Source organism: Melioribacteraceae bacterium 4301-Me (genome assembly GCA_041538185.1).
Classification (GTDB): Bacteria; Bacteroidota; Ignavibacteria; order Ignavibacteriales; family Melioribacteraceae; genus Pyranulibacter; species Pyranulibacter aquaticus.
The window spans coordinates 57,672-115,342 of sequence record JBGORM010000003.1 but is presented as its reverse complement, the minus strand read 5'-3'; the positions used below and the strand labels follow the sequence as shown (position 1 = coordinate 115,342).

General features: G+C 32.8%; 62 protein-coding genes and 1 tRNA gene (2 of these 63 cut by a window edge). 12 read left to right on the top strand and 51 right to left on the bottom strand.

Annotated features, from left to right (window positions below; all coding sequences use genetic code 11):
* The 3 genes from rpsB to rplM form a co-directional block, all read right to left on the bottom strand.
* A protein-coding gene (gene rpsB / locus ABRY23_06545) for a 30S ribosomal protein S2 (GenBank protein ID MFA3782711.1) crosses the window boundary here: on the bottom strand, window positions 1-42 show its start. The gene continues 873 nt to the left of window position 1, outside the view; only the first 42 of its 915 coding nucleotides appear in the window; the start codon lies at window positions 40-42; its stop codon lies beyond the left edge, outside the window.
* A gap of 105 nt (window positions 43-147) precedes the next feature.
* Window positions 148-534, bottom strand: coding sequence for a 30S ribosomal protein S9 (rpsI, locus tag ABRY23_06540; protein MFA3782710.1), 387 nt, complete (start codon window positions 532-534; stop codon window positions 148-150).
* A gap of 12 nt (window positions 535-546) precedes the next feature.
* Window positions 547-987 (bottom strand): 50S ribosomal protein L13, encoded by a 441-nt coding sequence (gene rplM / locus ABRY23_06535; GenBank protein ID MFA3782709.1) that lies wholly within the window; start codon window positions 985-987, stop codon window positions 547-549.
* A gap of 591 nt (window positions 988-1,578) precedes the next feature.
* Here rplM and ABRY23_06530 point away from each other — a divergent pair.
* On the top strand, window positions 1,579-2,616 hold the full coding sequence (locus tag ABRY23_06530; GenBank protein ID MFA3782708.1) for an NAD-dependent epimerase/dehydratase family protein: 1,038 nt from the start codon (window positions 1,579-1,581) through the stop codon (window positions 2,614-2,616).
* A gap of 132 nt (window positions 2,617-2,748) precedes the next feature.
* Window positions 2,749-3,795, top strand: coding sequence for a deoxyhypusine synthase (locus tag ABRY23_06525; protein MFA3782707.1), 1,047 nt, complete (start codon window positions 2,749-2,751; stop codon window positions 3,793-3,795).
* Between the two features lie 178 nt (window positions 3,796-3,973).
* Here the strand turns inward: ABRY23_06525 and ABRY23_06520 are convergent, their stop codons facing one another.
* The 12 genes from ABRY23_06520 to ABRY23_06465 all read right to left on the bottom strand — a co-directional run bounded on the left by ABRY23_06520 (window position 3,974) and on the right by ABRY23_06465 (window position 16,117).
* Entirely contained in the window at window positions 3,974-6,301 is a 2,328-nt protein-coding gene (locus tag ABRY23_06520; GenBank protein MFA3782706.1) for a T9SS type A sorting domain-containing protein, read from the bottom strand.
* A 17-nt stretch (window positions 6,302-6,318) separates the two neighbouring features.
* Window positions 6,319-6,645 (bottom strand): hypothetical protein, encoded by a 327-nt coding sequence (locus ABRY23_06515; GenBank protein MFA3782705.1) that lies wholly within the window; start codon window positions 6,643-6,645, stop codon window positions 6,319-6,321.
* A gap of 372 nt (window positions 6,646-7,017) precedes the next feature.
* Complete coding sequence (locus ABRY23_06510) at window positions 7,018-7,482, bottom strand: Rrf2 family transcriptional regulator (protein ID MFA3782704.1); 465 nt, start codon at window positions 7,480-7,482, stop codon at window positions 7,018-7,020.
* Between the two features lie 56 nt (window positions 7,483-7,538).
* Window positions 7,539-8,069, bottom strand: a complete 531-nt coding sequence (locus tag ABRY23_06505; protein ID MFA3782703.1) for a BrxA/BrxB family bacilliredoxin — start codon at window positions 8,067-8,069, stop codon at window positions 7,539-7,541.
* 131 nt (window positions 8,070-8,200) lie between these two features.
* On the bottom strand, window positions 8,201-8,515 hold the full coding sequence (locus ABRY23_06500; protein ID MFA3782702.1) for an SUF system Fe-S cluster assembly protein: 315 nt from the start codon (window positions 8,513-8,515) through the stop codon (window positions 8,201-8,203).
* Between the two features lie 10 nt (window positions 8,516-8,525).
* Window positions 8,526-9,785, bottom strand: coding sequence for a SufS family cysteine desulfurase (locus tag ABRY23_06495; GenBank protein MFA3782701.1), 1,260 nt, complete (start codon window positions 9,783-9,785; stop codon window positions 8,526-8,528).
* Between the two features lie 14 nt (window positions 9,786-9,799).
* Entirely contained in the window at window positions 9,800-11,137 is a 1,338-nt protein-coding gene (gene sufD, locus ABRY23_06490; protein MFA3782700.1) for a Fe-S cluster assembly protein SufD, read from the bottom strand.
* Window positions 11,138-11,158: 21 nt separating this feature from the next.
* Window positions 11,159-11,923: a Fe-S cluster assembly ATPase SufC gene (sufC, locus tag ABRY23_06485; GenBank protein ID MFA3782699.1), complete on the bottom strand. Its 765-nt coding sequence runs from the start codon at window positions 11,921-11,923 to the stop codon at window positions 11,159-11,161.
* Between the two features lie 68 nt (window positions 11,924-11,991).
* On the bottom strand, window positions 11,992-13,482 hold the full coding sequence (gene sufB, locus ABRY23_06480; protein ID MFA3782698.1) for a Fe-S cluster assembly protein SufB: 1,491 nt from the start codon (window positions 13,480-13,482) through the stop codon (window positions 11,992-11,994).
* A gap of 153 nt (window positions 13,483-13,635) precedes the next feature.
* On the bottom strand, window positions 13,636-14,367 hold the full coding sequence (gene rlmB, locus ABRY23_06475) for a 23S rRNA (guanosine(2251)-2'-O)-methyltransferase RlmB (GenBank protein MFA3782697.1): 732 nt from the start codon (window positions 14,365-14,367) through the stop codon (window positions 13,636-13,638).
* Window positions 14,345-15,631, bottom strand: a complete 1,287-nt coding sequence (hisS, locus tag ABRY23_06470; protein ID MFA3782696.1) for a histidine--tRNA ligase — start codon at window positions 15,629-15,631, stop codon at window positions 14,345-14,347. The genes rlmB and hisS overlap by 23 nt, the downstream gene beginning before the upstream one ends.
* 12 nt (window positions 15,632-15,643) lie before the next feature.
* A complete protein-coding gene (locus tag ABRY23_06465; GenBank protein ID MFA3782695.1) occupies window positions 15,644-16,117 on the bottom strand; it encodes a PTS sugar transporter subunit IIA in 474 nt (157 codons plus the stop codon).
* Window positions 16,118-16,316: 199 nt separating this feature from the next.
* Here ABRY23_06465 and ABRY23_06460 point away from each other — a divergent pair, with 199 nt between their 5' ends.
* Window positions 16,317-18,017 carry a short-chain dehydrogenase gene (locus ABRY23_06460; protein ID MFA3782694.1) on the top strand — a complete coding sequence of 567 codons (1,701 nt, stop codon included), beginning with the start codon at window positions 16,317-16,319 and terminating at the stop codon, window positions 18,015-18,017.
* Window positions 18,018-18,205: 188 nt separating this feature from the next.
* On the opposite strand, the gene ABRY23_06455 is transcribed toward ABRY23_06460, so the two are convergent.
* Window positions 18,206-18,904 carry a TIGR00730 family Rossman fold protein gene (locus ABRY23_06455; protein ID MFA3782693.1) on the bottom strand — a complete coding sequence of 233 codons (699 nt, stop codon included), beginning with the start codon at window positions 18,902-18,904 and terminating at the stop codon, window positions 18,206-18,208.
* Between the two features lie 317 nt (window positions 18,905-19,221).
* Window positions 19,222-19,635 (bottom strand): hypothetical protein, encoded by a 414-nt coding sequence (locus ABRY23_06450; protein ID MFA3782692.1) that lies wholly within the window; start codon window positions 19,633-19,635, stop codon window positions 19,222-19,224.
* A 384-nt stretch (window positions 19,636-20,019) separates the two neighbouring features.
* On the opposite strand from ABRY23_06450, the gene ABRY23_06445 reads away from it, so the two are divergent.
* The gene (locus tag ABRY23_06445) at window positions 20,020-20,553 is read left to right on the top strand and encodes an O-acetyl-ADP-ribose deacetylase (GenBank protein ID MFA3782691.1); all 534 of its coding nucleotides are present in this window, start codon (window positions 20,020-20,022) and stop codon (window positions 20,551-20,553) included.
* A 4-nt stretch (window positions 20,554-20,557) separates the two neighbouring features.
* On the opposite strand, the gene ABRY23_06440 is transcribed toward ABRY23_06445, so the two are convergent.
* The 5 genes from ABRY23_06440 to ABRY23_06420 form a co-directional block, all read right to left on the bottom strand.
* Window positions 20,558-21,448 (bottom strand): DMT family transporter, encoded by an 891-nt coding sequence (locus tag ABRY23_06440; GenBank protein ID MFA3782690.1) that lies wholly within the window; start codon window positions 21,446-21,448, stop codon window positions 20,558-20,560.
* A gap of 100 nt (window positions 21,449-21,548) precedes the next feature.
* Entirely contained in the window at window positions 21,549-21,749 is a 201-nt protein-coding gene (locus tag ABRY23_06435; protein ID MFA3782689.1) for a hypothetical protein, read from the bottom strand.
* Window positions 21,750-22,147: 398 nt separating this feature from the next.
* Window positions 22,148-23,446 carry a phosphopyruvate hydratase gene (gene eno, locus ABRY23_06430; protein ID MFA3782688.1) on the bottom strand — a complete coding sequence of 433 codons (1,299 nt, stop codon included), beginning with the start codon at window positions 23,444-23,446 and terminating at the stop codon, window positions 22,148-22,150.
* A 606-nt stretch (window positions 23,447-24,052) separates the two neighbouring features.
* On the bottom strand, window positions 24,053-24,433 hold the full coding sequence (locus ABRY23_06425) for a DUF1634 domain-containing protein (GenBank protein MFA3782687.1): 381 nt from the start codon (window positions 24,431-24,433) through the stop codon (window positions 24,053-24,055).
* Entirely contained in the window at window positions 24,430-25,266 is an 837-nt protein-coding gene (locus ABRY23_06420) for a sulfite exporter TauE/SafE family protein (protein ID MFA3782686.1), read from the bottom strand. The genes ABRY23_06425 and ABRY23_06420 overlap by 4 nt, the downstream gene beginning before the upstream one ends.
* Before the next feature lie 149 nt (window positions 25,267-25,415).
* On the opposite strand from ABRY23_06420, the gene ABRY23_06415 reads away from it, so the two are divergent.
* From ABRY23_06415 to ABRY23_06405, 3 genes are all read left to right on the top strand, one after another.
* Window positions 25,416-25,784, top strand: a complete 369-nt coding sequence (locus ABRY23_06415; GenBank protein MFA3782685.1) for a sulfite exporter TauE/SafE family protein — start codon at window positions 25,416-25,418, stop codon at window positions 25,782-25,784.
* 5 nt (window positions 25,785-25,789) lie between these two features.
* Window positions 25,790-25,863, top strand: a tRNA-Arg gene (locus ABRY23_06410).
* 272 nt (window positions 25,864-26,135) lie between these two features.
* Window positions 26,136-26,411 carry a hypothetical protein gene (locus tag ABRY23_06405; GenBank protein ID MFA3782684.1) on the top strand — a complete coding sequence of 92 codons (276 nt, stop codon included), beginning with the start codon at window positions 26,136-26,138 and terminating at the stop codon, window positions 26,409-26,411.
* Between the two features lie 138 nt (window positions 26,412-26,549).
* On the opposite strand, the gene rfbD is transcribed toward ABRY23_06405, so the two are convergent.
* Window positions 26,550-27,473 (bottom strand): dTDP-4-dehydrorhamnose reductase, encoded by a 924-nt coding sequence (rfbD, locus tag ABRY23_06400; GenBank protein MFA3782683.1) that lies wholly within the window; start codon window positions 27,471-27,473, stop codon window positions 26,550-26,552.
* Window positions 27,460-28,335 carry a carbohydrate kinase family protein gene (locus tag ABRY23_06395; GenBank protein MFA3782682.1) on the bottom strand — a complete coding sequence of 292 codons (876 nt, stop codon included), beginning with the start codon at window positions 28,333-28,335 and terminating at the stop codon, window positions 27,460-27,462. The genes rfbD and ABRY23_06395 overlap by 14 nt, the downstream gene beginning before the upstream one ends.
* A gap of 78 nt (window positions 28,336-28,413) precedes the next feature.
* Between ABRY23_06395 and bshA the strand changes: the two genes are divergently transcribed.
* Window positions 28,414-29,541: an N-acetyl-alpha-D-glucosaminyl L-malate synthase BshA gene (gene bshA / locus ABRY23_06390; protein ID MFA3782681.1), complete on the top strand. Its 1,128-nt coding sequence runs from the start codon at window positions 28,414-28,416 to the stop codon at window positions 29,539-29,541.
* On the opposite strand, the gene ABRY23_06385 is transcribed toward bshA, so the two are convergent.
* The 3 genes from ABRY23_06385 to galE are packed head-to-tail and all read right to left on the bottom strand — an operon-like array spanning window position 29,536 to window position 32,419.
* Window positions 29,536-30,873: a UDP-glucose/GDP-mannose dehydrogenase family protein gene (locus ABRY23_06385; protein ID MFA3782680.1), complete on the bottom strand. Its 1,338-nt coding sequence runs from the start codon at window positions 30,871-30,873 to the stop codon at window positions 29,536-29,538. The genes bshA and ABRY23_06385 overlap by 6 nt on opposite strands.
* A 24-nt stretch (window positions 30,874-30,897) precedes the next feature.
* On the bottom strand, window positions 30,898-31,446 hold the full coding sequence (gene rfbC / locus ABRY23_06380) for a dTDP-4-dehydrorhamnose 3,5-epimerase (GenBank protein ID MFA3782679.1): 549 nt from the start codon (window positions 31,444-31,446) through the stop codon (window positions 30,898-30,900).
* A gap of 1 nt (window position 31,447) precedes the next feature.
* Window positions 31,448-32,419, bottom strand: a complete 972-nt coding sequence (gene galE, locus ABRY23_06375) for a UDP-glucose 4-epimerase GalE (protein ID MFA3782678.1) — start codon at window positions 32,417-32,419, stop codon at window positions 31,448-31,450.
* A gap of 370 nt (window positions 32,420-32,789) precedes the next feature.
* Here galE and ABRY23_06370 point away from each other — a divergent pair, with 370 nt between their 5' ends.
* From ABRY23_06370 to ABRY23_06360, 3 genes are read left to right on the top strand one after another with little or no spacing between them, the layout of a single operon-like run.
* Entirely contained in the window at window positions 32,790-33,278 is a 489-nt protein-coding gene (locus ABRY23_06370) for a MarR family winged helix-turn-helix transcriptional regulator (protein ID MFA3782677.1), read from the top strand.
* A 33-nt stretch (window positions 33,279-33,311) separates the two neighbouring features.
* Complete coding sequence (locus ABRY23_06365) at window positions 33,312-34,379, top strand: hypothetical protein (protein ID MFA3782676.1); 1,068 nt, start codon at window positions 33,312-33,314, stop codon at window positions 34,377-34,379.
* Complete coding sequence (locus ABRY23_06360; GenBank protein MFA3782675.1) at window positions 34,372-34,848, top strand: nucleoside-triphosphatase; 477 nt, start codon at window positions 34,372-34,374, stop codon at window positions 34,846-34,848. Before ABRY23_06365 ends, ABRY23_06360 begins: the two co-directional genes overlap by 8 nt.
* 128 nt (window positions 34,849-34,976) lie before the next feature.
* Here ABRY23_06360 and ABRY23_06355 read toward each other — a convergent pair whose 3' ends face one another.
* The 14 genes from ABRY23_06355 to ABRY23_06290 form a co-directional block, all read right to left on the bottom strand.
* Window positions 34,977-35,624 carry a rhodanese-like domain-containing protein gene (locus tag ABRY23_06355; protein ID MFA3782674.1) on the bottom strand — a complete coding sequence of 216 codons (648 nt, stop codon included), beginning with the start codon at window positions 35,622-35,624 and terminating at the stop codon, window positions 34,977-34,979.
* The gene (locus ABRY23_06350; GenBank protein MFA3782673.1) at window positions 35,621-36,223 is read right to left on the bottom strand and encodes a YeeE/YedE thiosulfate transporter family protein; all 603 of its coding nucleotides are present in this window, start codon (window positions 36,221-36,223) and stop codon (window positions 35,621-35,623) included. Before ABRY23_06350 ends, ABRY23_06355 begins: the two co-directional genes overlap by 4 nt.
* The gene (locus ABRY23_06345) at window positions 36,220-36,792 is read right to left on the bottom strand and encodes a YeeE/YedE thiosulfate transporter family protein (protein ID MFA3782672.1); all 573 of its coding nucleotides are present in this window, start codon (window positions 36,790-36,792) and stop codon (window positions 36,220-36,222) included. The genes ABRY23_06350 and ABRY23_06345 overlap by 4 nt, the downstream gene beginning before the upstream one ends.
* A gap of 14 nt (window positions 36,793-36,806) precedes the next feature.
* Complete coding sequence (gene nrfD / locus ABRY23_06340; protein ID MFA3782671.1) at window positions 36,807-37,751, bottom strand: NrfD/PsrC family molybdoenzyme membrane anchor subunit; 945 nt, start codon at window positions 37,749-37,751, stop codon at window positions 36,807-36,809.
* Between the two features lie 61 nt (window positions 37,752-37,812).
* On the bottom strand, window positions 37,813-38,349 hold the full coding sequence (locus ABRY23_06335; GenBank protein MFA3782670.1) for a 4Fe-4S dicluster domain-containing protein: 537 nt from the start codon (window positions 38,347-38,349) through the stop codon (window positions 37,813-37,815).
* Between the two features lies 1 nt (window position 38,350).
* Window positions 38,351-40,558: a molybdopterin-dependent oxidoreductase gene (locus ABRY23_06330; protein ID MFA3782669.1), complete on the bottom strand. Its 2,208-nt coding sequence runs from the start codon at window positions 40,556-40,558 to the stop codon at window positions 38,351-38,353.
* Between the two features lie 3 nt (window positions 40,559-40,561).
* Complete coding sequence (locus tag ABRY23_06325) at window positions 40,562-41,005, bottom strand: MerR family transcriptional regulator (protein ID MFA3782668.1); 444 nt, start codon at window positions 41,003-41,005, stop codon at window positions 40,562-40,564.
* A gap of 212 nt (window positions 41,006-41,217) precedes the next feature.
* Entirely contained in the window at window positions 41,218-43,983 is a 2,766-nt protein-coding gene (locus tag ABRY23_06320; GenBank protein MFA3782667.1) for a cytochrome b N-terminal domain-containing protein, read from the bottom strand.
* A complete protein-coding gene (locus ABRY23_06315) occupies window positions 43,967-44,368 on the bottom strand; it encodes a ubiquinol-cytochrome c reductase iron-sulfur subunit (GenBank protein ID MFA3782666.1) in 402 nt (133 codons plus the stop codon). The genes ABRY23_06320 and ABRY23_06315 overlap by 17 nt, the downstream gene beginning before the upstream one ends.
* Window positions 44,369-44,950: 582 nt before the next feature.
* Window positions 44,951-45,385: a hypothetical protein gene (locus tag ABRY23_06310; protein ID MFA3782665.1), complete on the bottom strand. Its 435-nt coding sequence runs from the start codon at window positions 45,383-45,385 to the stop codon at window positions 44,951-44,953.
* Window positions 45,386-45,537: 152 nt separating this feature from the next.
* Window positions 45,538-46,086 (bottom strand): histidine kinase N-terminal domain-containing protein, encoded by a 549-nt coding sequence (locus tag ABRY23_06305; protein ID MFA3782664.1) that lies wholly within the window; start codon window positions 46,084-46,086, stop codon window positions 45,538-45,540.
* Window positions 46,087-46,128: 42 nt separating this feature from the next.
* Complete coding sequence (locus ABRY23_06300; GenBank protein ID MFA3782663.1) at window positions 46,129-46,749, bottom strand: hypothetical protein; 621 nt, start codon at window positions 46,747-46,749, stop codon at window positions 46,129-46,131.
* Window positions 46,750-46,955: 206 nt separating this feature from the next.
* Window positions 46,956-47,342 carry a GxxExxY protein gene (locus ABRY23_06295; protein ID MFA3782662.1) on the bottom strand — a complete coding sequence of 129 codons (387 nt, stop codon included), beginning with the start codon at window positions 47,340-47,342 and terminating at the stop codon, window positions 46,956-46,958.
* 26 nt (window positions 47,343-47,368) lie between these two features.
* A complete protein-coding gene (locus ABRY23_06290) occupies window positions 47,369-48,055 on the bottom strand; it encodes a ribonuclease H-like domain-containing protein (GenBank protein ID MFA3782661.1) in 687 nt (228 codons plus the stop codon).
* Window positions 48,056-48,194: 139 nt separating this feature from the next.
* Between ABRY23_06290 and ABRY23_06285 the strand changes: the two genes are divergently transcribed.
* Entirely contained in the window at window positions 48,195-49,313 is a 1,119-nt protein-coding gene (locus tag ABRY23_06285) for a heparan-alpha-glucosaminide N-acetyltransferase domain-containing protein (GenBank protein ID MFA3782660.1), read from the top strand.
* 28 nt (window positions 49,314-49,341) lie between these two features.
* On the opposite strand, the gene ABRY23_06280 is transcribed toward ABRY23_06285, so the two are convergent.
* The 10 genes from ABRY23_06280 to nirD form a co-directional block, all read right to left on the bottom strand.
* Window positions 49,342-50,373, bottom strand: coding sequence for a low specificity L-threonine aldolase (locus ABRY23_06280; protein MFA3782659.1), 1,032 nt, complete (start codon window positions 50,371-50,373; stop codon window positions 49,342-49,344).
* Window positions 50,366-52,078, bottom strand: a complete 1,713-nt coding sequence (gene lnt, locus ABRY23_06275) for an apolipoprotein N-acyltransferase (protein ID MFA3782658.1) — start codon at window positions 52,076-52,078, stop codon at window positions 50,366-50,368. The genes ABRY23_06280 and lnt overlap by 8 nt, the downstream gene beginning before the upstream one ends.
* Window positions 52,075-52,686, bottom strand: coding sequence for a DedA family protein (locus tag ABRY23_06270; protein MFA3782657.1), 612 nt, complete (start codon window positions 52,684-52,686; stop codon window positions 52,075-52,077). The genes lnt and ABRY23_06270 overlap by 4 nt, the downstream gene beginning before the upstream one ends.
* Before the next feature lie 5 nt (window positions 52,687-52,691).
* Complete coding sequence (gene ispF, locus ABRY23_06265; GenBank protein ID MFA3782656.1) at window positions 52,692-53,177, bottom strand: 2-C-methyl-D-erythritol 2,4-cyclodiphosphate synthase; 486 nt, start codon at window positions 53,175-53,177, stop codon at window positions 52,692-52,694.
* On the bottom strand, window positions 53,174-53,458 hold the full coding sequence (locus ABRY23_06260; GenBank protein ID MFA3782655.1) for an acylphosphatase: 285 nt from the start codon (window positions 53,456-53,458) through the stop codon (window positions 53,174-53,176). The genes ispF and ABRY23_06260 overlap by 4 nt, the downstream gene beginning before the upstream one ends.
* Complete coding sequence (locus ABRY23_06255; protein MFA3782654.1) at window positions 53,421-54,392, bottom strand: DMT family transporter; 972 nt, start codon at window positions 54,390-54,392, stop codon at window positions 53,421-53,423. The genes ABRY23_06260 and ABRY23_06255 overlap by 38 nt, the downstream gene beginning before the upstream one ends.
* A 9-nt stretch (window positions 54,393-54,401) precedes the next feature.
* On the bottom strand, window positions 54,402-55,313 hold the full coding sequence (era, locus tag ABRY23_06250) for a GTPase Era (GenBank protein ID MFA3782653.1): 912 nt from the start codon (window positions 55,311-55,313) through the stop codon (window positions 54,402-54,404).
* A 99-nt stretch (window positions 55,314-55,412) separates the two neighbouring features.
* Entirely contained in the window at window positions 55,413-56,363 is a 951-nt protein-coding gene (gene trxB / locus ABRY23_06245) for a thioredoxin-disulfide reductase (GenBank protein MFA3782652.1), read from the bottom strand.
* Between the two features lie 47 nt (window positions 56,364-56,410).
* Window positions 56,411-57,361: a tRNA epoxyqueuosine(34) reductase QueG gene (gene queG / locus ABRY23_06240; GenBank protein ID MFA3782651.1), complete on the bottom strand. Its 951-nt coding sequence runs from the start codon at window positions 57,359-57,361 to the stop codon at window positions 56,411-56,413.
* A 19-nt stretch (window positions 57,362-57,380) separates the two neighbouring features.
* Window positions 57,381-57,671, bottom strand: the 3' portion of a protein-coding gene (nirD, locus tag ABRY23_06235; protein ID MFA3782650.1) for a nitrite reductase small subunit NirD. The gene runs 48 nt beyond the window's last position; 291 of the gene's 339 nt are visible here — the last part of the coding sequence; its start codon lies off the right edge, out of view; its stop codon occupies window positions 57,381-57,383.

The following is a 57,671-nucleotide window of genomic DNA, read 5'->3' as shown; positions in this document are numbered from 1 at the left end:
TGCACCTGCTTCTATGAGTTCTTTTAGTTCAACTCGAGGCATATTTTATCTCCTGTTTTTCTTCTACTCTCTTCATCTTTGCTATTCATCCCGCTGAGGGGACACAGGTAGCAAATCCAAGAGTATGATTGTTGTGAAAAAATAATTTTATCTTTTTGAAAATTGAAATCTTTTTCGTGCTTTTGGTCTACCGTATTTTTTACGTTCTACCATTCGAGGATCTCTTCTAAGAAGGTCCTCGGCTTTTAAAGCATTTCTAAATTCGGAATTAATATCCACCAAAGCCCTTGCAACACCAAGTCTTATTGCATCAGATTGTCCCGTTAAACCCCCTCCGCTTACATTTACAAACACATCATATTTCCCTAATGTTTCTGTAACAACAAAAGGAAGCAGAATGTTATCTCTATGTTCCTTTAAAGGAAAATATTTTTCAACATCAATTCCATTAACTACAACTTTGCCAGAGCCAGACCTTAAATAGACTCGTGCTACAGAAGTTTTTCTGCGACCAACGTGTATTTTATCTGCCATTTAATAACTCCATTAGAAACTTAATGCTTCTGGTTTTTGTGCTATATGAGGATGGTTTTCCCCAGAATAAACTTTTAATTTCTTAATTAGCTTTCTACCTAACCTATTTTTGGGAAGCATACCTTTAACCGCATGCCATACTATATACTCTGGTTTTTTCTCTAACAGCTCAGAAAACCTTCTTACCTTAGCACCGCCAGGGTAGCCCGAATAAGAAAAATATGTTTTTAACTCTTCTCGCTTACCTGTAACCCTAATTTTATCAGCATTAACAACAATTACAAAATCCCCTGTATCCATGTTAGGGGTGAAAATTGGTTTATGCTTACCCCTAATAATTTTAGCAACGTTGGCAGCTAATCTTCCCAATACCTGATCCTTAGCATCTACCAGATACCATTTCTGAGCCGCATCCTCTTGTTTAATAAATTTTGTCAGCCTTTCCCTTTTCAATTTTGCCTCCAATTAGGAAAAAATTTTTTGAAAGAGCCTAAATATATTTGCAAGTGCCTTAAATGTCAAGGTTTAGATGCTTTAAAAGTTTTTCTTGCTCTTGTATTTAACCATATTAAATCAGAAAAAATTATTAAATAAAAAGCTGCTGCATTGATATTAGCAAAATTTATTTTCCAATTAATTAAATAAATTTCATAAAAAATTCATATCTGTCCAATATATTTTTTATTTCGTCCCTAAAGGGACTTAATCTATTTCTTTGTTCTTTATCCTATAAATATTTTGTCCTGAGGGGATAATAAAGCTTTGATTATCCTTAAACCAATCTAATCCCTTTAGGGATTATATAGTTATAGAATAAATAAATATCAAACTGAAGTTAAAAGTCCCGTAGGGACGAGATAGGGATTGATTTACAAGACAAGTAGAATAGTCCAAAATCTTGAAGTCTTCTAAATTTATTTGGTAATTCATCCCTTCGGAATTTGATTTCAAAATTATTTTGGACAGCAGCGAAAAAATTACATGGTAACTTAACTTATAGAAAAAAGTTCGAAATAATGATTATTTTTACGTAAAAAAATTCTTATGAGAGTACTGATAACTGGCGGTGCAGGCTTTTTGGGGATTAATTTAATTAGATATTTACTAAAAAAAGGTGCCGAAGTTAGTTCTTTAGATTACGCCCCTTTTGATTACCCCGATGTTAAAGATAAAGTTAAAATAATTATTGGTGATATTCGTACTCGTGAAAGTGTGGAAAGAGCAATGGAAAACTGCGATTATGTTGTTCATTCTGCAATGGCTCTGCCTTTATATCCGGAAAAAGACATAATTAGTACCGGCATCGACGGCACTAAATTACTTTTAGAAGTTGCATATAAAAAAAATATAAAAAAATTTATTCACATCTCATCAACTGCTGTTTACGGCATTCCAGATCATCACCCAATTTATGAAGATGATAAACTTGACGGTGTCGGTCCATACGGCAAAGCAAAAGTTGAAGCTGAAAAAATTTGTTTAGAATATCGTAATAAAGGAATGTGCGTTCCCATAATAAGACCCAAATCATTTATAGGTCCAGAGCGTTTGGGTGTTTTTGCATTACTATATGATTGGGCTTATACAGGTCACAACTTCCCAATGATTGGCAAAGGTGATAACCGATATCAGCTGCTTGATGTAGAAGACCTTTGTGAAGCAATTTATTTAATTATTACTCTGCCGAATGAAAAGGTAAATGATATTTTTAATATAGGTGCAAAAGTATTTACTACTATGAGGGAAGACTATCAAGCTGTACTTGATTATGCAGGTTATGGTAAAAAAATTATTAGTCTCCCAGAAAAACCAATTATCTTTTCTTTAAGAATTTTAGAAAAATTAAACCTTTCACCTTTGTATAAATGGGTATATGAAACAGCGTCAAAAGATTCTTTTGTTTCGGTTGAAAAAGCTGAAAAAATATTAGGATTTACTCCTAAGTACTCAAATAAAGATGCTCTTATTAGAAATTTTAAATGGTATATAGAGAATTTAGAGTCATTTAAAAATCAATCCGGTGTTTCTCACAGAGTACCATGGAAACAAGGAATTTTGAAAATAGCTAAGTGGTTTTTTTAATTATGTACACACATCAGAAATTTAAAAAGGTATCTTTCAAATCATGTTTGTAGCTAATCTACACCTAATATGAATATATCATAAAAATTATTTATAATTGAATAAAAATTAACATAAAAAAAGGAAGAGAACATGCGCTCAAAAAAAGATTATCTTAAAAGTATAATCAAACATATCGATATAAAAGAACATAATGTTGTTAAACTCGTCGACTCGATGCAGCACATGGCTTTTTCCGCTAGAGACTTGTATCGTGCGGCAAACATTTATGAGCGGATGCTGCAGGATAAAGATTGTACCGTTATTTTGACTCTTGCCGGAAGTTTATTTAGTGCAGGACTAAAAAAGGTTGTTTTCGATTTGGTGGATAATAATATGGTAGATGTTATTGTCTCTACTGGAGCTATTATGGTTGACCAAGACTTTTTTGAGGCTTTAGGATTTAAACATTATATTGGCTCACCTTTTGTAGACGACAATGAATTACGCGATTTACATATCGATAGAATATATGACACATTTATTGACGAAGATGAACTGAGAATCTGCGATGAAACTACAGCAAAAATTTTTAATAGTTTGGAACCAAGGCCATACTCATCACGTGAATTATTATGGCATTTCGGCAAATATCTTGATGAAAACGGCGGACCAAAAGTTAGCGACAGCGTAATCTATGCTGCTTATAAAAATAATGTTCCAATTTTTGTCCCTGCTTTTTCTGATTGCTCAGCTGGATTTGGAATTGTAATGCACCAAACAAATAATCCGGATAGACATCTTTCATTTGATTCTGGTAAAGATTTTCTTGAATTAACTCAAATAAAACTAAACAGCAAAGAGACAGGAATTTTTATGGTAGGCGGCGGCGTTCCTAAAAATTTCACACAGGATATTGTAGTTGCAGCTGATATTTTACAAGAAAATGTACCTATGCACAAATATGCTATTCAAATTACAGTTGCAGATGTTAGAGACGGTGCTCTTTCAAGTTCAACGCTGAAAGAAGCATCTTCATGGGGAAAAGTTGACCAGGCTTTCGAACAAATGGTCTATTCAGAAGCTACTTTAGCAATGCCACTTATTGCAGGTTACGCATACCACAAGGGTGCTTATAAAAATCGAATTAAAAGAGAACTGCAAAAAATATTTATTAAGGAACCAGCAGCAGCTAAATAAATCCTAAATTTCTACGTAAACCTTTGCGTCTTGGCTCCTTTGCGTCTCTGCGTGAAATTAACTTTGTTTCTCGCAAAGTCGCTGAGAATTTTTTATTATTCCTCTGCGTTCTCCGCGCCTCTGCGGTTAAGTCTTAGTGAAACCGCAAAGACGCAGAGAACGCAGAGATTTTGAAAATCTATCTCAGTAAAATCATCTTTTTAGCACTATTATATTTATCAGTCACTAAACGGTAAATATAAACCCCACTTGCGAGACCTTTAGCATCAAAATTAACCGAATGCTCACCTTGACTTAATTCACCATCAATTAGGGTTGCAATTTCTCTTCCTAATAAATCGTATACTTTCAATTTTACAAATTCTTTTTTTGGCAAACTAAACTTAATTGTGGTAGATGGATTAAATGGGTTCGGATAGTTTTGTTCAAGTGAATAAGCACTTGGAAGTAATTCTATGGGCTCATTTGAAACAGAAGTTGGATAACTGACATAAGCTCTTATCAAATATGGATAAATTGTTCCATCACCTACAATGTAAACCCATCTTGGGGAACCACTAGATGGTTGATGTAGGTATGTAATACTTGGATAAGGATAACTTCCAGCTACCTCGCCAACCATAACCCTATTATCTCCTGAACCATCACTTGCATAAGTGCCAGCCATAACAAATGACACAACAAAATCTTGAGAAACATCAATGTTATATTGCTGAAGGTCTACTTTAACCCAATTGTTGTATGGTACCGGATAAGGTACTGGTGGTCTGACAGAAATATTAGATGTTGCGATAAAGGATGCCAGTTTTGCAGCAAAAGGAGATGGTTGTAATACTCCAGTGTACTTCCATATCCCACCGCTCATAGAACCAGCCTGCCTTAATGCAACCCTAATTGAATCAAGTTTAGCACCGGGTAATCCAGAAAAAACGACACCAACAGAATCATTCGCTATTAAATTGTCTACTTGCGCATATTTGGGTTCTCCATTATCATACGCAATTTCAATTGGTGCATTATTGGCAGTGCCGGAAGCAGAGTAAGAAAAAGAAAATGGCCCGTTGCTGGAAGCGTTATCATCATTGTGGTAAACAAGAACAGTAATTTCATTGTATGTTGTCCCAAAACCTGAAACACTAAAGTTTGAATTCATAGTTATATCTTCTACTGCAGCTGTACCGCTGCCAATTTTAATTGCTTTTGCTTTTATTGCAGTCTGATTATTATTGTTTACGTTAACAGAAAGGTTAGACCCCTGGGGAAAAGTTAAATACATAGAAGCAAGTTTATAAATGCTGCTGTTTGTTTGTGGTACATTAGGATTGCCATACACAATCGATTTCATCTTAGGGATGCCGGGATAATCGTATCCCCATTTGGGATTAACAGTTTTGTTGTTCAAGTAATTTGCTATAAAGAAATCAACTAAAATATCGTTGAAACGCCTTGTGCTTCCAATTTGGTTAAGAGCATAATTTAACCCAGAAATTCCCTTTATTTGGTTAAGCATATACTTAGTAAATATCTGATTTCCAAATTGTTCTTTTAAGTAAAGGGTAAATCTCGCCGCGCGTGAATAATCGTTTAACACTTTTGGATCATCGCTCCCACGCCAATTAAGCAGAAATATATTCGATTCATCCTGGTAACTGCCCGAGGAATAAAACGGATATCCACAAATAACCGCAGCAACCTCTGAAAATCCTTCATCAAAAAATGTTACGTCTTTCGTAGGAAAATAATTAAAATGAATCATATGCTGGAATTCATGAGCTGTGGTACGCATGCCTTTTTTAATTTCACTCTCTACTTTTAAATTCAATGGGTAAGCATCAAGATAATACATTTCCGCTTCGTTACTGTGACCATTTGTTAGTGATTTGCTATACTGATTTGTGTAATCAAAAAAGCCAGCGATAAAACCACCTTGAGAGTTGGGGGTCCAACCATCTTTTATATCCAAAATAACAATAATTATTTTAGGATCATTATCAAAGTAATCCGGTGGATTACCAAATATTTCTTTTTCAGTATCATAAATTCCTTTATTTGAATTTGCTGGAGTGCGCGAATCAAAATTTGCCTCTACACTATCTACAGCAGCTTGTGTTACATATCCTTTTTGCCATAGACTGTCAACAACAAAAATGTAGCAATGAGTACCTACTGCACGACATGTTGTAGGAAGATAATCATAATTGTTTGTAACAAAATTTGCTGCATACCAATAATGAGAATCCCCCACATTAAAATTCCAAGCTGCAGCTTTTTTTAACGTGGGGTTATAAGTTTTGCTTAGTTCTGATAAATCAATTCCATTTGCCTTGTAGAATTTTTCGAGAAATGGTCTAGCATCAACTGGATAGCTTTTATTTTGGTTTTGTGCTAAACTTTCTTTTTGAGTTTTAGCTTCAATTGCCACTGTTAAATTTTCTCTTTTCTGAGCTGGAGTTTTAGCCGCAATCAGCATGTAAAAAGTCAAGGTGAGATATATTATTTTTTTCATTTGGTCACTCGCTTCGATTATTTTTTATTAAGTGGTATTGCCTTGTTAACAATTAATACAGTTGTGCCATGCTCGTATTTACTATCCTTAAATTCAATAGTATAATATGCGCCTTGATTTTTCATTAATTCCTCTTTCAACTTGCTATCACAATCAAGCAGATAGACTTTATTAGTATCTACCATTACAGCAAGACGGGCAAAAGGTTCGTTGCCTACCATTGTTATATAGCCTTTAACTGTGTTTTCATTTTTTATTTCTCCTCCACATGAACAGCATGAGTTCAGAAAAAGCATAATAAAAAAAGCAAACACACTTCCAATAATTATTTTTTTTGTAGTCAACTTTACCTCAATAAGAATTATACGAATATAAATATTTGACTGCTTCAGTTCAAAGAAAAAATTTTTAGACACTGTAGTTTATGCTTTTTTAAGTTCATTATTTTCAAAGGCTTGTTGTAGTCGGTTCAGCGAACCGACTTACTATAATCCTTGTGGTCGGTAAGGCGAACCGACTTACAGTAGGTCGGAACTCTGTTTAACTAAGGTGTAAGTATTGTTGATTAAATAAATTATAAGTCAGTTGTCATAATTATATTGATTATGGAATTACACTGTTTGTTGGGGCATGTCTGCCTTATGTAAAACTCATTTCTAATTGGATTAATTAACTATTCTATTTACTTATGAGTTATACTTTTTACTGGAGGTTAACTAATTTCTACTTGTGGCATGGAGATTAAACATTTTAAACAAATTACTTTCCGTGCCGAGCAAATCTTTTAAAGTAAGGTTACGAACAACTCCATCAACGGCATCTTGAATTAACTTCCAAAGTGAGCGTACAGAACAATCAATTGAGTTTGTACAAATATCTGCTATTCCGGTATGTGATTGACAAAAGCTATCATCGTACAATCTGCCTCCTAATATTTGAAGGACATCACCTACCAAAATCTTTTCGGGTGGGCGTGATAAAGTATAACCACCCAATTGACCCCGTTCAGCCTCCAGCAGTCCTCCCAATCGAAGTATCCTTAAAATTTTTCCAGTATTATGTTCAGAAATGCCTTCAGCTCTGCTTATTTCGGGTATAGTTAAAGATTTGCCAACGTCATAAAACTTTGCAATCCTTAACATACATCTCAAGCCATATTCTTCCTGTGCACTAAATTTCATACACCATCATTTTTTAAAATTTAAGAACTCCCTTCCATTTGGGAAGGGATTTATAGTTAAGCCAATGGTATTTTTGAACCACATGCTTTTGCATGAACAAGTTTAGCATATTTTTCTTCAGAAATAGATGGACCTTTTCTGCCGCAATGCTGGTCGTAAATTTTTCTCAAATCTTCTGAAATTTCTTCAGGGTATCTACCTTCAAATTTATATCGCGGCATCATAAAAATAACTTCACAATTTTTAATCAACGCTAATGAAGGAGAAGATGGCGGATAAGCGCTCAAATATTTTTCGCGCAGGTAATCCACTGCATCTCTATCTTGGCCAGCAAACACAGTAACAAGCCTATCTGGAATTACATTATGTTGAAGAGAAAGAGTAACTCCAGGTCGTGCACTTCCTGCAGCGCATCCACAGACGGAGTTAATCATTACTAAAGTTGTTTTATCATCTTTTAACGATAAAACATCTTCAACTCTTTGAGGGGTAAGCAGTTCCTCAAAGCCAACATAAATCAGTTCATCCCGCATTGGTTGAACCGCTTCAGGATCATATATTGGTGGTTTTAGATTTATATTGAACATATTTACATCCTTTCCTTAATTACCTTGTTAAAGGCTTTTTATTTATTGATTTCTGAAAAATTTTATAGATTTCTCCTCTTGCAAGTAAGAAACAGAAATCCATTGTTTCTCAAAGAGTTTAAGTGGGGCTTTTACATAAACCCCAGTTCTAACTTTGCTTCTTCACTCATCATATCTTTATCCCATCGCGGCTCCCAAACTAAATCCACATAAACATCTTTAACATCAGGAATATTTTTAACTTTCTCTTTTACTTCACCTGGCAGACTTCCAGCTACTGGACAAGCTGGAGATGTTAAGGTCATTTTGATGTAAACTTGTCCATCATTATCAATTCTTATTTCGTAAATTAAGCCCAGCTCCCAAATATCTACTGGAATCTCAGGGTCGTAGCAAGTTTTAAGTACCGAAATAATTTGCTGTTCAAGTTTTCCTTTATCAATCATATTAGTCCCTCTAAATTGCAAACATTTTTTTTACTTTCAGTAAACTTAAAACAAGTTTATCAATTTCTTCTTTAGTATTATAAAAAGCGAATGATGCTCTGGCTGTTGCAGAAAGATTAAATCTTGTCATTACAGGCTGAGTGCAGTGATGACCGGTCCTAATTGCAATTCCGTCTGTATCTATTATTGTTCCAATATCATAAGGATGAATGCCATTGATAACAAAAGAGATAACGGAGGCTTTCTCTTTAGCAGTGCCAATTATTTTTAATCCTTCAACCTCATGGAGTTTTTCTGTTGCATAATCAAGCAATAATTTTTCGTAATTAGTAAGTTCATTTCTATCAAATTGATTTAAGTAATCTATAGCAGCACCTAAGCCAATACCGCCGGCAATATTTGGTGTTCCAGCTTCAAATTTATGCGGCAAATCATCAAATGTAGTTTTTTCAAAAGAGACAGTTCTAATCATATCACCTCCACCTTGATAAGGAGGCATACTCTCTAGGTACTCAGTCTTACCGTAAAGCACACCAATGCCGGTTGGACCGAAAACTTTATGACCGGAAAAGACTAAAAAGTCACAGTCAAGTTCTTGCACATCAATTTTTATATGAGGCACAGCTTGTGCAGCATCTAAAAGAACAGGTACATTATTTTTATGGGCAATTTCTGTAATTTTCTTAACGGGATTGATTGTCCCCAAAGAATTAGAAATGTAAACAACGGAGACCAATTTTGTTTTTGACGAGAACATCTTTTCGTATTCATCAATATCCAGTTCACCAGCATCATTCATTGGAATTACTCGCAGCTTCAAATCGATTTTATTCTGAATTAATTGCCATGGAACAATATTAGAATGATGTTCCATAGCAGAGATAATAATCTCATCACCGTCATTAAAATATTTCCCCATAAAAAAAGAATTAGCCACTAAGTTAATAGCTTCTGTTGCTCCTCTAACAAATATTATCTCGGAAGAACTTAATGCATTAATAAATTCCTTAACTTTTAGTCTTGCGTTTTCATAAGATTCTGTAGCCAGTTCGCTCAAAAAATATAGACCTCTATGGATATTTGCATTATCGTAAGTGTAATAGTGATTCAAACTATCAATCACAACCTGTGGTTTTTGGGTTGTAGCCGCATTATCAAGATAAACAAGCGGTTTATCGTTCACCAATCTTTTTAGAATAGGAAAATCTTCTCTTACTTCGTTGATATTAAACTTTCTTTTAACTGCAATATTATTTTCTACTTTCAACACAGATTTCACTTTTATTATTGGTTGGTTATTTCTTTTCTGTGCAAATGTTCAAATACAAGATGATTTAACTGTTCTTTTAACTCCGGTATTTTCACTTGTTCAACAACATCACTTGCAAAAGCTCTAATTAACATTGATTTTGCAATATCCTCAGGCACTCCTCTTGAACGAATGTAAAACTCTGAGATTTCATCTAATGAACCAATAGCTGCTCCATGAGAACATTTTACATCATCAGCAAATATTTCCAACTGTGGTTTTGTGTCTATCATTGCCTTGTCGGAAAGCAATATGGCTTTGTTTGATTGATATGCATTTGTTTTTTGGGCGCCTTTTCGTACTAAAATCTTGCCATTAAAAACCCCTCTTGACTGATCATCCATAATTCCTTTATAAAGTTCATTGCTCATACAATTTGGTTTAGCATGATCTACAAAAGTATGATTATCAACATGCCTTTTTTTGTTGGTCAAATATAGTCCATAAAAATGACATTCTATTCCTTCATCATCTAAAAGAGAATTAATATCATTTCTAACAAGTGAACCGCCAAAAACAAAATTATAATGATTAAATACGCTGCTTCGTTTTTGTAAGGCCTGAACTTTTTCTATATGAAACGAATTCTCGCTTTCGTTTTGAACTTTATATAAATCAACGTACGAATTTTCACCCACCAAAATCTCTGTTACTATGTTGCTTAAATATTCTTTAGCACTTATTCCTTGATAATTAGTTATTATTTCAACTTGACTATTCTTGCCTACCACAAAAAGGTTTCGAGGCTGATTTAACAAATTTTCCTGGGTACTTTCACTTAAAAATAAAACTTGAATTGGTTTTTCAACTACTACATTATCTGGAACAATCAACACTGCACCATCGTAGGCAAAAGCAGTATTTAATGCATTAAATGCATTATCTATACTCGAAATTTTATTAATATATTTTTTCAAAAGTTCAGGATTTTCTTTCTCTAAAAGACTAAGACTGTCAAGAATTATTCCTTTAGGCAATTCTTCCAGCCGGCTTAGACTTCTTACAAAATTTCCGTTAAAGAATACAAGAAGATGTGAATCAAAACCTTTAAGCAAGTAGGGGTCTATTTTAAGATTAGAAATATCATACAAATCAGCGTTGACAGCCGGGATAAAGTTATAATTTAAAATTGGAGAAACATTTGTAAACTTCCATTCTTCATTTTTAGTCGAAGGAAAATTCATCTGAGCCAATTGCTCAATAGCATTTCTCCTTATCTGATGAATGGGTGATTGTAAACGTCCATTCAGTTTGCTTTCAAAAAAACTAAATTTATCGAGATACCACTCTATTTGATTTTTGTGTGTTTGCATAATAAAAGTTCATTACCTCTTTTAAGCATTTTGTTCGATTAGTTCTTCACTTTTAAGCCAATCATAACCTTTTTCTTCAAGTTCAAGAGCTAATTCCTTACCGCCAGATTTAACAATCCTTCCTTTATAAAGAACATGGACATAATCTGGGGTGATGTAATTTAGAAGCCTTTGATAATGAGTTACAACGACAACTGCATTGTTTTCATTTTTAAAAAGATTTACACCATTAGCTACTATCTTTAAAGCGTCAATATCCAATCCTGAATCAGTCTCATCAAGCAATGCTAATTTTGGATTTAACATAAGAAGCTGAAAAATTTCGTTGCGTTTTTTTTCTCCACCGGAAAATCCAACGTTAACATAACGACTAATAAGCGATTCATCCATGCCAAGAATTTTAGATTTCTTCCTAATTAAATCCATAAATTCTTTAGTACTAATTTCAGGTTGACCATGATATTTTCTAATTTCATTTAAAGCTGTCTTTAAAAAAGTAGCATTGCTTATGCCGGGGATTTCAATTGGATACTGAAAAGCTAAGAATATACCTTCCCTAGCTCTATCCTCAGGATTCATTTCAAGCAAATTCTTTCCATCGAACCATACTTCACCCTCAGTAACTTCGTAGCCTTTATTGCCAGCCAACACATTTGCCAATGTGCTTTTACCTGAACCGTTAGGACCCATAATAGCATGAATTTCACCTTTATTTACGCTTAGATTAATACCTTTTAATATTTCTTTTCCTTCTACGTTCGCTTTAAGATTTTTTATTGTTAGCATAATTCTCCTTTAGCAACAATTAAATAAAAATGGATTGTGACAATATTTTTTCAATCTCAGCATTCACTTTATCCTACACTTCCCTCGAGTGAGACTGCCAAGAGTTTTTGTGCCTCTACTGCAAACTCCATTGGAAGCTCATTAAAAACCTCCTTGCAAAAGCCATTAACAATCATATTTACAGCATCTTCAGTAGAAATTCCGCGTTGGTTCAAATAAAATATTTGGTCCTCACCAACTTTAGAAGTAGTTGCTTCATGTTCAACTTTAGCGGTATTATTTTCAATTTCGATATAAGGGAAAGTATGAGCACCGCACTTATCACTCATAAGCATCGAATCGCATTGTGTAAAATTTCTAGCCCCTTCAGCGTTTTTACCAATGCGAATCAATCCTCTGTAAGAATTATTGCTTCTACCGGCAGAAATTCCTTTAGATACGACTGTACTTTTAGTGTGCTTTCCAAGGTGAATCATTTTTGTGCCGGTATCGGCCTGCTGAAAATTATTTGTTACAGCAACAGAATAAAACTCGCCTACTGAATAATCTCCCTGTAAAATGCAGCTTGGGTATTTCCATGTAATTGCAGAGCCTGTTTCTACTTGAGTCCATGAAATTTTAGAGTGCTTACCTCTGCAGGCACCTCGTTTTGTAACAAAATTATATACACCGCCTTTACCTTCTTTATCACCCGGATACCAATTTTGCACTGTTGAGTACTTAATTTCAGCATTATCTAATGCAATTAATTCAACAACAGCAGCATGCAGCTGATTATTATCTCGTATAGGCGCAGTGCATCCTTCCAAGTAACTAACATAAGCACCTTCGTCAGCTATAATTAATGTCCTTTCAAATTGTCCAGTTTCTTGTGCATTAATTCTAAAATAGGTTGAAAGTTCCATAGGACAGCGGACGCCTTTAGGTATATAAACGAAAGAGCCATCACTAAAAACAGCTGAGTTAAGAGCTGCGAAAAAGTTATCAGTATATGGAACTACTGAGCCAAGATACTTTTTTATCAGCTCAGGATGATTCCTAATGGCTTCTGAAATAGAGCAAAAAATTATTCCTTTTTCTTTTAGCGTTTCCTTAAAAGTCGTTGCAACCGAAACCGAATCGAAAACTGCATCAACAGCTACACCTGCCAGCTTTTTCTGCTCTTCGAGAGGAATACCAAGTTTTTCGAAAGTCTTTAACAATTCAGGGTCAACTTCGCTAAGATCATTTAGCTGCGGTCTTTTTTTAGGAGCAGAATAGTAGCTTATATTTTGATAATCGATAGGAGGATACTTTACATTTGCCCAATGAGGTTCTTCCATTTTAAGCCAATGCCGGTAAGCTTTTAATCGCCATTCTGTCATCCATTCTGGTTCATTCTTTTTCTCTGAAATAAATCTGATGATTTCTTCACTCAAACCTTTTGGTGCCGACTCAGTTTCAATATCAGTAACAAATCCCCACTTATATTCTGATTTAGTGAATTCATCTAATACTTTTACATCTTCTAGCTTTTTTTCCTGTACTTTATCTATTTCTTGGTTCTTAATTTGGCTCATAACTCACCTTTTTTTACGATGTAAACCTATCTAATCTTGATAAAAAAGTCAAGATAACAAGTATTTTATTTGCTAAAATCTTTAACCCAAGTGTAAGTGAATAGTGTTGGCGAACTATTAGAATTTTCTGTATATATTCAAAAGAAGAACGAGTTAATAATTTCGTTGTCTAATTATTTCAAATAATATTACGCCTGCAGCAACCGAAACATTTAATGATGAGATATTGCCATACATAGGAATTTTTACAAGTATGTCGCAATTGTCTGCTGTTAATTTTCTTATTCCTTTTTCTTCATTACCTACAATTAAGGCTAAAGGAATTTTAAAATCTATATCTGTATAATTTTTTGATTTTTCAGAGATATAAGTTCCAGCAATCCAGAAATTAAAATCTTTTAGTCGTTGAATTGTATTGTTAAGATTGCCAATCTTGGCAATATTTAAGTGTGTCACTGCGCCAGCTGAAGCTTTTTGCACAGTATCATTTATTGGGGCGGTATTATTTGAAGTAATAAGCACACCATCAACTGCAGCACATTCGGCAGTACGTAATATAGCGCCTAAATTATGCGGGTCCTGCACAGAATCTATAATTAGAATCAACGGGTATCTCGACTTTAGAGAAATACTAATAATTTCTTGCAGGGATTTATAATGATATTCCGTTATTAATGCACATACACCTTGAGAGTTTTTGTTTTTTACAAGCTGATTAAATTTAGAAGGGGAAATTTGAGAAATTTTTATTTTGTTTTGCTTAGCTGAAGTAAAAATTTTATTTATTACATCTCCTCGTTGGCCATAAGACACATAAATATGCTCTATTTCAACATTTGAATTAATTGCCTCTAAAACTGGTTTACGACCGTAAATTATTTGCATCTAATTGACTTTTAATTTTCTGAACAACTTTTTCCAATTCATCTTTAAGAAAAGTAACCTGTTGCGAGGTGTTCATATCTTTCAACAATATTTCTCCCTTAGCAAATTCTTCTCCACCCAAGATTAAAACAAACTTTGCATTTTGTCTATTTGCCTCTCTCATTTGAGCTTTAACGCTGCGGTTCAAGTAGTCCAAATCTACAGATAAGCCATTTTCTCTAAAAAACAATGAAACGTTAAAGGCATAATCAGACAAATTTTTATCAATATTTACTATGAACAAATCCAAAGATTCATCATTAAGTCTTAATGATTTTTCATTAGCACATGCAAGCAATATTCTTTCGATTCCGGCAGCAAACCCAACACCTGGGGTTTCTGAGCCGCCAAGTTCTTTAACAAGCAAATCGTATCTGCCGCCTCCACAAAGTGCACTTTGTGAACCAACGCTGCCGCTAATAACTTCAAATGTTGTATGTGTATAATAATCTAATCCCCGAACTAATCGAGCATCAACCTCAAATGGAATTTTTGCAGAAAGGAGTGCTTGCTTTACTTTTTCAAAGTGTTCAAGACTCTCATCATCTAGATATTCAATTAATAAAGGTGCATTGTTTAAAATCTCTTGGTCTTTTTGGTCTTTACTATCAAAAATTCTTAAAATATTTGTATTAACCCTTTTCTTACTATCTTCAGAAAGTTTATTTAAATGTGGTTTCAAGTATTCTTTAAGAATTTTTTTGTAATTTTCCCTTGACTGCGGAACGCCAAGCGAATTTATTTTTACAGAAAGGTTTTTCAAACCAAGCAGTTTTAATATTCTAAAAGGGATGATAATCATTTCAGCATCTAAGATTGGGCTTTTACTTCCTAAGGCTTCGGCACCGAATTGATGAAATTGTCTGAGTCTGCCAGCTTGTGGTCTTTCTTGTCTGAACATTGGAGATATATAAAAAAATTTATTCAGGCTTTGTTTCTTTTCTAATGAATGTTCAATAAAAGCTCGTACCACAGAAGCTGTCATTTCCGGTTTTAATGTTATGCTTGTTTGACTTCTATCCAAAAAAGTATACATTTCCTTACTAACTATGTCGGTCGATTCGCCAATTCCCCTTGTAAACAATATTGTTTGTTCAAAAACAGGTGTACGAATCTCTTTGTAGTTAAACTCGTTCATTACTTTTAGCACAACTGATTCTATATGTCTCCATTGAGGGATATCGGCAGGTAAGATATCTTTAGTCCCAGTGATGGCTTTAATCATTTACTATCCCAATTAAATAATATCAAAATATTGTTTTTCTTCCTCTTCGAAAAGTTTATAAATTTCTTCATCAGATTTTGCTTTAAGAAGTGATTGACGAAACTCATCTTTGTTCATCATTCTCGAAATGCGGCTTAAGAGTTTTATGTGAGGACCAACTAAGTTTTCTTTACCAACTAGAAGAAAAATCAGGCTAACGGGCTGGTCATCCAGTGCCTTAAAATCAATGGGGTTATCTAACTTTCCAAAAGCTGCAATAATTTCATTAACTCCATCAGTTTTAGCATGAGGAATTGCAAATCCTTTTCCTACTCCGGTTGACATTATTTTTTCTCTTTCCAAAACTGCATTTCTTACTTGTTCTAAATTATTTACTCTTTCATCTTCATTAAACAAGTCAATCAGTTCATTTATTACTTCTTCTTTTGTTCTTCCTTTCATAGAAGCAATTATATTTTCTTTCCTTAATATTTCGCAAATTTTCATGATACCTTCACTTTTAATTAAAGAACATATTTTTATTTTTCAAATTTACTAAAGGAAGTTTCCTTAATCAATCAAAAGAAAAACAAAAGAGAGAAGGTACTTTTTAGTGATAAAAAATATTTTTTTAATTGTTTGCATTTGTGTTTAACAGTAATTTTGAAATGTTCGTTAACCATTAGAAAAATTAAATGAGGTAAACATGGATATTCAAAACAAAACTGTATTAGTATTAGGAGGCTGGGGGCTAGTTGGAAATGCAGTAACAAGAAAACTAGTAGCTGAAAAACCAAAAAGAATAATTATAACATCATTAAAAAAAGAAGAAGCTGAAGAAGAGGTAAAAAAATTATATTCAGAATATCCCGATATGCCAGATGACTACTTTGTTCCCTTCTGGGGAAATATTTTTGTTAGAAACCAGTTTAAGGATATTAGCAGATTGGAATTACTTTCCGACCCACAAAAAAGAAAAATTTTAATTACTGATATCATGGAAGAACTGAATGATGAGATACTGCACAGTTCTACCATTTATCAACTTTTATCTACATATAAGCCTGAAATAATTATAGATTGCATTAACTCAGCGACTGGCATTGCTTATCAGGACATTTATTCTACTTATCATAAAATTAAAAAGACAATTGAGAAAAAATCATCTCAAGAAGAACTAATTGAGCAAACTGAAATTTTACTTTCAACACTTTACATTCCACAGTTAATTCGTCACGTTCAAATACTCTATAATTCAATGTACGTAAATGGTACAAAAATTTATGTTAAAATTGGTACCAGTGGAACGGGCGGGATGGGACTTAATATTCCATACACGCACAGCGAAGAAAAGCCATCGAGAGTACTTTTAAGCAAATCTGCAATTGCGGGCGCACATACTCTTCTTTTATTTCTAATGGGAAGAACACCAGATGGACCAATCACAAAAGAAATTAAACCAACAGCTGCAATAGCTTGGAAAAGAATTGAGTTTGGTGAAATTAAAAAGCACGGCAAGCCTATTGAAATATTAAACATTTCACTTGATGAGGCTGTACCTTTAACCGGTAAATTACAGCTAAAGATGGATAAACAATATAAATATTCGGGTGAAACATTAAAATCGGTTTTTATCGACACAGGTGAAAATGGTACTTTTTCACGTGGAGAATTTGAGGCTATTACTACCCAGGGACAAATGGAATATGTTACGCCAGAAGAAATTGCAGTAGACGCAATTTATGAAATAAAAGGTGGGAACACTGGACACGATATAATTAACGCATTAGATAATGCTACACTTGAACCAACCTACCGCGCTGGTTTTATGCAACATTCAGCAGTTGAAAAGCTTGCTGAATTAGAGAAAATTCACAATACAAATAGCGTAGCATTTGAGTTATTAGGTCCTCCAAGACTTTCAAAATTATTACACGAAATTAACTTGCTTAAATTAGTATGCGGTGGAATGAAAGACATAGTTAAAGAAACAGCAGCTAATCTTTCTAAAAAAACTTACGATTATTTAAAAGCAAATTCTAAATTAAGAAATGAAATTATTTCAATCGGAATACCAATATTAACCCCTGACGGCAAATCACTAATAAGAGGAAATGAGATAAAGATTCCTCCCTTTAGAGGTGACAACGAAATAGAAATTACTCCAAAATCGATTGACCTATGGGCTCATGATGGCTGGGTAGATTTGAGGGAATCTAATATGGAAATATGGAAAAATAGATTAAAGTTATTGATAAACGAAGCTGAATCGATACCGCCAAATGATACAAGCTCGATGTATGTTAGAACAAAAAAATACTGGAATAATTTTGAAACAATTGACATCGGAAAAGTGGTTGGCTGGGTGTTTATCAAAGAGGAAAAAGGCGAAAGAATGAAGGCATAGCACTAAAAACAAAATATTCAAAACAGTTGCGTTGCTAATTAAGTTACATTTTAACTTGCTCGAAATTATATTGACAGATGGACAAATTATTTAAGCTTGTGTCTGCAAATAAAAATGAACTCCTAAAACCCAAACCCTTATTTATGAGGGTTTGGGTTTTTAGAAATAAATCACAGTACCAATAACAATCAAAAATTGGTGGTGAATTTCTTACCCTTATGATAATCTGCTATTATTTTAGCTGCTTGTACTGGATTATCAGTTAACGTAAACAGATTAACATCTTCTGGCGAGATAAATTTATTTGACAATAATTCATTTTTAATAAAAGAAAGCAATGATGTCCAATACTCATTTCCAATTAAAACTACAGGGAACCTTCTTGTTTTGCCAGTTTGAATAAGAGTTAACACCTCAAAAAATTCATCAATTGTACCAAATCCACCTGGAAAAAGAATATAACCTTGTGCATACTTAAAAAACATAACCTTACGAATAAAAAAGTACCTAAAGTTCAATAATTTATCATGGTCAATATACTGGTTTGGCAGCTGTTCAAAAGGTAATTCTATATTTACACCAGTGGAACTTCCGCCTGCTTCTTTTGCCCCTTTATTTGCAGCTTCCATTATACCTGGACCGCCTCCAGTAATAACACCAAAACCATTTTTAACAACCTCCTTTGCAGTCTCAACAGCCAATTTATAAAATTTATCGTTAGATTTAGCCCTTGCTGAACCAAAAAAAACAACACTTGGTTTTATTTTTGACATTGTTTCAAACCCCTCTACAAATTCAGCCATTATCCTAAATATTCTCCACAAATCTTCTTGTGAGCTTTGTAATTTTAATTCAACTTCATTTACTTTCATGTCTACATTATCCATAGTTTTCTCCTATTTTTGTTTCCAATTGCTCCACAAACGAAAATGAATATAATTAGATATCTTGAAAATCCTGAATAAGTCTTCATATATCTACATTTAGCAAGAAAGCCCTTATGTAGGTAAACAAATTCATTTTTCAGCGATTAAGTTTTTTGCTTGAATCATTAATCTTAAAGATAACTTTGTTTTTATATATACGACAGCAAAACTATGATTTTACCCTATCATCTACCATATCCTTTTGGCAAATAAATAACTTTTAATTCAGAATCTTGATATAGCATGAATTGATTTAATTTTATTTTCTGCCTGCTTAGTTAAAAGTTAATGACTCTTAAATGGCTCTTTTTTGCGAGTTCGTCATTAACTATTACGTAACGGGCATTATTATCAATGCTTGTTTTTCTAAGATTGTTACTAACAGAGTGGTTATCATAAGATGTTGAATATCTTGAGTATGGATAATGTTTCTTTACCACCTTAATATTAAAAGATTGCTTATTTGTTTCTATAGGGAAGTGCGGAACTACAGAATAATAGTTTGCAGGCAATTTGTACGAGGTTATATCATCTTTATTAAGTCTATTCTGATTCAGCAAAACTTCATCAGTGTAGATTTGGTCATTATGCTTGTTTTCCTTTTTGTAGAATAAAAAAGAAATAAATATTGCTACAATAAGCAGCACTATTCCAATTACTAATATTAATGCAACAACAGAGATTAATTCCATAATTCGGCAAATTGTTCATTTTTCAGTGTCAAACAAAGTGCCAACATAAAAATTGAATCATATTTAGATATAAGCTCAGTTGTAAAGAAAATTAAATTTTTTGTTGGACTTCACCGTTTCACAATGAGATTGATTAGAAAAATAATACATAATTAATTGAATAAACTTGATACGAATCATCTTTTTTAAAGTTATATTAATAGATAGCCAAGGAAGTGGTTTTAGTCATTTTTGTTAATGCATGACTTAGACAATCACTGCTTGTCGATAAGTGTAATTCTTCAGTATTATTGATAAGACCATTGTTCTTTGTTTAAGTGTTCAATGTATAATTCAAAAAATATTTTTTATCTTACACAAGAAATATTTTAATGAAACAGTAAAATGGAAAATAAAGATAGACTAAACAGAATAGAAATAATTGAGGGTGACATAACCAAATTAAAAGTTGATGCAATAGTAAATGCAGCAAATTCATCTTTATTAGGCGGCGGCGGTGTTGATGGTGCCATTCATAGAGCCGCGGGACCAAAATTGTTGGAGGAATGCAGAACATTAGGGGGTTGTTCAACAGGAGAAGCTAAAATTACAAAAGGATATAATTTGCCTGCAAAGTTTGTTATTCATACTGTTGGACCTGTATGGAGAGGCGGTAATAACAACGAGGATAAATTACTTTCTAACTGTTATAAAAATTCGTTATCGCTTGCTGAGAAACATAATATTAAAACCATTGCTTTCCCAGCAATTTCAACTGGAGTTTATGGTTTTCCGTTAGACCGGGCAACAGAAATTGCTATATCAACTGTCTTGAAATTTCTTGAGAACAGTAAAACAATTAATAAGGTAATTTTTGTATGCTTTGGTGAAGCTGCATATAAAACTTATAGAGACAAAATAGAAAAATTATATAAATAATATTTTACCGCAAGAACAATATAGTTACTCCACCTACTGCAATAAATGCACCTAAAATTGAAACCCAAGACAATTTCTCTTTATAATAATACTTAACCATCGGAAGCATTATTATTGGTACTGTGGCCATTAAAGTAGAAGCAATTCCCACTTTAGCATATTTTATAGAGACCAGACTTAAAGTAATGCCCAAATATGGACCTACTGCAGAGCCAATTAGAGTATAGGCAAATGCTCTTTTCTTGTTCTTAAAAACACTAAATGGGTTTGCTATTTTTTTAGCCATTACTGTCAGCGGATAAATAAACACTATAGCTGATACAATTCGTATTAATGCGGCTAAAAAGCCATTTATTTCTCCTTCATTAAAAGCCTGCTTAGCAAATATTAGTCCAACCGCTTGACCAACTGCTCCAATGAAAGCATAAAAAACTCCAGCTACATTAACTGTATACCGTGAAGAAACTTTCTCTTCTCTTTTTAATACTACTATTGCTATACCTAAAATAGTTAAAAATATTCCCAGCACTCCAATAAATGAAATTGATTCGTTGAGAAAAAAGTAAGCTAAAATTGCCGACATACCTGGCACCAGCGCCATAATCAGCATACTTAATCTTGCACCAATAAATTGAAATGATTTGAAAAGAAAAGTATCACCGATTACTAATCCAGCGAAACCGCTAAGGGCAAGATTAACAATTTGGTTCGAGGTAACTACCCAGCCTAATTGTAATGCTAAAATGGTAAACAATAAAAAGATTGCAGCAAGTATTAGTCGACTAATATTAACAAACAACGACCCCACTAATATTGAAGCTTCAGTAAAAACAATTGCTGTGGCCGACCAAAATAATGCGGTTAACAGTGCTGCTATTTCTCCAAGATATGGCATTACAAGCAATTAATTTTTTGAGCATAAAAAATAAGTATAAAGATAATTGAAAAAAAATGAAGAATAATTAGAGGGTGCAGAAACACACCCTCAATTTAGTTTAAGATTGTTTTGGAGGTACTATTTTGGAAACCAGCATTAAGCTTGGGCAATATCCAAAAATTCCAGCTAATACAATAGCAATTGCCGGTATGTATAAAAACCAGTGTACATTTGAGAAACCTGTTAATGCTATACCGATCCATATAAGTAAGCCAAACAGAATAAACCACACACGCATTGTAGAGGATGCCTTTCCCATTTTTTCTCCTCCTTATTGTTGAATAAATTTATGGCATATACAATCTAATAAATTAATTTAAATTTTTTAAGAAAATTATTATGCAAAAAATGTGTTCAGCGAATGGCCAAAGGTTTTTTTACAGAGTTAAATTAGAATAAATCTAAAACCCAATTGTATTATTTTTATTTTACTTAATAACGAGTATTCCTCAAAGGAAAATGCTTTTTCTGAAAAAAACTAAAATGTAGGACTAAGTTCACAAATAAATTGAATGCTAAAAGATTGTACCAATACTGTAGGCAAGTTTCACCGATTACAAATAAACATTTCAAATCCTACAGCCAACAGTTTTTTCAAACTAAATGGTTCAATGGCTAACAGCATCTAACCATACTATAAATATCAACACATAAGATTTAAGCTGGATTATAATTAACCGCATCAATTCCTAAAAACAGAGCCGTAGTATCGAGTTCTTCTTCAATTCTTAAGAGCTGATTATATTTTGCAATTCTATCTGTTCTACTTGCTGACCCAGTTTTAATCTGTCCAGCATTTGTTGCTACAGCAATATCAGCGATGGTAGTATCTTCAGTTTCTCCGCTGCGGTGAGAAATTACAGAAGTATAACCTGCATTCTTTGCCATTTCAATTGCTTCAAGTGTTTCAGTTAAAGTACCAATTTGATTTACCTTAATTAAGATAGAATTTGCCACTCCGTTTTCTATACCTTTAGCAAGTCTTTCAGTATTAGTAACAAACAAATCGTCGCCGACCAACTGAATTTTATTTCCAAGTTTATCAGTTAACAGTTTCCAGCCATCCCAATCATCTTCTGCTAAGCCATCTTCTAAAGAAATAATGGGGTATTGTTTGACCCAGTTAACCCAATAATCAACCATTTTTTCAACTGGGATTTCTTTATTAGGTTCTGACTTAAAAAAGTGATAAGCATTTTTTTCCTTAATAAAAAACTCGCTAGCGGCGGGGTCTAAAGCAAGGCAAACATCTTTTCCTGCTTTATAGCCAGCTTTTTCAATTGCTTCAAGTATTACTTCCAAAGCTTCTTCATTAGATTTTAAATTGGGTGCAAATCCTCCTTCATCGCCTACAGCAGTATTATAGCCTTTTTTCTTAAGAACGGACTTCAGTGAGTGAAAAGTTTCCACGCCCATTCTTAAAGCTTCAGCAAAATTTGAAGCACCAACAGGCATAATCATAAATTCTTGAAAATCCACGTTGTTATCAGCATGCTTTCCACCATTTAAGATATTCATCATTGGTACTGGCAACGTTCTGGCATTAACACCTCCAATATACCTGTATAGCGGAAGTTCTAACGCCAAAGCAGCCGCTTTAGCACACGCCAAAGAAACGCCCAATATTGCATTAGCACCTAATTCTGATTTGTTTGGAGTTCCATCTAATTGACACAACATATTATCAATAGCCACTTGTTCAGTAACATCAAAATCAATCAATTCATCAGCTATTTTTTCGTTTACATTTTCAACTGCATTAAGAACACCTTTACCAGAATAACGCGCTTTGTCGTTATCTCTAAGTTCAACTGCTTCATGCTCACCTGTGGAAGCTCCACTTGGAACTGCAGCTCTTCCTACTATTCCAGAATCAAGTGTTACTTCTACTTCAAGTGTTGGATTACCCCGAGAATCTAATATCTCCCTTGCCCAAATATCAATAATGTTAGTCATTTATTACTCCAATATTATATTATTTTTGAAGGCAAAACTTATCAAATTAAGCAGGTAAATTCAATTTAGGCGCATCTTAATTTTTTATTTGAGGTCATATCTGCCCAATATATTTTTTATTTCGTCCCTAAATGGACTTAATCTATTTCTTTGTTCTTTATCCTATAAATATTTTGTCATGACGGGACAATAAAGCTTTGATTATGCATAAACCAATGTAATCCCTTTAGGGATTATGTTATAGAATAAATAAGTATCAAACTGAAGTTAAAAGTCCCGTATGGACGAGATGGGGATTGATTTACAAGACAAGTAGAATAGTCCAAAATCTTGAAGTCTTCTAAATTTATTTGGTAATTCATCCCTTCGGAATTTGATTTCAAAATTATTTTGGGCAGCAGTGATTTGGAGTAAATACCTCTGTAACTTAACAATGTAGAATGGAAATTTTTCTAATAAAAAATTTTAGCCGAATTAATACGAGCGATTTCTAAAAAAATACTTTTTTATTTATTATTTATGCAAGATCGGGATCATTAATAAATAATTAGTGTAAGTATGAATAAAACATTGAGATAAGTACAAATACGACTAAACAATTATATTTTAGCCAAAAAGACTAAAAAGTAATACACTAAGTACAATTAAAGTGAAAAAAGAATACATAACATCTTTTTCATGAATGAAACCGACGAAAGAAAAAAATACTCTTAGAACCGGCGTAGCAATTAAGGCAAGAATCCCTAATTGAATAATTGACAAACTTTTCAATTCAAGCATACCTTTAAGTATGCTAAAAAAATTCTTCAAATCGGACGGTTCATTATTAAACACAGAAAAACGAGGGGGTTGATGACCGTAATTATATAAGTAAATAATACCGCCTACAACCACTAAAACTGCTGAAATTATTACACCTACTCTTAGCAAATCAGCTAAGAATGTTTCCAACTTTCGTTCTTCGTTGATAAGAAATTTTTCTTTCATAAATTCCCTGATATAGCGTTTTTAATCATTTCAAAAGCAAGTGACAGTACTAAAATTCCGAATAAAATTTTCAGCCACTTTGAAGATGTACGGCCTAAAATTGAAGCTCCAATAAAAGCGCCTGTTAAAACGCCAAGCAAAACAGGCATTATTAAAGGCGGGTTAATAAAACCATTTTTTAAGTAAATTCCAGCGCTTGCCGCAGCAGTAACTCCAATCATAAAATTACTCGTGGTGGTAGAAACCTTAAAAGGAATTTTCATAATTCTATCCATTGCAATAACTTTTACCGCCCCACCTCCAATTCCTAAAAGTCCAGATAAAAACCCAGCTAAAACACATATACTAAAACCTAATGGAACTCTTTGCATTGAATATTTTTTCCATTCATTTTTTTGTGGATAATAACCATTTAACTTTAACTTAGAAGCAATTTTATTTTCAGAGATAATCAAGCTATCTTCCTTTCTGGAGATAAAAGACTGGATTGCAGAATAAATCAGTACAATACCGAATACAACAGCGATAATATTTGCAGGTGCAAAACCAGCAAAGTATGCTCCTATAATAGCGCCAATTGTCGTTGCAATTTCTAAAAACATTCCAATTCGAATATTTGTGTAACCTTCCTTAACATAAGTCGATGCCGCCCCTGATGAAGTGGCAATCACAGCAATCAATGAAGCGCCTACAGCGTAATGAATATCAACCCCAAATAATAGAGTTAACATAGGCACTATTATAATTCCTCCACCCAAACCTGTTAAAGAGCCTAAAAAGCCTGCAAGTAGTGAGCCTATGTAAACAAAAACTGTAAAAATTATGTTATTCAATCTTATACCTGCACTTTTACCAATTAGCAAATTTTTCAAAAATTTTGTGTAACAAACTTATTGCAGTTATTTGAAATAAAAAAATTGTAGTATTTTTAAGATACTTTTTATGTTTCTTTAGCATAATTAATAATCAATAAAATTCAAAAATGAACACAACACAATTATTAATTTTACTTTTAACTGGATTGCTTTCTGGAGTTTTAAGCGGATTTGTTGGTGTAGGCGGCGGTATTGTAGTAATACCTATGCTAATTTTCTTTTTAGGTTATTCACAGCAATTAGCACAAGGAACTACACTTGCAATGTTGCTTCCACCAATAGGTTTGTTAGCAACAATAAATTACTACAAGGCTGGATACGTAGACCTAAAAGCAGCAATGTTAATGGTAATTACTTTTGTTATTGGCAGCTATTTCTCTTCTAAAGTTGCGGTGCAAATACCAACAGATTTGCTAAGAAAAATATTTGCAATTTTTTTATTCTTAGTGGCAATTTATTTATTTATAAAAAAATAATATTAGCCCCCGTAGCTCAGCAGGATAGAGCAGCGGTTTCCTAAACCGTTGGTCGGAGGTTCGAATCCTCTCGGGGGTACAAATTTTTAGTAAAAGGTAAAATTTTGACTACTTATAGAAACATCTGAAAAGTAGAATTATCAGCGGTTGTCATTCCCACGAAACCTTTTCTCCCGAGAGTGGGGAGCTGAAAATCTACTTTGAAAACAATGGATTCCCGTTCCCCACTTACGTGAAAAAAGGTTTTAAAGGAGTGACTCATCGAATCTTTCAGAAGTTTCTTATAACTATTTATTGCTGCTTTATAGTAATTTTTGTATATAGCTCAAAACTTTCTTAGAGGAAATAAAAATGAAACGCTTAATGACTAATATTGTTTTTGCATTGGTTGATATTGCATGCTTCCTTCAAGGAAGTATTATTATCTTTTATGCACTTCTTCATTTCAATTACAAGACTGAATTTCTCAGCGATTCTAATTACTATTCTCTCGAAAACTCAACTGCCTCTCCAATAATAGTCGGCGGCCATTATTATTATCACGACTCATATATTAAAATTGCCATGATTGGATTAGCACTTGTTATTACTGGATTTTTAATGCGCAGCTGGAGAAAAAGTTTTTAGCTTCATAAAATTTTTTGAAATATTTTGCTGAAACTCCAATTTCTGAAGTACCAATTGAGTTTAATTACGTTTGTATTGTATTTGGGCATAAATTTAGGTGATTATTGAATTTTTTTTGAAGCAGTACACATAAGCAAATTACATTACATTATTCATATCTTTTTTAATTCTCTTAAGTGTATTCAACAATGAAGTGGGTCTATAAGCTATCTCTGATTGAGCTTTTAAGGTAATTAAACCGGATTTTAGTGGCCGAGGAGCAGCTTGTTTTAACTGCTTTGAATCAATTGGTTTTATCAGCGATTCATCTAAATCAAAAAATTGAGCTATCTTTTTAGCAAAGTCAAAACGAGAAAGCAACTCGCCGCCAGCAATATTATAAATACCTTCTTTCTTAAATTCAATTAATTTATTAATTCCGTTAACTGCATCGTCAACGAAAGTTGGATTGTTAATTTGGTCAGTAACTACATTAATTTGTTTTTTTGATTTGAGTGATTTAATTACCCACTTAACAAAATCAGTTTTATTGTTTTTTGCTGAACCATACAAAACATTTGTACGCACAATGCAGTATCTTACTCCGCTTGCACGCACTGTATTCTCGGCAGCTAATTTTGTTCTGCCATAATAATTAATTGGGCAAGGTTTATCATCTTCGGAATATGGACCTGATTTTCCATCAAAAATATAATCAGACGAAATATGAATCATTAGAGCATCTACAGTCCATGAGTATAAGGCTAAATTTTCTGTACCACCCACATTTATTTTCCAAGAAATTTCTCTATCAGTTTCGCATGCATCAACATCAGTATATGCAGCGGCATTAATTACAACATCCGGGAAAAAGTTCAGAAGTACCTCTCTCACTTTATTTTTATTTGTTATATCAAGTTTTTTATACGGCACACCATCAATACAAGAATTATCTGAAGCTGAGGCAGCCAGTAATTCTATTCGCGGATTATTCTTGTAAAAATTAACCAGGTGTTGGCCTAATAATCCATTTGAACCAATTATTACTATCCTTTTTCTTATTAATTCTTCAGCCAAATACATTTTTAATTCTCTCGTATTCTTCAAAAGTGGTAAAAGTTGTAGATAATGAACCTGCTTCTACAGCCTTTTTAAGCGAGTTAAAAATATTTTTTGTAGCAATATAAAAATAAAAGAAAACCGTCCCAAAAACATCTCCACACCCAATTTTGTTAACTACTTGATATTGCTGTGCTTTAACAAAATAGGAGTTTAGAGCATTATCCTTTCTGTAAAATAATCTTGCACCTTTTTGGGCTTTTGTAACAATTAATATTTTAGGACCAAAAGTCAATACTTCGTTTGCAATGTCAAACTCGTTTGTACTGTCGCTTAATGTTAACAACTCATTCTCATTAGCCTGCACTATATCTACATTAGCAAGCCAATCTTTAGCATTTTCAATTTTTTTAAAATTCCTATTCCCCTTCTCATCAATACCTCTAGCAAGTGTGTGAACATCAAAATAAATAAGTCCGTTAAAACGCTTTCTAATAAAAAATAGATCTTTTAAGGTAATGTCGAACCCTGTAGTCATGTTAATAAATATTCCATCAAATTGATTAAAAGCAATAGATTCATTTATTGATAAACTCGCAGAAATATTTTTGTAAACTTCAGATCTCTCGTCAACATTCTGAATTATTAGATATACTTCCGGTATATTTTTTGATTCAACAGAAAATGAAAAATTAGTTTTTTTAGCAAACTTGCTGTAATAGGATTTCAAGTAGCTGTTATATCTTGTTAACAAAAACAGTTCGTCGGTATTTTTTAAGATAAATGAAAATGCCAAAGTATTATAAAAAACACCACCAGGTTTTAAGCTTAAACTTGGTGATTCGATATTGTCTAGTATTGTGCTGCCAATTAACAATATTTTCATGCTTAGCAAAAAAGAATTATTTTAGATGCAATAAAAAAATAAATAAGCATAAACTTAACAACTAATTTTATAAACAAAATGAAAATTGGAATTACATGTTATCCAACTTATGGCGGTAGCGGAGTTGTAGCAACTGAGCTTGGAATAGCTCTTGCCTCAGAAGGTCACCAAGTCCATTTTATTAGTTACGCTCTACCCCGCAGGTTAAATAAATATATTGAGAATATTTACTTCCACGAAGTTGAAGTGAGTAACTATCCACTATTTGAACATTCCTTATATGGATTAGCATTGACAAGCAAAATATTGGAAGTAGCTCAATATGAAAGCCTAGACATACTTCATGTTCATTATGCTATTCCACATGCTGTTAGCGCATATTTAGCAAAGCAAGTTAAGAAAAAAATGGGCGGAGATTTTAAATTTATTACAACCTTACATGGGACTGACATCACACTTGTGGGACTTGAACCTTCTTTTATGCCATTAGTTAAGTTCAGTATTGAAGAAAGCGACGGAGTTACTGCGGTTTCAAGATTCTTAAAAGAAAAAACACTTACAAATTATAACATAAACAAAGAGATAGAAGTAATACATAATTTTGTTGACACAAATATTTATAAGCCAAATGAAAACAAATCCTTTAGAAAACACATTGGTTGCAATGGTGAAAAGATATTAGTACACACTTCAAATTTTAGACAAGTTAAACGAGTACCTGATGCTATTCGGATACTGCAAAAAGTAAAAAAAGAAATTCCATCAAAGCTGGTGTTAATTGGTGATGGACCTGACAGATCAGAATGTGAAAGACTTACAAGGGAATTAGATTTACAAAAGGATGTTATCTTTTTAGGCAAGCAGGATGGTCTGGCAGATATATTAAATGCATGTGATATTTTTATAATGCCTTCACAATCTGAAAGTTTTGGTTTAAGTGCCCTTGAAGCTATGGCTTGCGGGTTGCCAGTAGTTAGCACAAGTGTAGGAGGTTTACCAGAATTAGTAGTTCACAACGAAACAGGCTACATTGCTGAAATTGGAGATATCGAACGAATGGCAAAATACGTAATTGAATTATTGCAGAATGAAAAAAAATATGCTGTATTTTCTGCCAACTCACGTGCAAGAGCGGTAAATAATTTTGACAAAAATTATATTGTACCAAAGTATGTTAAATACTACGAAAAAATCCTAAACCTATGATTTTTTCTGGATAACAGCTCTTCTTCCAATGCTGTAGTAAGTGAACCCAAGCTCCTCCATTTTATCTGGGTCAAAAATATTTCTTCCATCAAATATAATTTTATGTTTGAGTTCGCTTTTAATTTTTTCAAAGTCTGGATTACGAAACTCATTCCATTCTGTTAAAATCATCAATGCATCTGCATTTTTAAGTGCGCCATAGGGTTCATCTGAATATTCTATTGAATCGTTAAAATAGTATTTTGCATTTTCCATAGCTGCGGGGTCGTATGCTGCAACAGTAATTTTATTTCTTAACAGTTCTTTAATAACAGAGATAGATGCTGCCTCCCTCATGTCATCAGTATTTGGTTTAAAAGCCAAACCCCATACAGCAATTTTCTTATTATGAATATCATTATTAAAGTGAGCTTTTAGCTTTTCTATTAATATTAGTTTTTGCCTTTCGTTTACTTTACTTACTTGGGTTAAGATTGTCATTTCTGAGCCGTACTGCTTTGAAGTATTAATCAAAGCATTTACATCTTTTGGGAAGCAAGAACCACCATAACCAATTCCAGGGAATAAAAATCTTTTTCCAATTCTTGTATCCGATCCCAATCCTTTTCTAACAAGGTCTACATTAGCTCCAACTTTCTCGCAAAAATTTGCCAGTTCATTCATAAAGGTAATTCTCATTGCAAGGTAAGAATTTGCAGCGTATTTTGTAACTTCAGCGCTTTCATGATCCATTTCCAAGATTGGATTTCCTTGTCTTACAAAAGGCTCGTATAATAATTTCATTTTTTCTAATGCTTCTTTACTCTTGGCTCCTAATACTATTCTGTCTGGTTTCATAAAATCTTCAACGGCAAATCCTTCACGTAAAAATTCCGGGTTGGAAACAACATCGAAATTTTTTAGACCTTTTTCCTGCAAAATTTTAATCAATTCTTTAGATGTGCCTACAGGGACTGTACTTTTATTGACGATTATTTTCAGGCTTTTATTCCCTTTCTTTTTCAATATCGTTCCAATTTTTTCAGTAACCTCGCGCACATGTTTTAAATCGGCTGAACCATCTTCACTTTGCGGGGTGGGTAAACAAAGAAAAATTATCTCTGAATTTAAAACTGCAAATTGAAGGTCGTCTGTAAAAGTCAATCTTTTCTTTTCTAAATTTCTTGTGAATAGAATATCCAGACCGGGTTCATAAATAGGTACAATGCCTTTTTTTAATTTTCTTAATTTTGTAACATTATTATCAACACAAATAACATAATTTCCCATTTCAGCAAAACAAGTCCCAGTTACCAATCCAACATACCCTGTACCAATAATTGAAAGATTCATTAAACCTCCTGTTAATGCAAACAACTAATATGTAAAATCTTTGTCTATTTCCGAAAATAACTTACCATTTAAGTCCTTATCCGAAACAATTGGCTTATCAACTTTCCAATCGATAGAAAGATTAGGGTCATCGAACCTTATAATTCTTTCGCTATTCTTATTATAGAACGAAGAGCATTTATAACAAAAAACAGCCTCTTCAGATAAGACAGAAAAACCATGCGCAAAGCCTTTAGGAATTAAAAATTGCAGTTTATTTTCTTCAGAAAGTTCTATAGAAAAATATTTACCGAAAGTTGGTGAACCAAATCTAATATCTACGGCGACATCAAGAACCTTTCCAAGTAGCACAAAGCATAACTTATCTTGTGCACTTTCTCCAACTTGATAGTGCAATCCTCTAATTGTCCCTTTTTTTGACTTTGAGATATTATCTTGCACAAAATTATAATTCAATCCTATATTTTCGAATCTACTTTTATTATAAGACTCAAAAAAAAATCCTCTTGAATCGTAGTAAACATCAGGTTTTATAATCAGCAAATCTTTTATAAAGACTTTTTCAATGTTCATATTAGTATTTCGGATTTTTCAGCCATAAATAAGCAGTAGTAATGATATCATACAAATTATATTTGGGTTTCCAATTTAATAATTCGGCAGCTTTTTTAATATCTGCAATTAAAATTGCTGGATCGCCTTTTCTTCGTTCAGAAAAAGTGAAAGGAATTCTTGTTTTAGCAATTTCTTCAGATACCCGTAAAATTTCTAAATTAGAATATCCTCTTCCACTTCCTAAATTAATAATGTATGATTTATTTTCTTTATTAAGCAGCTTTATTGCTTTATAATGTGCTTCGGATAAATCAACCACATGAACATAATCGCGAATACATGTACCGTCAGGTGTTGGATAATCGTTACCATAAATGTACAACTTTTTCTTGCCTAATGATGCCAAAAGAACATTTGGTATTAAATGTGGTTCAGGGTTATGGCTCTCGCCAATAGAACCTTCAAAATCACATCCGGCAGCATTAAAATACCTCAAGCTAATATAATTCATCCCATGACTGCTCTCAAAATCTTTAAGCATGCTTTCAATGATTAATTTGCTTTTAGCATAAGGATTGATTGGGATTGGATATTGCTCTTCCGAAATAGGAATATTTACAGGATTACCGTAGACTGAGCAAGTCGATGAAAAAACAAATTTTTTTATTCCCGAAACTGCTGCAGCTTTAATCAATTTGTAACTGCCTATAACATTGTTCTCATAGTAAATATCGGGCTTTTCAACTGATTCCCCCACGTAAGCATAAGCAGCAAAATGAACAACAACATCAAAATTATTGTTTTGCAAAATTGAGATTAATTTATCGTACTCTTCTATGCCTATATGAAAAAACTTTACATTTTTAGGTATTGCTTGTTTATAACCACGCGAGAGATTATCAATTACCGTAATCTCATTATCGCCATTATTCATAAATTTTACAAAGTGAGATCCAATATAGCCCGCACCACCTGTAACTAATATTTTCATTGACAAAAACTTTAATATAAATGTTAAGCAAAAATAACTTTGTATTAACTAAAAAAGGAATATTATGTAAGAAATTTTTGCTAAAAAATTGAACCTCATATTGGATAATCAACAACTAATCTCAGTTATCAAGCAGCAAAGTAATTATGATAGCCATGAAAAGTTGGCAGTTGTCAAAAAAATAGTTCTAATGAATTTTTAAGCTAAGTATTCTATAATTATTAAGAAGCAAAATTTTTGTATAAAAATCAAAAGATGGGCTTGAAAGTAGACTTATAGTCGTAATTAAACACTAAATTAAGTAACGAGATATGCTTGTACATACTTGTGCAAAAAACTAATTTGCATAGTGAATTATAAGAGGTGAAATATGAATTCAATTAACGAAGAAGAGCTTTTATCACAAGCTGAAAAAATGGCTGAACTAACTTGTGAGATTTCAAAAAAGTGTGCTGACAAAGAAAAACATTTTGCCAACTTAATTAACTTAACGCCAGCAGAATTTAAATGCTTACGTTTGTTCACTTTCAAGAATGAAATGCCAGTAAAAGAAATAGCATCTAATTTGCAAATTACTCAAGGAAGGGTAACCCATATTATTACTTCGTTAGAATCAAAAGAGTTGATTAAAAGAAGAGTAAACGATGCCGATAAAAGAAATGTGATTGTATATTTGACCGAGAAAAGCAGACCCTTTTTAGCTTCCGTTGACAAAAAGTATATACAGCTTCACAAAGAAATTCTACAACAAATTGAACCTGGAAAACGTAATGTAGTTTTAGAAACGCTTAGCATTGTAATCTCTGCATTGGATTCTTGGCTGCAAAAAGAACAATCATTAGAAAATTTAACATTGTAGTTAACTTATCAGAATAAAAGGATTTTAGTAAAATTGAGAGAAGTAACTTGGGATTATAAACCTACCCATTTTAATTCAATAGCAGCTGTGCAAAAGGTTACTGCTATTTGGGGATTTACTGAATCTGTATTCGGAGGAATTCTTCATATATTAAAAATACCTTTTACAGGTTTAATTATAGGAAGTTTTGCGGTACTTTTTATTTTCCTTATTGCCCATTATAGTAAAAAACCAATAATGATTTTACGTTCAACTATGACTGTAATTTTAATAAAAGCAGTTGTTAGTCCCTATGCACCATTAACCGCTTATTTTGCAGTTTCGTTACAAGGGTTATTAGGTTTTTTATTTTTTAGTTTTTTCAAATACGAACTTCTTTCTACAATACTTTTAGGCGTTACTGCTTTAACACTTTCGGCTTTACAAAAAATTATTATCCTCACTATTTTATTTGGGACTACTTTTTGGCATTCAATTGATCTTTTTTATGAATCCATATTGAAGGAACTGAATTTGGTTGTATCTATTCTGCCACAAAACATAAGTATTGTTTTAATATCAATCTACATAAGTATACATGCATTTGCTGGATTAATAGTTGGTATTAAGGCCTTTTCAATTCCACAAAAAATTAAACAAATGGCCGACATGTTTAAGATCGACAACGAAAAGTTTAATAATAATATAGATCTTTTTGAAAAAAGAAAAACCAACAAAAAGAAAAAGTGGTGGCAAAAAACATCAGGGATAATAATTCTTACTATATTTTTTAGTCTTGCCGTTTACTCATATTTTACTCCGCAATTCAACAAACAGAAATCAATTGAAATATTATTAATGATTATAAGATCATTTGCTATTACTTTAATTTGGTTCTATTTTCTTTCACCAGTCATTGTAAAATTCTTTAGAAAAGTAATTGTAAAAAAACAATTAGCTTACAATTCTGAAATAAACAGAGCAATTAGCTTATTTCCAAAGTTCAAGACATTGCTTAACTATGCATGGGAGAATTCTCAGGATAAAAAAGGAATAACAAGAATTAAAAATTTTCTTTATACATCACTCATTATGATTCTTATTTACGAACTAAATGAGTAAGATAAATAACATATATATTTATACAGGTAAAATTGGCACAGGTAAAACGACACGTTTGCTGCAATGGGCTTCAGCTCAAAAAAATATTGATGGAATATTACAACCTCTTATTGAAGGAAAACGATACATTTACCATCTTTCCACCAAAACCTTGAAACCATTAGAAACTAATGAAACATCAAATTCATATAAAATCGGAAAGTATTTTTTTAACAAAGATACGTTTGATTGGGCAAAAATTATATTAAATCAAAACATAAGGAAAAATTTAAATTGGTTAATTATCGATGAAGTTGGGCCATTAGAATTGAACGGGAACGGACTTGAACCGCTAATTAGTGAATTAATCTATAATAAAAAAATTTTTGTCGGAAAAATTGTTTTAGTAATACGTGAAAGTATTTTGGAGAAAGCCATAAAGCATTATAAGCTCGCAGACAAGTATAAATTTTTCAATGAAATAATATAATAAACCTCAAAACTTTTTATGAAATTTAATTCTCACTATACTTTGCAGAACAATGATAATTATTCCTAAAATTTTCGCTTCCAATAATCAGAGAATCATTACACTACACTAATTGGCAAAAAAATTTGTCAACATCCTTCTCTTTTCTTTTTCTTCGGTTGCAAATTTATCATAGCAGGCATTTTAGGTACAGGCATTTCAATTTCAGGCATATTGTTTTTTTCTGTCAAACCAATTTTAGGAGTTCCGCCAAAGAATTTGCTTATTTCTTTTATTTTTTCAAATTCTGCTTTTTCCTCTGTATTTGCGTTTTGTGCTAATACTGGAAACAAGATTTTATTTTTCCAAGCTTCTAATCCGCCATTTAAAATATAGACGTTTTTATAACCATCGCTTCTTAAAATAAACCACGCTTGCGCTGCAGTAATGTCATCATTTCCATATAAAATTATCTTTTGATTTCGTAAAAGGTTAGAATTTAGTAGCTCATTCAAACGAATATTGATTGAAGTAGGAATATTGTACTCACTATAACTTTTACTGTCGCGTAAGTCAACTAATACAAAATCAGAATTGCCTTTAATTATCCATTCAGCTAAATCATTCACAGAAATTAGTTCTTTATCGTTCAATGTTGACTGAGCCAATTCTTTGACATTAACCCTTATGCTCGTTGAATTTTTGGGGTTACCTATAAATAAAGCAGCAATACCAAGCAGTAAGGCAATTAAAGCTAATTTTTTAGATGCATCAAGCTTTGAGAATATTTTATTCATTTTGAGACCTTTAATTTTTCAGACATTTTCTTTTCTACTTTTTCTGCCACAACAAAAGCAGCCAAAGCCATTACTACAACTAAAAACACCATAAACCCATACGATGTATCAGACCATTCTTGTAAAGTAACCTTGCCCATATAAGTCGAATAGTAAAAAGAGTTTATTAAAGGAAATACTACGCCAAAGACAAAGATTCCAAACATAACGCCTAAAATAAAAATCAGTCCATCTAATCTACCTGAAGCAAAAGAAACCACTGAGGTACCGGGGCAATACCCTCCAATTACAAAACCCACACCGAGAATAAAGCCACCCAAAGCTTGAGGTAGCATATAAGTATCGCTAATGTAGACTAAAGACAAGTCAAGCCAGCCAATCCATGTTAAATAATAAACGCCAAGCATCGCAGTAACGATTGCAGTAAACATCACTTTAAGAACGCGCATATCAGTAAAATAAAATTGAGCGGCCAAAATTCTTGCGTTACCAAATCCTCCTCTTTCAAGTGCAAATCCAAAAGCAATACCAATCACAAATGCAAGAATTAAACTAACCTCGTTACCAAAAAAACCGAATTTAAAAAAAGGTGCATTCATAACCATTGCCTCCTTATAAAATAAGCCATTGCATAAGCTCCGGCAAAAACCATTAACATAAAAACCCAACTTCCCAAATTAAGCAAAGCACCGCCTGTAAGTGCCTGTCCACTTGTACAGCCACGTGCAAGCATAGCACCAAAGCCCATAAATGACCCGCCTACAAAAGCAAAAACAAGTCGAAGCGAAGTTGATATGTGGGGTCCTTTTTCCACAGTTCTTTTAATTCTACCGGCAAGTAATGCTGAAATAAACCCGCCCACAAAAACACCAAGTACTTCAAATACCAGCCAGTCTTTAAGTGGATTTGTGGTTCCATCCCCTAAATAATTCTTAAAAAATGAATTTTGGGAAGCATATTCTGGGGATAATTTATCTACTGTAACAGCGACAATGCTTGACATTGCACCCGAAGCTCCCAATCCTCTGCCCATAATTACAAATGTAGCTAATAATACTAAACCAAGTCCAAATCCAACTAAGTATGGATTTGAATAAGGTTTAGCTTCAATAGCAGTTAATTCTTCCACCTTAATTTTTTTAGGAAATAATGCTGAGATTGTTCTCATTTGTTAGCTCCATATTAAAAATGAATATTCAACCAATTACTGTATTGTCCCGCATAAACAATAACAAATCTTAATATTAGTCCCCCCATAATAACCATTAATGGAGGAATAGGTGTATGCTTAACTTTATGATTTACTGCTAATAGTTGAAGAGGTAAAGGAATAAGGATACCAATACCAACAACAAGTACCCAAAACGTAGAGGCAAATGGTCCGGTTAGTAAAAGCTTAGCAGCATTTATACCCGATTGTGAAGAGGTAAGCAATCCAATTAACAAGAGAGCAATTACAAAAATTTCAGTTGTTAAAAATCCGTTATCCGCTTTGGCCAACAATTCTCTTTCGTATCGGTCTCTTGCAATCATATGAACAAAAGCAGCCGCAGAAGACAAACCTGAAACAATAAAAAGCATCCAAAGTAAAGATGAGTTCCAAAGTGGTCTTGCGCTCATTGTGCTTAATAATACACCAGTATATGCGCCAAGCAGAAAACCCCAAATCATATTTAAAACGCCTATCCACTTAATAAGATAGCTTCTTTCGTACAATTTATCGGAGATAATCTTAAGCTTTGGAATTTTGTTAATTAACAACTGAGGAGGCCTTATGAAAATATTTAATACTAATGCTGGATAAACTAAGATAAGTATCCATGCGCCGTAAGACATGGGCGATGTAAGTTGAAAAGTTGTATAAAGTCTCCAAACATTAATTTTATTTTCAAGGTCGAAGAACAAAGAGAGCATACCGATGGTCAAGAAAAAAATGCTAAAGAAAGGTAAAAAATTACAAGCGCAATCTGGATTTTTTTGTCTGCCGCTAAAAATAAAATAACCTGAAATTATCATCATACCTGCAACCAAGCCACCTAAGAAAAGGTAAATTGGAATTTCCCAGCCCCAAGCATGCAATGCAGGATCAATTAGTGGATTGTTCCTTGTTGTTGATAGTTCAAACATAATGCCGCATCCTATAAAAAAATTATTTATTAAATCGAATTAAAAATGAGTTTTCATCATTTCATTTTAAGTAAAATATTTTTGGTTCAGTCCCTATCTCCGGTAAAATAGTATGATGTTCACGGGAATTTAACAATTTACTCACTTCACTATTTGGATCATCTAAATCACCGAAATACATACTATGAGTAGGACAAACAGCTACACAAGCCGGGTCCTCACCTTTTTCTACTCTATGATTGCAAAAAGTGCACTTATCTGCATAGCCGTCGGGATGAATATACCTTGCGCCGTACGGACATGCTTCAACGCAAGCTTTACATCCAATACATTTATCATGGTCTACCAAAACAATACCCAATTCATTTACATAACTTGCACCAGTCGGACATACATGAACACAAGGAGGATTACTGCAATGATTACAACGTTCAGAAAGTATTTCAACTTTAGTATCGGGAAATTTCCCAATTGCAATTTGATTAACCCATGACCTTGAAAAACCATAAGGAACATTATTCTCAGTTTCACAAGCAATTACACAATCTGTACAGCCTACACATTTTTTTGTGTCAATTACCATTCCATATCGGGACATTTTAGACCTCTGTTTCAATAGTTACAAAATTTACATTCATAGCGGTGCCGCCCATTAACGGGTCTATTTTATAATTTGTAATTAACTGCGAATCGCTGGCACCTTTTAAATATGCATGTTTAAGCATTTTGGAATTATGACCAAATCCATGCACCAAAAAGATTGAATCTGTTCTTATCCTTTCAGTCGCCTTTACTTTTATTTTATTGCTAACAACACCATCAATATTTTTTAGTTTAACATAATCACCAGATTTTATTCCAAGTCTTTTTGCAATATCTGAATTAATCCAAACTTCATTTTCACTCATAACATTATTAAGAGTAGGATTTGTTTGGGTTCTACTGAAAGAATGCATAGGAGCGCGTCCAAACAATAGTCTAAAATAACCTGCCGGAGGTTCGGGGTGTTTTGTAAATTTAGGAATTGGGTCGTAACCCAACTTGGCAAGTTGAGTTGAATAAAGTTCAATTTTACCTGTCGGTGTATTGAATTCCGGTTTAAATCCTTCTTCAATATAAAGTGGGATTTTCTGACCTTTAACAACACCCTTCTTTTTCAGTTCTGCCAAGCTTAATCCTGCCATTTTCAGTCTAGTATCCAAATATTCTTCAATGTCTTTCCATTTGAAATATTCATGTAGACCAAGTTTTTCGCCAAGTTTTTTTGCAATCCACCATCCAGGTTTTTGATCTGCTGGAGGGCCAACCACCGGCTGTCTCAAAGAAACGAACGGCTGCTTGTAATATGGGGCAAACAATTCATCATATCTTTCTAAGTAGATTGCTTCCGGCAGAACAACATCTGCCCAACCAGCTATCTCGCTTGGTATAACATCTATTACAACAAGTAAATCTAAGTTTTGAATTGCTTTAACTGTTTCTTCTGTATTTGGCAGTGAATAAATCAAATTTGTGCCATAAACAAACCAGCCTTTAATTGGATAAGGTTTTCCAGTAATTGTTGCTTCTCTCAATCCAGTTGTATAACCTTCTTCACCACCGAAGGGATATTTTTTATTCGGATTATCCGCATTTTCTTTTTGCGGTTTTGGGTAAGGAGGATAAGGATACGGAGGAATGTAGAATACATCCTGATTAGTTAAACCTCCTTTTCTACCCCAAGAACCTAAGAGTGCATTTAATATTGCTAACGCACGTGCACGTTGAGTATCGTCTCCATACCAAACCGAATGTCTTCCAGGGTGAACCAAAGTGTTGGGTTTATTTTTACCCATTTCTCTTGCTGTAGCTTTAATCAGCTCCGGTTCTATTCCTGTTATTGGATAAGCCCATTCAGGAGTGTATTGACTTACCTCTGCTTTAAGCTGCTCAAAACCAAAAGCATATCTATCAATGTACTCTTTGTCGTATAAATTTTCTGAGATAAGAATATTTATCCATGTAAGCAACAATGCAATGTCTGTTCCAGGTTTAATTGGCAGATAATATTTTGCTTTAGAAGCCGCGGTGGATAATCTTGGGTCAACAACAATAATAGTAGCACCATTTTCAATTGCTTTTGCAAATTCTTGGACTTGTGTATTATGCATGTTTTCGCCGAGGTGAGTTCCGATTAATACTAAACACCTTGAGTTTTCAATATCAGTTCTTTCTGGTCCGCCAACAACATCTCCAAATGTTAATTCAAAGCCAACATCTCTTGGTCCTAAACATTGATCAAAAGAAGGAGCAGCAATGTTATTCGTACCGTAAGCCTTTAACAAATGTTTAATAAAACCACCACCTATACCGTGACTGAACAACCCAATTGATTCGGGTCCATAATCACTTTTAATTTTCTTCATTTTATCTGCTACAAAGCTTAGTGCTTCTTCCCAAGTAACTTCAACCCACTTCTCCTCACCTCTTTGTTTTTTACGAATCAAAGGTGCTCTAAGTCTATCGGGATCATAGTGTGCGCCTACTCCACCGGTTCCACGTGGACACAATCTGCCATTGCTTAACGGGTCTTCTGGGTTACCTTCAATTTTCCATAATTGCCCATCCCTCACATATGCTATTGCACTGCATTTCCAAAAACACATGCTGCAGTAAGTTGGAACTTTTCTAATTCCCTTTTCAACTTTGTTAAACTTTGTATCTATTCTCTTTGCTCCTTTAACGAGAGGGTTCATTGCACCAGCCGCAGCAGCTGCACCAATCGTAAATCCTGTTAGTTTTAAAAATTTCCTTCTTGATAATTCCATCGCTTACTTCCTTACCATAGATTTTAGTAATTCTTTGATATTTTTACATTGCGAATAGTTAGTATAAACATCACAATCTCTACAAGAATTTCCTTCGCAATCATTCGCTTTGTGTTTGTAGGTCCAGCATGGTTTTGAATGTTCAACAAAAGCCAGACAATTTTTTCTGCCGGTCTTAGAACATTTCTTTACTTCCCAGCATGGTATTAAAGAATAAATCGCTTTTATCCCATTAATACTTATTTTACTTTCATTAATTGCTTGTCGAATACAGCTAATACGTTCTAAATCTTTTTTGGAGAAAAGCCTTTGAGAAGAATCTTTTTTAAAAGGTATAAACAGTCCTTCTCTCTCATACATTCTTAAAGTATGAACCGAAACGTTTAACAGCTTTGCCGCAGTACCAATTGAATAAACAGGCATATCCTCAGAAAAATTCAAATTCATTTTTTAATTCTCGTATCAAAAGTTGACATTTATAATTATCAACTTACTTGCCATTTATCACTACATGTATTTACTGAATTTTTTCAGGAAAAATTTTGGATAATTATTATTACTAAGAAAAGCATAAGTTTTAGTTTTCTAAGTAAGAAATAGGCGAGATAAAATCTTGTTTTAGATTTGTCAACTAATACAAAAGGTAATAATTATAATAACTAATACCAATTCGGTAAAATACATTTACTTGTTCTTTTATTTAACAAACTCTCAAAATCAGTTAACGATTGTTTAATTAGAGAAGAATTTTCATCATGGCAGGTTAAACACGCTCCAACCAACAAAATTTTTTTCTGTTCATCTACTGTAAATGGTCTTGCACCTACTCTTGTTGACACCTCACCTTTACTTTCTTTCAAAAACCCAATCCAGGCATCCATCGGCAGTCCATCATAATTTGATATTTCAAATTCAGGTGTAAAATTCCATCTACCTTTTGAGTCTTTAATTTGATAAACCAATTTCCCTCTTCCATACCCTAAAGCAAGTGGATTATTATGACATGACTTGCAACTTCTACTTTCTTTTACAATTGTGTGGGAAAATGCCGGTGCGAATAATCTCTTGAAAATTGCACTGACAGTTTGTGAATTTTTATTTTTATGAATAGTCAGAACCATTCCAGGTATGAATGTATCAACTACTCTTTTGATGTTGCCATTTTTTTCCTCAATTATTCTTACGCCAAGTGCAGGCGGATCAGCAAAATAATTTTTACCATGCTCAATCCATTCACCCTTAAGTTCTTTTTCTGTAAGCAAATCAATTGCAGTTCCGTTTTTATCAAAGTTTGTATGACATGTAATGCACTGCGGCGACCAGCTTGTGTGACAGGTATTACACGATAAATCCTTATGAGCCTTAGTCCCTGTGCATTGAAAAATTGGCGGTTTCATTAATGCTTTTTCACTGCTCTGTTTTTTTATAATGTATGAATTGCCAGAAGAATAATAAGTATTTACAAGCGGAATATCCGACGCTGAAACAGTTAAATAAATTCTTGATGTATCATTTGTCTTTCGCAATTCGGAAATCTTAAGTGACTCATTATCAAAATCACTGAGTTTCTTTGTTTTGGGACTATCTTTCAAGTGGCAATCAACGCACTGAATTTTCACTTGGTCTTCTTTATGAAGGTAAAAATTTCCATCGCCCATTATTTCGTATGAAGTGTGACAATCAACGCACAACATTCCTTTTTCGTAATGAATATCTGCCGACTTTTTTTCAAAAACTCTTTCATCCTGTAAAACTCTAAATCCCTTTTTTCCGAAAACATCCTGAGGTTTCAATTGAGTTTCGTGCCAACCTTCATAATTCGTTGAAATTCTTCCGGAACGGCTGTGACAGCCAAAGCAATGATTGTTATTTTTAGTTAAAGAAAGTGAAGGGTGTACCGAAAATTTAAATTCGCCTTTCAAGAAACCTTCTTCTTTTTCTTCATTAAACTTTTTTAATTCATTTAATGAATTTTTGTCGTATTCTAAGTGACACGCGTTGCATCCACCACCGCGTGAAAGTTCATTAATTGGTCCATATTGTTTTTTTTCGCCTCCCAGATGGCATGAAACACACAAATTCCTAAGATGTGTATCTGCTTGTGAATAGCCCAGATTATCAACATGATAAAATTCATTTAAACCATTTGATTCGCCAAAAACAAATTTATCAACGGCAATCATTCCTGTAAGAGTTGTCATAAGAGTGGTATTTATCCGTTCGGTTATTTGAGAATGACACTGAGGACCGCCACAGCTCTGTTTTGCATCTGAAATGTTTCCAGGAATTAAAATTATTCCTTTATGTGCTGCTTTTTTATTTAAGGAAAACGGATTACCTGAATGACACGAGTAACATCCGATAGCATTAGGATTATGTGCAGGCGAGAAACCTTTAATATTGCCGTGACACGTTAAACATCCTTCTCTATGTCCCAGTACAACAGGAACATTCAATTGAAGCGAATCTGCAGCAAATGCTGATTTAATATTGTTTATGGGATTATTAAAACTTTTTGAGAAATAAGGATTATTCCATGGAAATACAAACTGCCAGTTTTCACCTCTAAAAAAATAACCAACAATAGAAAATACACTGTAAATAAAAAATAAAATCAACAAAATTTTTTTTGTGAAGTATGAATACTTTTCACTGAACCTTTGCAAATAATAAATTAGCACAAAAAGAAGAATAACACCAAAAACAACTATTATAGGATAATAAAGCCAGTGAAGAATTTCCTGTAAGCCGACAAAATACCACGGACCTTTTATCACTTTTTCATTGCCAATAAATAACGACGGCGGGAAAATATATCCAGTAACTACTGATGGGATTAACAAATAAGCTATAACAGAAATTCTTGGCCAGTAGGTCTTTGCATGCTCAACAATTACGATAAATAAAAATATAGCTGCTGTTGCAATGTGATTTACATATAAAATTTGATGATCGCTTTCACCGCCTAACAAAATGTATCCCAAATTCTTGCCTATTATTGGGATAGACTCAAACAAAGAAGTAAAAATTCGTTTAGCTTGAAGACCTTCAATATCACCCTTAAGAATAAAACCACTTAACAGAATAAAAAATGTGAAAAAAATTGAAATTGTAAGACGAAGCCATACGCTCTTCTTTACATTCTTCTCAGTTGAAAGAAAAAAGTGATCATATAAATGAAGAAGTGTGAAAACCAAGAAAATCTGTGAACTCCAGTAATGTATGTTTCTAAATAGAACTCCAGCTGGATTCGAAAGAAGCATTAAAGAAATTGAATCAAAAGGTTTTGTTACATCGTAAGGAATTGCTAAAAATACACCGCTGATAAGAGCAATTAAAAAAGAACCAAAGGAAATTTGTCCAAATGTAAACCCAAATAATTTTCGATATTCTTTTTTTGTGCCGTTATTAAAAAGGTTGTTCATAAACAAAAAGTCTTCCAGATTCAATTTCTTTATTGATGCTAAGTTTTTTTAGCGGCTTTACTGCTGGTCCTTTTACAACTTCACCGTTTAAGCCATACACAGAACCGTGACATGGACATACTATTTTCCCATTCTCCACTTTATTTATTTTGCAACCTAAATGACTGCACTTTGAAGAGTAGACACTTATTTTTTCGCCCTCTTTTATTATAATAACGGAATTAAAAAAGAAAATGCCATTTCCTAAATCAGCTGGTAAGTATATCTTTTCTTTTCTTTTATCGATTTCAATTTTTCTCTCTACCTCAGAATTTAATGCATATAAAAATGGTACTGATACAATAGTAATTAACGAACTAAAAAACTTTCTGCGGGTTATTTTCATAATTTAAGCTTGAGGTTTTGGAAAACTGTACTTATGCATAAAAATTTTTGAATTACTATCCTAAAAAAGTCAGCTTAATAGCTTTTATTACGTTCCAAGATTAACAAATTCTTGTTATTAATTTTTTACAAATATTCTACTTTTTATCAACTTTTGAAAATAATAATAGCAGTACCATTCTATTTTTTTATTAATCTAACTCTAAACTATGCCATTGAAAAGTAATAAATATTCTTGTGGTTAGATGTGACTGATGCTGATTGGATGCTCTGAAAATAGATGGGTAATATGCTGCTGTTCAATGTTATTCCTGTTGGATCAAAAACCAAGACACTAATTTCACGAATTACACTAAATGCAAATTTCAAGAAAATATTACTTCATTGAGTCTTGTTAAGTAATGTTAATATGATTGTGACGACAATTTTTATTTAAAGCCAAATAAAAAGAAGCTGTCTCAAAAGTGATTCAAATTAAAAACTTGTCTGCTGCAAGCAGGTCTGTGAAAATCCGTTAAATCCGTGTTTATCTGTGGGCTATTATTTAAAAAATTTTACTTTTGAGACAGCCACCGAATAAATTTTAAGACTCAGTTTGTTTTGGTTGAGCAGGTTTGTAAATTAATGCTGTAATTAACCCAAGTATTAATGCTTGAACTAAGCCATATACAAACCACTGAAATATTAAACTATACGGCAGTGGGTAAACAGCATATTGATAATAAGATGAAGTCAAATAGAAGAATATTCCTATGTAAAAACCGTATCTAAGTCCTTCAATTACGCCTCTATTTTCGTAACCCTTGGCAAAAAAGAAAACAAAAAAGTAAGACCAAATTAAATCTACAACCCACATAATCCACATATTGCTTATTATTTTATCTGTAGGACGAAATACTTTTGATACTTCTTCACTGCTGTAAGTAGAATTAAGAATTATTCCATTAATGACATAGTCACTCAGTATAAGAATAATAAATACTACTAAAAAAGCCACCCAAAATTTTTTGTTTTTCATGTTACACCCTCCATGCAGTTATTAAAATATATTAAATTAACCAGAAAGAGAAGCAGTTGATGAGAAACTAACGAGGTAATTCTATAAAAGCAATAAAAAACAGATTTAAGGTTTAACTATGGGCTAAAGAAATCAACTTTTATACATACAAATCAGATATTTCTCCACACAATTTCGCTTTTATCTAGATTATCTTTATCAAACTCACCTTTAACAAGTAGCTTTTTCATATCTTCCTTAGTTAGTTTAGATGCTTCATCAATTTTATTAAAAAGCTCATTAAGATAACTTCTAACTATATAGAAACTGCCTAAATCAAAAAAGTTACCCAAGACTGTCATTTGCTCAACCATAGTTTGGAAATCAGTATTGGGGAATAGCTCCGGTTTCCATGCAACAAAGCTCCAAAACACCTTTTTGGTAATATAAAGAGCATAATTAATTTCAGTTAAAGGGAATCTTTCATTAAATCTTTCTCTACCAATTTTCTCGAAGAATTGCTCTGCTTTATCGTTTGATGCACCAGTTTTAAGCCATTCAATCATATTTTTAAAAACAGCTTCTTCTCTTAATATTATTTTTGGCTCATCAAGCTTTCGATATGTTAGCATAAAATCAGATTTTTGTACCTGCTCGTAATAAGCGCGAGCTAATGTAGGTATGTTTGCTTCAAGAAAAGAAATAATTTTTGAAAAATCCATTTTTCACCTCCAATTCATCTATAACTATAAACTTTTTAGTTCTCAGTTAAAACTATACGTTTTATCAATCCAATATTCCACTTTATTTCCTTCAATTGTTATTGGCTGCCAACGCGATTTATAAACAGCATCAAGAATATTTTTAATTTGCTTTCTATCATTTATTGTACTGGCTATTATTCTATATTCCTTAACAAAACCTTCTTTACCAATTTTTAAGGAAAATTTAATGTAGCCGTTTACGTTCTCAATTTTACTTGGGACTACTTCAAGAATTTGTCGAGGTACAAATGGGAAAGAAGATGCATAATACTCACCGCCTTTATTTTCTGAAATTCTCCCTTTAGATGAAATTGAATCTGAAATTGAAGAAGCGTCTGGAATTACAACATCAGGCAAAACCTCTAGTTCGTCAACAAATTCTAAGGTTACTGAAATTGATGGCCTGGGAGGCGGTAGCTCATCTTCTTTTGGTAAGTCTAATTTTGTGCTTGGTATGTCGGCAACTGTGATAATGTTTTCAGGAAAGTAAAAGTTTTCTTTTTTCTTTGGAGAGGGAGACGGCGTGAATGTGAAAAGACATAAGATAAATAGTTCGCTTATTATTATTGCGATTTTAATATTCCTAGAATAGTGTAAACTGTCTTCCTTATAAAGTTTCATAGTACAATTTAAGAAAGAGAAACCGAAAGTGCAGTACATAAAGAAAAAACTAGTCTCTGTACAATTGAGATGACCAAACAGCTTACTTTTTCACCGCAGAGACGGAGAGACGCTGAGAAAAGTTTCTATTAAATATGTTTAATTTATTACGCCGCATCTCAGCATCTCTGCTATGAATTAATTCTTTTGAGAAGTAAGATGATAAATTAAAAATTAAGTACTTTTCTATGAAACCCATCGATAAGTTTCGGTACATTAAAGTTAATCAATAATCCTAGTCGTTTATTCATTAATTTCATATATGTCAATAACTGTGCATCATGAACTGGTAATAAAATCTCTACTGCTTTTAATTCTACAATCACTTCATTTTGGACCAATAAATCAACTCTAAAATCTACATCAAGTTTCTCATTTTTATAAATGACCGGCACAGGAACTTGTCTTTCGACAAACAAATTTCTATTTCTAAGTTCTTTGTATAAACAAATTTCATAAACACTTTCAAGCAAGCCAGGGCCCAAATTTTTATGTACTTCAATAGAACAATCTAAAATTAAACCGCTTATTTTATTTAATCCTTCTCTATCCATTCCTCTGCGTCTCAGCGACTCTGCGGTTAAATATTCAGATAATTGTTCCAAATTTTGTAAAGTTCGTAAGTTGCCCTAACATCTTCACCACAATAAATTGCAATGTCTTTTATTCTTTTGGCATTATACAATTCTTTTACTTCCATTCCAGTAATACCTTGTGACTTAGGCGATTTAATTCCAAATGCGTGACAGTAAAAGTCAAGATTAAATTTTTTTATCAGTCCATAAAATGTAAATTGCTCTAACAAATCAATGTGTTCAGAAGTACTATACCTATTTTTAACAAAATTTCTAGTGGGTTTAATTCCAAGAAGAGCTGAGCGAATCATTAAAAAAGGAACATCAAAATTTCTGCCGTTAAACGTAATTATTTGTTCTGCTTTTTCTACATAATGCCAAAAATTTTTTAACATCTCCTTTTCTGACATTGACTTATATTTTACTTGCTTTTCTCCTGCAGTCCATTCCTCCTCTTTATCATTTTCATAAATAACATAACAATTTTCCGTTTCTGTATTTAGCATGCCAATTGCTATAACTTTTGCAGTTAACGGATACAAACTAAGATATCTTTTTATCTCTTCGATCTTTTGGTTCTTGATATCTGCATTAGATTCTTGTTCAACATACCTTAAAAGAAATTCTTGTTGTGATTCCGACAAAGAATCAAACTCGAATCCCACGGTCTCTATATCAAATACTATTTTCATTTAACTGCTTATTTTACATGAAATATCTAAAAAATATTTGAATAAAGAAATAAAATTCTCATAAAATAATTAATGTTTTTTTCTTTAATGTAAATATAAAGGGCGCTAAGTTACATAGGAAAAAACGGAAGTTTTGAAAGTGAACGGAAAGCAACGTCTTCTCTTTGTCGATTTGCTTCGCGGGTGGGCATTAATTATTATGATTGAAGTTCATGTGTTCAACGCCTTCTTACAACAAAATATAAAAGACGAAAGTTGGTTTAGCATAGTTAATTTCGTTAATGGCCTAGTTGCTCCTTCTTTTTTGTTTGTATCAGGTTTTGCATTTATTCTTTCTATAAATAAAGATTCTCAGGCGATAGACAATAAACTTTGGAGAAAAATTAAAAGAATCGGTCTAATTTTTTCGCTGGGTTACATACTTCATATCCCATATCCTACACTAAAAGGAATAATTGGTAAAGCAACTCCAAATCAGCTGCAAGAATTTATTAAAGTTGACATACTTCAATGTATAGCAGTTGGATTATTGTTACTGATATTTCTTAGAATCACAATTTCACATGAAAAACTTTTTGAATACACATTACTGCTAATCAGTGTTTTTGTTATTATTATCAGTCCTTTGTTTTGGTCAATTAATTTCGAAAAATTTTTACCAATTTTTTTTGCTGCTTACTTTAATCAAAAAAGTGGTTCACTATTCCCCATATTTCCTTGGATTTCATTTTTACTCGCCGGCTCAATTGTGTGTATTTACTATTTGCGATTTAGACAGAATAACAAAGAAAATTTATTTATTAACTACACTATTTTCTTAGGTTCAACGTCAGCTTTTCTTTCTTATTTGATTTTACACCTCAATATATTCAGTAGTCTTTCATTATTAAAACCAAATCCTTTTTTCTTTACTGAGAGATTAGGAATAGTAATGCTTCTTTTAAGCTTCTTCTGGAAGTATACACAACTACGTCAAAAAGATTCATTTGTTACTGATGTAAGTCGTGAATCATTATTAGTTTATTTTTTGCATCTTGAAATCATCTACTCAAAAATTTTGGGGAATAAAAGTGCAATTACACTTTATGGCGGCAAATTGAATATTAATGAAAGTATTGTACTAACTATAATCTTAATTATAGCAATGATAACAGTAGCAAAAGTTTGGAGTTATTTAAAAAAATATAAACCCGATGCAGCAAGCTTAATTATGAATCAATTATTTGTAATGGCTGTTCTTTATTTTTTTATAAAGTGAAATTTTAACCAGCGCAATTGAGTGTAATTCAACCAATTACTTTTTCTAAAATTTTTTTAGCAATTTCAATATCTTCAAAAGAAACATCCATGTGGGTTACAGCTCTAATAAAACCAACGGCTCCTTGACTAAGCAGCAAGCCGTTTTCTCTACATTCTGTTAAAATTTGTTCGACAGATTTTTTCTTTGGTGAAAACATTAGAATATTTGTCTGAACACTATCTAAATCAATTGAGACAGAATCAAAAGAATTTAAAAATTTTGCTAACAATTTTGCTTTTTCATGGTCTTCGGTAAGTCGAGAAATATTGTTTTTAAGTGCGTATAAACCAGCGGCTGCAATAATTCCAACTTGGCGCATTCCTCCGCCCCAGGCTTTTCTAACTCTATAAGCCTCATTAATAAAATCTTTATTACCGGCAATAATGGAACCAATAGGTGCGCCAAGCCCTTTCGAAAGGCAACAAGATACAGAATCAAAATAAGAAGCATATTTAGCAGGTGTTATACCTGTTTCAACAGATGCGTTCCAAATTCTAGCTCCATCCAAATGGCAAAACAAATTATATCTTTTTGCTAATTTGGAAATTGCCTCAATATTTTCGATTGGATTTATAGTTCCGCCTGCTCTATTATGTGTGTTTTCAATTTCTATCACTTTAGTACGCGCCATGTAATATGCACTAGTTGGTCTTATCAAAGGTTCAACTTGTTCTGGAGTAAATATTCCTCTTTTACCTTCAACAAGATTTAACTGTATACCACTCAAAGCTGCAGGCGAGCCGGATTCATAATGAAAAATATGTGCATCTTTTTCACAAATAACTTCATCGCCCGGTTGGGTCAACACATTTAAACAAATTTGATTACCCATTACACCGCTAGGCACAAAAAGAGCTGCTTCTTTTCCGAGTAGTTCTGCTGCGTACCTTTCAAGTTCGTTTGCTGTAGGGTCTTCTTTGTAAACATCATCGCCTACTTCAGCTTCATACATTGCCTTTCGCATTGCTTTGGAAGGTTTTGTAACAGTATCGCTTCTTAAATCAATTATTTTATTCATTTCTTTTTGTCCCTTTATGGTTAAAAAAATGATAGAGCATTTTCATAGTAAATAATAGTATAATCGTTATAGATACAAAAGAAGAAGTTAATGGGAAAATAAGGGGATACTTTGTGTAAAAGGTAAGATTATCTTCAATACCGGCATCAACAACAAGAAATGATTTAGTAAACAGTTTTGTTTCGTTCAAAATTTTTCCTAATGGATTTATAATACAAGACACACCACCGTTAGCTGCTCTTACAACAGTTCGTCTATTTTCAACTGCTCGTAAAATGCTTATAGCCTCATGCTGAAAGGGTCCACTTGAGTAACCGTACCAACTATCGTTTGTCACAACTGCAATAAGATTAGCTCCGCGTTGAACAAACGAAGCCACAAAATCTGGATAAATTGATTCTATACATATTAATCCCCCCACTTTTATTTCACCTGAAATAATAACTTTTTTCTGTGATGGGTTTTTAATTGTTAAATCAACATTTGCCAATTTAAAAACGACAGTATCTTTTCCTTCGTTCCAGCTTGAAATTCCCACTTGCCATTTTATTAAATCGCCAAGAAAAGGGAACTCTTCAACGAAAGGAACTTTTTCACCAAAAGGAACTAATTTTATTTTTTGGTACTTCTGAATTTCTTCTGTAAATGGTGAAAAAAGCAAAATCGAGTTATACGAAGTGTAAAAGACGTTGCCTTTAAGAGGCTTAGCATCTTTTGGTGCTTTTGTTTTATCAAAATAAAAATTTGCATCAGGCATACCTGTTAACAAGTATATTTTATTATTTCTTACAAAATTTTTAATCCTCTCAACTTCATATTCATAATTACCAGAAAGTAAGTAGACCGGTAAGGCGGATTCAGGCCAGATAATTATTTTTGCTCCTTGATCAACTGCTGCTTGTGATAATCTAAGATAAATATTTAATAGCTCGCTGAGATCACTAACTTCCCATTTTGCCCAAGGATTCAGGTCGGGCTGTATCAACCCAAGTTTAACTTTAATTAAAGAAGGATGATTGGAAAAGCGTTTGAATAAGCCATATGAAAAAACAATGACAAAAATTAAACTTGCCGCACATAGGTTTAAGGATAATATCTTATGTGTCGATTTAAATTTCACATAGGCATTAAACAAAAGAACGTTAATAAACAAAACAATCAACGAAAGTCCGTATGCCCCTACAACATCAGTGATTTGTATAAATGTGTTAAAATAAACCAGGCTGTTAGCTAAAATTAACCACGGAAATCTTAAATCTGTAAGTGAATAAAGATATTCAAATGAAACCCAAAAAAAAGGGAATAAATAAAGAGCAACTTTTTTACCTAATGATTTTTTGCAAAAGAAGTAAATGGTTGTTGGAATAAGATATAGTGCAGGATTTACGAATAGTAATAGAAAGCCAGAAATCATCAAGAACGGATCTGCTTCTTTAGTCCAGCTCCCCACCCAATAAAGAGTAATTAAGGTAAAAACAAAAAATGCTAAATAAGAATATCGGTTTATTTCTCCTAATGTTTCCTTTTCATCGATAACTTTAAGCAGCGGCACAAAAGCAATAAAAATAAAATATGGCAATGGTAAAGGGGGGTAAGAAATACCCATTAAAAAACCACTAATTAGAACAAGAGCAACATCTTTGTTTCTTTTTTTTCTTTGTTCTGGCGTAAGAACTATTTTATATCTTCCAAAAAGACCTTTCATTTGCTGGGTTTATTTTTCCTAAGCAAAAATTTTATAAAAATAAAAACAAACAGTAAAATTGTAAGGCTCAAAATAATATTAGAGTATGCTTCGAGGTATTTATCGATAAGTTGTACATTTCTTTCTAATTGGACACCCAAATAAATTAAAAGTGAATACCACAAAAAAGAACTTATTGCCGCATATATAAAAGTCTTTACTGGCACTAAATTATGTATACCGCAAAAAAAACTGACCACAGATCTAGTGCCGGGTAAAAATCTGTTAATTATAATTAGCTTATAACCGTATTTAGAAAACCATAAATCTGCTTTGTATAATGCTTCTTTTTTTACAAACTTTAACTTGCCCTTTCGGATAACTTTCTCACCAAATTTGGAACCAACATAATACATAACAATAAATCCCAAAGAGCTACCTAAACTTGTTATTAACAGTATAGGGATGAACAAAAAAATTGAATTTGCCACTATAGTAGCACCGATTACAATTACAATATCGCTTGGGGAGGGTGGAAAAATATTTTCAATAAAAGAGAAAAAAAACAGCACAATTACAATTAAAAAAGGGTTAAGGTTATTGATATAGCTTAAAATTTGTTCGAGCATTAACTTTATTTTTTATGAAGAAGAACGACAGCATAAGCTTCAGCTCCGCGTTGTTCTCCAACAAACCCTAATTTTTCAGAAGTAGTAGCTTTAATGGATACTTGATTTACTTCAACTTTCAATATATCTGCAATAGTTTTTTTCATCGAATCAATGAAGGGTAATAACTTGGGCTCTTGGATTACGAGAGTCGAATCAATATTAGAAATATGATAATCACTTTTTTCCACAAGTCTGCCAACTTTTTCAAGCAATATTTTGCTGCTTATATTTTTGTAGTTAGGGTCAGTATTAGGAAAATGTTTCCCAATATCGCCAAGTGCAAGAGCTCCAAGTAATGCGTCACAAATTGCATGAAGCAGAACATCAGCATCTGAATGACCAAGCAAGCCTTTATCGAACGGAATTTCAACACCACCCAAAATTAATTTTCTATTTCCAGCAAATTGATGAACATCGTAGCCAAAGCCTATTCTAAATTTTGCATTCAATATCTTATCTCAAATTTTGTGAATTCATTTGTCGGTTCAGATAATTTAATAGAATGTTTTCTTACATCAGCATGCATTGGTCCAATTTTCATCTTATTATAGAATTCTTCTATCAATTGCCTTTCACCTTCAACCAATGCATAAACTTCACCAGTGTACAAATTTTTAACGTAACCTTTTAAACCTAATTTTTCGGCGGTTCTAAGTGCAAAGTATCTAAAGCCCACTCCCTGTACCAGTCCGTTAACCACTATTTCTGCTCGTCTTAATTCTTTTTCCATTTTTGTTTTTTATAGAATCTAAGACTTCTGATAAAACTAACCCTGTAAATATTAATGTGCATCCTATCAAACCAAAATTAGTAATTTTTTCGCTGAGTACAAAGAAGGCGAATACTGCTGCAAAAACAGGCTCAAAGGAATAAATTATTCCAGCCTTAGAAGGGGATACTTCCTTTTGAAATTTTGTTTGCAAGCCAATATTAACTAAAGTTGCCAGCACCGCAGTATAAAAAAAAGCAAATAAAATGTAGAAGTTAAAATCAAAGCGGAGCGGTTCTATATTCGTAAAAGAAAATATTAGTGACGCAAGAAAACCCTCAACTGCAACGGAAGCCAACTGGATAAATAGTAATACCCAGAAATTATGTTTAGGGGAAAAAATATCGATATAAACTACTTGCAAAGCGAAGACTGCTGCACACAACAAAGTAAGAACATCACCCAAATTAAAATTTGTCCCTAAATTAGAAATGAAGTTAAAAATTGATTTTCCACTTGATGACAAAAAAATTAATCCAAGCAGTACAAATAAGATTCCAATTATCGTTCCCCTCGTTGGCAATTTTTTTTCAATAACAGTTTGAAATATAGGCACGATAATAACAATTGTACCAGTAATAAAACCTGAACGTGAGGCTGTTGTAAACTGTAAGCCAATTGTTTGCAAAACGAATCCACCAAATAAAAAAGAGCCGAGTAGAAACCCATGCAGCAAAACTTTCTTATTCCATTTCTCTTTTTTAATTAATACTAATGGGAGTAAGATTATACTTGCTATTGCGAATCTAAGGGCTACAAAGAAAGTCGGGGAGAAATTATTCAATGATTCCTTAACAACTACAAATGTTCCACCCCAAATAATAGTCATAAACAGTAATATTACTTCTGCTAAGTATTTGTAAAAGTATTTAACTTTAACGGGAAAGAATTTCATTCTAAAAATTTATCCTTCTGAAGAAGTATCGTAGCCAAACTTTTTAAGAAGTGATGGATCGGAACGCCATTTTTCTTTAACTTTTACTCTAAGCTCAAGATATACCTCACGACCGAGAAAATCTTCGATAGAGCGGCGGGCGGCTTTACCAATCTTTTTTATTGATATACCATCTTGACCAATTATTATTGGTTTTTGAGTTTCTCGTTCAACAATAATATTAGCAAGTATATAATCTTTACCTTTTGTTCTTTCTTTAAAGTCTTCAATTTCTATTTCAGTGCTGTAAGGAATTTCATCATGAAACAATTCAAAAATTTTTTCTCTAATAATTTCAGAAACAAAAAATCTTTCGTTTCTATCAGATAATTGGTCATCAGGATAATACTTAGGATGCTCAGGTAAAATTTCAAGTATTGCTTGTTTCAATTCTGCTATGTTATAGCCGGTTATTGCAGAAATTGGAATAAGCTTATCAAACATCTTTGTTGATTCTAATTGTTCTATCAACTTTTTTACTTCACTTTCGTTGGATAAATCAACTTTATTTATTGCCAATATTTTTTTAACACTTTTAAGAGAAAGAATTTTATTTACCACCTCATCTTCTAAAAATTTTTTACCTGTTGGGTCATCACTTATATCAATTAGCATTAAAATTATGTCGGCATCTTTTACTGATTCATAAACATAATCGAGCATTTTTTCTTGCAGTAAATAACGAGGTGTTAAAATACCTGGCGTATCTAAAAAAATTATTTGGTAATCTTCAGCTGATAAAATGCCTAAGATTTTTTTTCTTGTAGTTTGTGGTTTGTTAGTAGTAATTGATAGCCGCTCACCTAATAATACATTCATTAATGTTGATTTTCCGGTATTAGGCTTTCCAATAATTGAGACGTATCCAGATTTAATAGCCATTTAATAACCTGCTGCTAAAAAACAAAATTAAAATTCAGGATAGAGCATTAAAACTTCCGTCTTTTTTCCGGGACAAGAAAAACATACAACTGAAAATAATTAAGCCAATTCATGTTCTTCAAGCCATCGCTGAGCATCTAATGCCGCCATACACCCTGTACCAGCCGCAGTAACTGCTTGTCGGTAAACTTTATCTGCAACATCGCCAGCTGCAAAAACACCTTCTATGTTTGTATAAGTTGATCCAGGTTTAGTTATTAAATACCCTGTTTCATCCATTTCAAGCTGTCCCTTAAAAATCTCAGTATTTGGTTTATGACCTATAGCCATAAAAATGCCATCGACGTTAATTTCACTAACTTTACCATCTTTCACATTTTGTATAAGTGCGCCGGTTACAGTTTTTCTTCCATTTTCTTCTTTGCCTAAAATTTCTTTAACAATAGAGTTGAGTAAAAATTTTATTTTAGGATTTTTTTTAGCTCTTTCTACCATTATCTTTGAAGCGCGAAACTCATCTCTTCTATGTACAATAGTAACTTCACTTGCAAACTTAGTAAGATAAGTAGCTTCTTCCATTGCAGTATCACCACCTCCGATAACTAAAACTTTTTGGTCCTTAAAAAAGAACCCATCACACGTTGCACAAGCAGATACACCGTACCCTTTGTATTTTTCTTCACTAGGAATTCCCAACCACTTTGCCGATGCACCAGTTGCTATTATTACTGCATCTGCCGTATAATTTTCATTATCCACTTTTATAATAAATGGTCGTTTAGAAAAATCAACTTCTGTAACATTCTTAAACAAGCATTTTGCACCAAATCGGCATGCTTGTTTTCTCATAATGTCCATTAACTCAGGTCCTTGTATTCCTTTTTCAAAACCCGGATAGTTTTCTACTTCTGTTGTAATCGTCAATTGTCCGCCAGGTTGCAATCCTTCAAAAACAATTGGATTTAAGTTTGCACGAGCTGTATATAAAGCAGCTGTTAACCCTGCGGGGCCAGAACCTATAATTACTACCTTGTGATGATTTTCAGCCATTACGTGTCTCCATATATGTTTTATTTTTGTTGTATTAGATAATATTTTCACTCAAAAGATTCTTTGACCTTAATGCGACTTTTTCTTAAGAATTGAGCATTTCTTTTTAAGCCAGTTAATTTAGCTCTCTTAATTGGACTATTAGCGAACTTAATTTTGAATTGTTCATCATCTAAAGTAAGTATCTCATCCAAATTTAATTCTTTATTTAAAGTCATTCCAAATTCTTTCTCATTAGTTACAATAGAAAATTTTTTATTCCAGGGACATACCTCTTGACATATATCGCAGCCAAAAATCCAACCTTCAAACTTATCGTTAAACTCATCGGGTATCTCTCCCTTATTTTCTATAGTTAAAAAAGAAATGCACTTGTTTGCATCAATAATATATTCATCAATAATTGCATTAGTTGGGCATGCATCAATGCATGCAGTACATGTTCCACAGTAGTCTTCACTTGGCAAATTGTATTCAAACTCAACATTAGTTATACAAGTAGCCAAGAATATCCAGCTGCCAAATTCTCTGCTGATAACATTAGTATGTTTACCAAGCCAGCCAATTCCAGCTTTTACAGCCCAAGCTTTATCCATAACTGGACCAGCATCAACATAAAATTTCATTTCAAAATCAGAATCTAATTTTCTTAAATAACTATCTAATTCTTCGAGTTTTTGCCACATTACCAAGTGATAATCCTTACCCCAAGCATAACGCGATACTTTACCAAAATTATCCCCATCTAAAAAATTTTCATCACAAAAGTAATTGAGTGCAAGAGAAATAACACTCTTAGCGTTGGGTAAAATATTTTTTACATCCAATCTTTTCTCAAAATTACGCTCCATATATTTCATTGTTGCATGGTAATTTTTATCAAGCCATCGACGTAATAACTCTGTTTCGTTATTTAGCTTTTCTGCGGGTGCAAACCCAACCAAGTTAAAACCAAGTTCTTTTGCTTTTTCAATTACTGTTTTATTATTTATCTGCATTAATCACCTTAACATTTTTTTACCATTTATACTCATCCTTTTTAGCTTTTACATAAACATTATCATTTATAACTTCGACTTCGTATGTATTAAGTCCTTTTCTATTACTTGGCAGCTGACCTGTCTTCAAATCAAATTCCCATCCATGGACGGGACAAATAACTTTACAATTTTCTACTAAACCCTCATGAATCAAATGTGTTTTTTGGTGGGGACAAATATTACTAACAGCAAAAATTTCATTTTCCACTTTAAAGATGGCAATTTCTACATCATCCACAAAAAATTTTTTCCCAACCTTTTCTTTTAA

Excerpts from the sequence above, each read along its gene's own strand:
- ABRY23_06405 (MFA3782684.1), top strand. The coding sequence starts at position 26,136 with ATGAAACGCTTAATGACTAATATTGTTTTTGCATTGGTTGATATTGCA.
- ABRY23_06310 (MFA3782665.1), bottom strand. The coding sequence starts at position 45,385 with ATGAAAAACAAAAAATTTTGGGTGGCTTTTTTAGTAGTATTTATTATT.
- ABRY23_06325 (MFA3782668.1), bottom strand. The coding sequence starts at position 41,005 with ATGAATTTGAATTTTTCTGAGGATATGCCTGTTTATTCAATTGGTACT.
- ABRY23_06440 (MFA3782690.1), bottom strand. The coding sequence starts at position 21,448 with ATGCCATATCTTGGAGAAATAGCAGCACTGTTAACCGCATTATTTTGG.
- sufC (MFA3782699.1), bottom strand. The coding sequence starts at position 11,923 with ATGCTAACAATAAAAAATCTTAAAGCGAACGTAGAAGGAAAAGAAATA.
- eno (MFA3782688.1), bottom strand. The coding sequence starts at position 23,446 with ATGACTAACATTATTGATATTTGGGCAAGGGAGATATTAGATTCTCGG.
- ABRY23_06465 (MFA3782695.1), bottom strand. The coding sequence starts at position 16,117 with ATGAAAATTTGCGAAATATTAAGGAAAGAAAATATAATTGCTTCTATG.
- galE (MFA3782678.1), bottom strand. The coding sequence starts at position 32,419 with ATGAAAATATTAGTTACAGGTGGTGCGGGCTATATTGGATCTCACTTT.
- ABRY23_06415 (MFA3782685.1), top strand. The coding sequence starts at position 25,416 with ATGAACACAACACAATTATTAATTTTACTTTTAACTGGATTGCTTTCT.
- ABRY23_06530 (MFA3782708.1), top strand. The coding sequence starts at position 1,579 with ATGAGAGTACTGATAACTGGCGGTGCAGGCTTTTTGGGGATTAATTTA.
- ABRY23_06295 (MFA3782662.1), bottom strand. The coding sequence starts at position 47,342 with ATGGATAGAGAAGGATTAAATAAAATAAGCGGTTTAATTTTAGATTGT.
- ABRY23_06260 (MFA3782655.1), bottom strand. The coding sequence starts at position 53,458 with ATGGAAAAAGAATTAAGACGAGCAGAAATAGTGGTTAACGGACTGGTA.
- ABRY23_06395 (MFA3782682.1), bottom strand. The coding sequence starts at position 28,335 with ATGAAAATATTGTTAATTGGCAGCACAATACTAGACAATATCGAATCA.
- nrfD (MFA3782671.1), bottom strand. The coding sequence starts at position 37,751 with ATGTTTGAACTATCAACAACAAGGAACAATCCACTAATTGATCCTGCA.
- ABRY23_06290 (MFA3782661.1), bottom strand. The coding sequence starts at position 48,055 with ATGAAAATAGTATTTGATATAGAGACCGTGGGATTCGAGTTTGATTCT.
- trxB (MFA3782652.1), bottom strand. The coding sequence starts at position 56,363 with ATGGCTGAAAATCATCACAAGGTAGTAATTATAGGTTCTGGCCCCGCA.
- queG (MFA3782651.1), bottom strand. The coding sequence starts at position 57,361 with ATGCAGATAAATAATAAAACAGTAATTGAAAAAGCAAAAGAACTTGGT.
- ABRY23_06460 (MFA3782694.1), top strand. The coding sequence starts at position 16,317 with ATGGATATTCAAAACAAAACTGTATTAGTATTAGGAGGCTGGGGGCTA.
- ABRY23_06255 (MFA3782654.1), bottom strand. The coding sequence starts at position 54,392 with ATGAAATTCTTTCCCGTTAAAGTTAAATACTTTTACAAATACTTAGCA.
- ABRY23_06450 (MFA3782692.1), bottom strand. The coding sequence starts at position 19,635 with ATGGAATTAATCTCTGTTGTTGCATTAATATTAGTAATTGGAATAGTG.
- hisS (MFA3782696.1), bottom strand. The coding sequence starts at position 15,631 with ATGATTAAAGCCATCACTGGGACTAAAGATATCTTACCTGCCGATATC.
- ABRY23_06330 (MFA3782669.1), bottom strand. The coding sequence starts at position 40,558 with ATGGAATTATCAAGAAGGAAATTTTTAAAACTAACAGGATTTACGATT.
- rfbD (MFA3782683.1), bottom strand. The coding sequence starts at position 27,473 with ATGTATTTGGCTGAAGAATTAATAAGAAAAAGGATAGTAATAATTGGT.
- ABRY23_06435 (MFA3782689.1), bottom strand. The coding sequence starts at position 21,749 with ATGGGAAAGGCATCCTCTACAATGCGTGTGTGGTTTATTCTGTTTGGC.
- ABRY23_06355 (MFA3782674.1), bottom strand. The coding sequence starts at position 35,624 with ATGAATAAAATATTCTCAAAGCTTGATGCATCTAAAAAATTAGCTTTA.
- lnt (MFA3782658.1), bottom strand. The coding sequence starts at position 52,078 with ATGAAAGGTCTTTTTGGAAGATATAAAATAGTTCTTACGCCAGAACAA.
- sufD (MFA3782700.1), bottom strand. The coding sequence starts at position 11,137 with ATGCAAACACACAAAAATCAAATAGAGTGGTATCTCGATAAATTTAGT.
- ABRY23_06320 (MFA3782667.1), bottom strand. The coding sequence starts at position 43,983 with ATGAACAACCTTTTTAATAACGGCACAAAAAAAGAATATCGAAAATTA.
- ABRY23_06300 (MFA3782663.1), bottom strand. The coding sequence starts at position 46,749 with ATGAAACTTTATAAGGAAGACAGTTTACACTATTCTAGGAATATTAAA.
- ABRY23_06335 (MFA3782670.1), bottom strand. The coding sequence starts at position 38,349 with ATGTCCCGATATGGAATGGTAATTGACACAAAAAAATGTGTAGGCTGT.
- ABRY23_06510 (MFA3782704.1), bottom strand. The coding sequence starts at position 7,482 with ATGAAATTTAGTGCACAGGAAGAATATGGCTTGAGATGTATGTTAAGG.
- rfbC (MFA3782679.1), bottom strand. The coding sequence starts at position 31,446 with ATGAACATTGAAAAAGTCTTTATAAAAGATTTGCTGATTATAAAACCT.
- era (MFA3782653.1), bottom strand. The coding sequence starts at position 55,313 with ATGGCTATTAAATCTGGATACGTCTCAATTATTGGAAAGCCTAATACC.
- sufB (MFA3782698.1), bottom strand. The coding sequence starts at position 13,482 with ATGAGCCAAATTAAGAACCAAGAAATAGATAAAGTACAGGAAAAAAAG.
- ABRY23_06525 (MFA3782707.1), top strand. The coding sequence starts at position 2,749 with ATGCGCTCAAAAAAAGATTATCTTAAAAGTATAATCAAACATATCGAT.
- ABRY23_06500 (MFA3782702.1), bottom strand. The coding sequence starts at position 8,515 with ATGATTGATAAAGGAAAACTTGAACAGCAAATTATTTCGGTACTTAAA.
- ABRY23_06315 (MFA3782666.1), bottom strand. The coding sequence starts at position 44,368 with ATGAAAATAACCCGCAGAAAGTTTTTTAGTTCGTTAATTACTATTGTA.
- rlmB (MFA3782697.1), bottom strand. The coding sequence starts at position 14,367 with ATGCAAATAATTTACGGTCGTAAACCAGTTTTAGAGGCAATTAATTCA.
- bshA (MFA3782681.1), top strand. The coding sequence starts at position 28,414 with ATGAAAATTGGAATTACATGTTATCCAACTTATGGCGGTAGCGGAGTT.
- rpsI (MFA3782710.1), bottom strand. The coding sequence starts at position 534 with ATGGCAGATAAAATACACGTTGGTCGCAGAAAAACTTCTGTAGCACGA.
- ABRY23_06445 (MFA3782691.1), top strand. The coding sequence starts at position 20,020 with ATGGAAAATAAAGATAGACTAAACAGAATAGAAATAATTGAGGGTGAC.
- ABRY23_06305 (MFA3782664.1), bottom strand. The coding sequence starts at position 46,086 with ATGGATTTTTCAAAAATTATTTCTTTTCTTGAAGCAAACATACCTACA.
- ABRY23_06505 (MFA3782703.1), bottom strand. The coding sequence starts at position 8,069 with ATGTTCAATATAAATCTAAAACCACCAATATATGATCCTGAAGCGGTT.
- ABRY23_06280 (MFA3782659.1), bottom strand. The coding sequence starts at position 50,373 with ATGAATAAAATAATTGATTTAAGAAGCGATACTGTTACAAAACCTTCC.
- ABRY23_06520 (MFA3782706.1), bottom strand. The coding sequence starts at position 6,301 with ATGAAAAAAATAATATATCTCACCTTGACTTTTTACATGCTGATTGCG.
- ABRY23_06455 (MFA3782693.1), bottom strand. The coding sequence starts at position 18,904 with ATGGATAATGTAGACATGAAAGTAAATGAAGTTGAATTAAAATTACAA.
- ABRY23_06270 (MFA3782657.1), bottom strand. The coding sequence starts at position 52,686 with ATGCTCGAACAAATTTTAAGCTATATCAATAACCTTAACCCTTTTTTA.
- ABRY23_06425 (MFA3782687.1), bottom strand. The coding sequence starts at position 24,433 with ATGAAAGAAAAATTTCTTATCAACGAAGAACGAAAGTTGGAAACATTC.
- ABRY23_06345 (MFA3782672.1), bottom strand. The coding sequence starts at position 36,792 with ATGAGAACAATCTCAGCATTATTTCCTAAAAAAATTAAGGTGGAAGAA.
- ABRY23_06350 (MFA3782673.1), bottom strand. The coding sequence starts at position 36,223 with ATGAATGCACCTTTTTTTAAATTCGGTTTTTTTGGTAACGAGGTTAGT.
- ABRY23_06385 (MFA3782680.1), bottom strand. The coding sequence starts at position 30,873 with ATGAATCTTTCAATTATTGGTACAGGGTATGTTGGATTGGTAACTGGG.
- ABRY23_06360 (MFA3782675.1), top strand. The coding sequence starts at position 34,372 with ATGAGTAAGATAAATAACATATATATTTATACAGGTAAAATTGGCACA.
- ABRY23_06370 (MFA3782677.1), top strand. The coding sequence starts at position 32,790 with ATGAATTCAATTAACGAAGAAGAGCTTTTATCACAAGCTGAAAAAATG.